This is a genomic window from Paracraurococcus lichenis (assembly GCF_030657435.1).
Lineage (GTDB): Bacteria > Pseudomonadota > Alphaproteobacteria > Acetobacterales > Acetobacteraceae > Paracraurococcus > Paracraurococcus lichenis.
Genome location: NZ_JAUTWS010000004.1, coordinates 219,549 through 274,552 on the forward strand (window position 1 = coordinate 219,549; position 55,004 = coordinate 274,552).

At 72.8% G+C, this 55,004-nt stretch carries 54 protein-coding genes (2 of these 54 cut by a window edge); 34 read left to right on the forward strand and 20 right to left on the reverse strand.

The window, feature by feature from the left end; all coding sequences use genetic code 11:
- Positions 1–98: the 5' portion of a histone deacetylase family protein gene (locus Q7A36_RS06165; RefSeq protein ID WP_370655637.1), read on the reverse strand. The gene continues 961 nt to the left of window position 1, outside the view; the window shows 98 of its 1,059 coding nt (coding positions 1–98); the start codon lies at positions 96–98; the stop codon falls past the left edge of the window.
- Between the two features lie 239 nt (positions 99–337).
- On the opposite strand from Q7A36_RS06165, the gene Q7A36_RS06170 reads away from it, so the two are divergent.
- From Q7A36_RS06170 to Q7A36_RS06195, 6 genes are read left to right on the forward strand one after another with little or no spacing between them, the layout of a single operon-like run.
- Entirely contained in the window at positions 338–1,636 is a 1,299-nt protein-coding gene (locus Q7A36_RS06170; RefSeq protein WP_305102780.1) for an ArgE/DapE family deacylase, read from the forward strand.
- The gene (locus Q7A36_RS06175; RefSeq protein WP_305102781.1) at positions 1,633–1,992 is read left to right on the forward strand and encodes a hypothetical protein; all 360 of its coding nucleotides are present in this window, start codon (positions 1,633–1,635) and stop codon (positions 1,990–1,992) included. Before Q7A36_RS06170 ends, Q7A36_RS06175 begins: the two co-directional genes overlap by 4 nt.
- Complete coding sequence (locus tag Q7A36_RS06180) at positions 1,989–3,239, forward strand: hydantoinase/carbamoylase family amidase (protein WP_305102782.1); 1,251 nt, start codon at positions 1,989–1,991, stop codon at positions 3,237–3,239. The genes Q7A36_RS06175 and Q7A36_RS06180 overlap by 4 nt, the downstream gene beginning before the upstream one ends.
- Positions 3,236–4,498 carry a Zn-dependent hydrolase gene (locus tag Q7A36_RS06185; protein ID WP_305102783.1) on the forward strand — a complete coding sequence of 421 codons (1,263 nt, stop codon included), beginning with the start codon at positions 3,236–3,238 and terminating at the stop codon, positions 4,496–4,498. Before Q7A36_RS06180 ends, Q7A36_RS06185 begins: the two co-directional genes overlap by 4 nt.
- The gene (locus Q7A36_RS06190; RefSeq protein ID WP_305102784.1) at positions 4,495–5,736 is read left to right on the forward strand and encodes an allantoate amidohydrolase; all 1,242 of its coding nucleotides are present in this window, start codon (positions 4,495–4,497) and stop codon (positions 5,734–5,736) included. The genes Q7A36_RS06185 and Q7A36_RS06190 overlap by 4 nt, the downstream gene beginning before the upstream one ends.
- Before the next feature lie 4 nt (positions 5,737–5,740).
- Complete coding sequence (locus Q7A36_RS06195) at positions 5,741–7,234, forward strand: M81 family metallopeptidase (protein ID WP_305102785.1); 1,494 nt, start codon at positions 5,741–5,743, stop codon at positions 7,232–7,234.
- A gap of 7 nt (positions 7,235–7,241) precedes the next feature.
- Here the strand turns inward: Q7A36_RS06195 and Q7A36_RS06200 are convergent, their stop codons facing one another.
- The 5 genes from Q7A36_RS06200 to Q7A36_RS06220 form a co-directional block, all read right to left on the reverse strand.
- Positions 7,242–7,661, reverse strand: a complete 420-nt coding sequence (locus Q7A36_RS06200; protein WP_305102786.1) for a hypothetical protein — start codon at positions 7,659–7,661, stop codon at positions 7,242–7,244.
- A gap of 240 nt (positions 7,662–7,901) precedes the next feature.
- Positions 7,902–8,843: a sugar kinase gene (locus tag Q7A36_RS06205; protein ID WP_305102787.1), complete on the reverse strand. Its 942-nt coding sequence runs from the start codon at positions 8,841–8,843 to the stop codon at positions 7,902–7,904.
- A gap of 5 nt (positions 8,844–8,848) precedes the next feature.
- Positions 8,849–9,478, reverse strand: a complete 630-nt coding sequence (locus tag Q7A36_RS06210; RefSeq protein ID WP_305102788.1) for a bifunctional 4-hydroxy-2-oxoglutarate aldolase/2-dehydro-3-deoxy-phosphogluconate aldolase — start codon at positions 9,476–9,478, stop codon at positions 8,849–8,851.
- A gap of 173 nt (positions 9,479–9,651) precedes the next feature.
- On the reverse strand, positions 9,652–9,939 hold the full coding sequence (locus Q7A36_RS06215; protein ID WP_305102789.1) for a hypothetical protein: 288 nt from the start codon (positions 9,937–9,939) through the stop codon (positions 9,652–9,654).
- A 74-nt stretch (positions 9,940–10,013) separates the two neighbouring features.
- Positions 10,014–10,460 carry a DUF3429 domain-containing protein gene (locus Q7A36_RS06220; RefSeq protein WP_305102790.1) on the reverse strand — a complete coding sequence of 149 codons (447 nt, stop codon included), beginning with the start codon at positions 10,458–10,460 and terminating at the stop codon, positions 10,014–10,016.
- 124 nt (positions 10,461–10,584) lie between these two features.
- Between Q7A36_RS06220 and Q7A36_RS06225 the strand changes: the two genes are divergently transcribed.
- Positions 10,585–11,892, forward strand: a complete 1,308-nt coding sequence (locus tag Q7A36_RS06225) for a hemolysin family protein (RefSeq protein ID WP_305102791.1) — start codon at positions 10,585–10,587, stop codon at positions 11,890–11,892.
- Between the two features lie 6 nt (positions 11,893–11,898).
- Here the strand turns inward: Q7A36_RS06225 and gpt are convergent, their stop codons facing one another.
- Both gpt and Q7A36_RS06235 read right to left on the reverse strand, forming a co-directional pair.
- Positions 11,899–12,375 (reverse strand): xanthine phosphoribosyltransferase, encoded by a 477-nt coding sequence (gene gpt, locus Q7A36_RS06230; RefSeq protein ID WP_305102792.1) that lies wholly within the window; start codon positions 12,373–12,375, stop codon positions 11,899–11,901.
- A 1-nt stretch (position 12,376) separates the two neighbouring features.
- Positions 12,377–12,718: a tRNA-binding protein gene (locus Q7A36_RS06235; RefSeq protein ID WP_305102793.1), complete on the reverse strand. Its 342-nt coding sequence runs from the start codon at positions 12,716–12,718 to the stop codon at positions 12,377–12,379.
- 134 nt (positions 12,719–12,852) lie between these two features.
- Between Q7A36_RS06235 and ggt the strand changes: the two genes are divergently transcribed.
- Genes ggt through Q7A36_RS06250 form a run of 3 tightly spaced genes read left to right on the forward strand, consistent with a single transcriptional unit; the run spans position 12,853 to position 16,464 of the window.
- A complete protein-coding gene (gene ggt, locus Q7A36_RS06240; RefSeq protein ID WP_305102794.1) occupies positions 12,853–14,466 on the forward strand; it encodes a gamma-glutamyltransferase in 1,614 nt (537 codons plus the stop codon).
- A gap of 4 nt (positions 14,467–14,470) precedes the next feature.
- On the forward strand, positions 14,471–14,971 hold the full coding sequence (locus tag Q7A36_RS06245; protein WP_305102795.1) for an O-acetyl-ADP-ribose deacetylase: 501 nt from the start codon (positions 14,471–14,473) through the stop codon (positions 14,969–14,971).
- Entirely contained in the window at positions 14,968–16,464 is a 1,497-nt protein-coding gene (locus tag Q7A36_RS06250) for an amidase (protein ID WP_305102796.1), read from the forward strand. Before Q7A36_RS06245 ends, Q7A36_RS06250 begins: the two co-directional genes overlap by 4 nt.
- 33 nt (positions 16,465–16,497) lie before the next feature.
- Here the strand turns inward: Q7A36_RS06250 and Q7A36_RS06255 are convergent, their stop codons facing one another.
- Positions 16,498–16,764: a hypothetical protein gene (locus Q7A36_RS06255; protein WP_305102797.1), complete on the reverse strand. Its 267-nt coding sequence runs from the start codon at positions 16,762–16,764 to the stop codon at positions 16,498–16,500.
- A 233-nt stretch (positions 16,765–16,997) separates the two neighbouring features.
- On the opposite strand from Q7A36_RS06255, the gene Q7A36_RS06260 reads away from it, so the two are divergent.
- From Q7A36_RS06260 to Q7A36_RS06345, 18 genes are all read left to right on the forward strand, one after another.
- Positions 16,998–18,764: a M10 family metallopeptidase gene (locus Q7A36_RS06260; RefSeq protein ID WP_305102798.1), complete on the forward strand. Its 1,767-nt coding sequence runs from the start codon at positions 16,998–17,000 to the stop codon at positions 18,762–18,764.
- 203 nt (positions 18,765–18,967) lie between these two features.
- Positions 18,968–19,837: a 30S ribosomal protein S2 gene (rpsB, locus tag Q7A36_RS06265; protein WP_305102799.1), complete on the forward strand. Its 870-nt coding sequence runs from the start codon at positions 18,968–18,970 to the stop codon at positions 19,835–19,837.
- Between the two features lie 123 nt (positions 19,838–19,960).
- Positions 19,961–20,875 carry a translation elongation factor Ts gene (gene tsf / locus Q7A36_RS06270; RefSeq protein WP_305102800.1) on the forward strand — a complete coding sequence of 305 codons (915 nt, stop codon included), beginning with the start codon at positions 19,961–19,963 and terminating at the stop codon, positions 20,873–20,875.
- A 158-nt stretch (positions 20,876–21,033) separates the two neighbouring features.
- Positions 21,034–21,756 carry a UMP kinase gene (gene pyrH / locus Q7A36_RS06275; RefSeq protein WP_305102801.1) on the forward strand — a complete coding sequence of 241 codons (723 nt, stop codon included), beginning with the start codon at positions 21,034–21,036 and terminating at the stop codon, positions 21,754–21,756.
- A 199-nt stretch (positions 21,757–21,955) separates the two neighbouring features.
- Positions 21,956–22,528: a ribosome recycling factor gene (gene frr, locus Q7A36_RS06280; protein ID WP_305102802.1), complete on the forward strand. Its 573-nt coding sequence runs from the start codon at positions 21,956–21,958 to the stop codon at positions 22,526–22,528.
- A gap of 110 nt (positions 22,529–22,638) precedes the next feature.
- Entirely contained in the window at positions 22,639–23,313 is a 675-nt protein-coding gene (uppS, locus tag Q7A36_RS06285; RefSeq protein WP_305102854.1) for a polyprenyl diphosphate synthase, read from the forward strand.
- A complete protein-coding gene (locus tag Q7A36_RS06290) occupies positions 23,297–24,166 on the forward strand; it encodes a phosphatidate cytidylyltransferase (RefSeq protein WP_305102803.1) in 870 nt (289 codons plus the stop codon). The genes uppS and Q7A36_RS06290 overlap by 17 nt, the downstream gene beginning before the upstream one ends.
- 184 nt (positions 24,167–24,350) lie before the next feature.
- The gene (dxr, locus tag Q7A36_RS06295) at positions 24,351–25,514 is read left to right on the forward strand and encodes a 1-deoxy-D-xylulose-5-phosphate reductoisomerase (protein WP_305102804.1); all 1,164 of its coding nucleotides are present in this window, start codon (positions 24,351–24,353) and stop codon (positions 25,512–25,514) included.
- 44 nt (positions 25,515–25,558) lie between these two features.
- Positions 25,559–26,692, forward strand: coding sequence for an RIP metalloprotease RseP (rseP, locus tag Q7A36_RS06300; protein WP_305102805.1), 1,134 nt, complete (start codon positions 25,559–25,561; stop codon positions 26,690–26,692).
- Between the two features lie 124 nt (positions 26,693–26,816).
- Positions 26,817–29,162 (forward strand): outer membrane protein assembly factor BamA, encoded by a 2,346-nt coding sequence (bamA, locus tag Q7A36_RS06305; RefSeq protein ID WP_305102806.1) that lies wholly within the window; start codon positions 26,817–26,819, stop codon positions 29,160–29,162.
- Between the two features lie 20 nt (positions 29,163–29,182).
- On the forward strand, positions 29,183–29,968 hold the full coding sequence (locus Q7A36_RS06310; RefSeq protein ID WP_305102807.1) for an OmpH family outer membrane protein: 786 nt from the start codon (positions 29,183–29,185) through the stop codon (positions 29,966–29,968).
- Between the two features lie 10 nt (positions 29,969–29,978).
- On the forward strand, positions 29,979–31,013 hold the full coding sequence (lpxD, locus tag Q7A36_RS06315; protein WP_305102808.1) for a UDP-3-O-(3-hydroxymyristoyl)glucosamine N-acyltransferase: 1,035 nt from the start codon (positions 29,979–29,981) through the stop codon (positions 31,011–31,013).
- 4 nt (positions 31,014–31,017) lie between these two features.
- A complete protein-coding gene (gene fabZ, locus Q7A36_RS06320) occupies positions 31,018–31,506 on the forward strand; it encodes a 3-hydroxyacyl-ACP dehydratase FabZ (RefSeq protein WP_305102809.1) in 489 nt (162 codons plus the stop codon).
- Positions 31,503–32,387 carry an acyl-ACP--UDP-N-acetylglucosamine O-acyltransferase gene (gene lpxA, locus Q7A36_RS06325; RefSeq protein ID WP_305102810.1) on the forward strand — a complete coding sequence of 295 codons (885 nt, stop codon included), beginning with the start codon at positions 31,503–31,505 and terminating at the stop codon, positions 32,385–32,387. The genes fabZ and lpxA overlap by 4 nt, the downstream gene beginning before the upstream one ends.
- 25 nt (positions 32,388–32,412) lie before the next feature.
- Positions 32,413–33,258 carry an LpxI family protein gene (locus Q7A36_RS06330; protein ID WP_305102811.1) on the forward strand — a complete coding sequence of 282 codons (846 nt, stop codon included), beginning with the start codon at positions 32,413–32,415 and terminating at the stop codon, positions 33,256–33,258.
- Positions 33,255–33,644: a lactoylglutathione lyase gene (gene gloA, locus Q7A36_RS06335; protein ID WP_305102812.1), complete on the forward strand. Its 390-nt coding sequence runs from the start codon at positions 33,255–33,257 to the stop codon at positions 33,642–33,644. Before Q7A36_RS06330 ends, gloA begins: the two co-directional genes overlap by 4 nt.
- A 33-nt stretch (positions 33,645–33,677) precedes the next feature.
- Positions 33,678–35,081: a YcjX family protein gene (locus tag Q7A36_RS06340; RefSeq protein ID WP_305102813.1), complete on the forward strand. Its 1,404-nt coding sequence runs from the start codon at positions 33,678–33,680 to the stop codon at positions 35,079–35,081.
- Entirely contained in the window at positions 35,078–35,953 is an 876-nt protein-coding gene (locus tag Q7A36_RS06345; RefSeq protein WP_305102814.1) for a DUF697 domain-containing protein, read from the forward strand. Before Q7A36_RS06340 ends, Q7A36_RS06345 begins: the two co-directional genes overlap by 4 nt.
- Here the strand turns inward: Q7A36_RS06345 and Q7A36_RS06350 are convergent, their stop codons facing one another.
- Genes Q7A36_RS06350 through Q7A36_RS06365 form a run of 4 tightly spaced genes read right to left on the reverse strand, consistent with a single transcriptional unit; the run spans position 35,954 to position 40,229 of the window.
- On the reverse strand, positions 35,954–36,916 hold the full coding sequence (locus Q7A36_RS06350; RefSeq protein WP_305102815.1) for a Bug family tripartite tricarboxylate transporter substrate binding protein: 963 nt from the start codon (positions 36,914–36,916) through the stop codon (positions 35,954–35,956).
- Between the two features lie 4 nt (positions 36,917–36,920).
- The gene (locus Q7A36_RS06355; RefSeq protein WP_305102816.1) at positions 36,921–37,889 is read right to left on the reverse strand and encodes a Bug family tripartite tricarboxylate transporter substrate binding protein; all 969 of its coding nucleotides are present in this window, start codon (positions 37,887–37,889) and stop codon (positions 36,921–36,923) included.
- Positions 37,886–39,022, reverse strand: a complete 1,137-nt coding sequence (locus Q7A36_RS06360) for an acyl-CoA dehydrogenase family protein (RefSeq protein ID WP_305102817.1) — start codon at positions 39,020–39,022, stop codon at positions 37,886–37,888. The genes Q7A36_RS06355 and Q7A36_RS06360 overlap by 4 nt, the downstream gene beginning before the upstream one ends.
- A 1-nt stretch (position 39,023) precedes the next feature.
- On the reverse strand, positions 39,024–40,229 hold the full coding sequence (locus Q7A36_RS06365; RefSeq protein WP_305102818.1) for an acyl-CoA dehydrogenase family protein: 1,206 nt from the start codon (positions 40,227–40,229) through the stop codon (positions 39,024–39,026).
- On the opposite strand from Q7A36_RS06365, the gene Q7A36_RS06370 reads away from it, so the two are divergent.
- Both Q7A36_RS06370 and Q7A36_RS06375 read left to right on the forward strand, forming a co-directional pair.
- Complete coding sequence (locus tag Q7A36_RS06370; RefSeq protein ID WP_305102819.1) at positions 40,228–41,424, forward strand: isocitrate/isopropylmalate dehydrogenase family protein; 1,197 nt, start codon at positions 40,228–40,230, stop codon at positions 41,422–41,424. The genes Q7A36_RS06365 and Q7A36_RS06370 overlap by 2 nt on opposite strands.
- Entirely contained in the window at positions 41,421–42,950 is a 1,530-nt protein-coding gene (locus Q7A36_RS06375) for a flavin monoamine oxidase family protein (RefSeq protein ID WP_305102820.1), read from the forward strand. The genes Q7A36_RS06370 and Q7A36_RS06375 overlap by 4 nt, the downstream gene beginning before the upstream one ends.
- A 43-nt stretch (positions 42,951–42,993) precedes the next feature.
- Here the strand turns inward: Q7A36_RS06375 and Q7A36_RS06380 are convergent, their stop codons facing one another.
- From Q7A36_RS06380 to Q7A36_RS06395, 4 genes are all read right to left on the reverse strand, one after another.
- Positions 42,994–46,065: an efflux RND transporter permease subunit gene (locus tag Q7A36_RS06380; RefSeq protein ID WP_305102821.1), complete on the reverse strand. Its 3,072-nt coding sequence runs from the start codon at positions 46,063–46,065 to the stop codon at positions 42,994–42,996.
- A gap of 11 nt (positions 46,066–46,076) precedes the next feature.
- Positions 46,077–47,171 carry an efflux RND transporter periplasmic adaptor subunit gene (locus tag Q7A36_RS06385; RefSeq protein ID WP_305102822.1) on the reverse strand — a complete coding sequence of 365 codons (1,095 nt, stop codon included), beginning with the start codon at positions 47,169–47,171 and terminating at the stop codon, positions 46,077–46,079.
- A 75-nt stretch (positions 47,172–47,246) separates the two neighbouring features.
- On the reverse strand, positions 47,247–47,876 hold the full coding sequence (locus Q7A36_RS06390) for a TetR/AcrR family transcriptional regulator (RefSeq protein ID WP_305102823.1): 630 nt from the start codon (positions 47,874–47,876) through the stop codon (positions 47,247–47,249).
- A 65-nt stretch (positions 47,877–47,941) separates the two neighbouring features.
- Positions 47,942–48,913 (reverse strand): tripartite tricarboxylate transporter substrate binding protein, encoded by a 972-nt coding sequence (locus tag Q7A36_RS06395; protein WP_305102824.1) that lies wholly within the window; start codon positions 48,911–48,913, stop codon positions 47,942–47,944.
- A gap of 119 nt (positions 48,914–49,032) precedes the next feature.
- Between Q7A36_RS06395 and Q7A36_RS06400 the strand changes: the two genes are divergently transcribed.
- Positions 49,033–49,917, forward strand: a complete 885-nt coding sequence (locus tag Q7A36_RS06400) for a TauD/TfdA dioxygenase family protein (RefSeq protein WP_305102825.1) — start codon at positions 49,033–49,035, stop codon at positions 49,915–49,917.
- Between the two features lie 94 nt (positions 49,918–50,011).
- Positions 50,012–50,611 carry a hypothetical protein gene (locus Q7A36_RS06405; RefSeq protein WP_305102826.1) on the forward strand — a complete coding sequence of 200 codons (600 nt, stop codon included), beginning with the start codon at positions 50,012–50,014 and terminating at the stop codon, positions 50,609–50,611.
- 7 nt (positions 50,612–50,618) lie between these two features.
- Here the strand turns inward: Q7A36_RS06405 and Q7A36_RS06410 are convergent, their stop codons facing one another.
- Positions 50,619–51,590, reverse strand: coding sequence for a tripartite tricarboxylate transporter substrate binding protein (locus Q7A36_RS06410; RefSeq protein ID WP_305102827.1), 972 nt, complete (start codon positions 51,588–51,590; stop codon positions 50,619–50,621).
- Between the two features lie 108 nt (positions 51,591–51,698).
- Positions 51,699–52,340, reverse strand: coding sequence for a ribosome-inactivating family protein (locus Q7A36_RS06415; RefSeq protein WP_305102828.1), 642 nt, complete (start codon positions 52,338–52,340; stop codon positions 51,699–51,701).
- A 120-nt stretch (positions 52,341–52,460) separates the two neighbouring features.
- Here Q7A36_RS06415 and Q7A36_RS06420 point away from each other — a divergent pair, with 120 nt between their 5' ends.
- Complete coding sequence (locus tag Q7A36_RS06420) at positions 52,461–53,219, forward strand: enoyl-CoA hydratase-related protein (protein ID WP_305102829.1); 759 nt, start codon at positions 52,461–52,463, stop codon at positions 53,217–53,219.
- Between the two features lie 16 nt (positions 53,220–53,235).
- Positions 53,236–54,246: an NAD(P)H-dependent flavin oxidoreductase gene (locus Q7A36_RS06425; RefSeq protein ID WP_305102830.1), complete on the forward strand. Its 1,011-nt coding sequence runs from the start codon at positions 53,236–53,238 to the stop codon at positions 54,244–54,246.
- A gap of 99 nt (positions 54,247–54,345) precedes the next feature.
- Here the strand turns inward: Q7A36_RS06425 and Q7A36_RS06430 are convergent, their stop codons facing one another.
- A protein-coding gene (locus tag Q7A36_RS06430; protein WP_305102831.1) for a DUF6065 family protein crosses the window boundary here: on the reverse strand, positions 54,346–55,004 show its 3' portion. It continues 139 nt past the right edge of the window; only the last 659 of its 798 coding nucleotides appear in the window; its start codon lies beyond the right edge, outside the window; the stop codon is at positions 54,346–54,348.

Consider the following 55,004-nt stretch of genomic DNA (forward strand, 5'->3'; position numbering starts at 1 on the left):
GGGCGGACCTCGCCGCGGATGAGGAAGAAGCGCGGCGTGTGCCGGGCCTGGTCGGGATGGTGGAAGGCGCGCATGGAGGCGGAGGCTAGCAGCGGCAACCGCCTTGTCCATGCGCCGGATGGCTGGACAGGCCGGGGCGGCTGGGCTGGACTGCCGCGCCATGGGGCGTGCCTGCAAAGGGCTGCGGCTCGTCTCGGCGGGTCCTTTCCGTCCTGGCGGCGTCCGCGGCCTGGCCGATGCAACCAGCATCGGCTGCGGCCACGTCCTGGCCAGCCCGGAAAGCCCCTCGCCGATCCTTCGCCGGTCCCTTTGCAGACACGCCCAGCCAGGAGCCCGCATGACCCAGCCCCTCGATCCCGGCGCGCGGCGCGCCATCCTCGACGCGGTCGATGCGCTGCGGGACTGGTCGGTGGAGCGGCTCTCCGACCTCGTCCGCTGCCCCTCGACGCTGGGGCGGGAGCAGTCGGCGCTGGAGCGGATGGCGGCGCTCTATGCCGAGCTCGGCCTCGCGCCGCGGCGCATCCCGACGGTGCCGGCGGCGCTCGCGGCGCATCCCGGCTTCTCGCCGCCGCTCATCCCCTATGACGGCCGCGACAACGTGGTCGCGCTGCACCGGCCGCGGGAGCGGCGCGGCCGCAGCCTCGTGCTGCAGGGCCATGTGGACGTGGTGCCCGAGGGCGCGGCGGACATGTGGGAGACGCCGCCCTACGAGCCCAGCATCCGCGGCGGCCGCATGTATGGCCGCGGCGCCGGCGACATGAAGGCCGGCATCGTCAGCTATTGCGCCGCCTTCCGCGCCCTGCGCCTCGCCGGGCTGCAGCCGGCGGCCGAGGTGCAGATGCAGTCGGTGATCGAGGAGGAATGCACCGGCAACGGCGCGCTCGCCTGCATGCTGGCCCTGCCCAAGGCGGATGCGGTCATCATCCCGGAGCCGGGGCCGGGGCTCGATGCGCTGTACACGGCGGAAGTGGGCGTGGTCTGGGCCTGGGTGAAGGTCAGCGGAAGGCCGGCGCATGTGCGCGACATGCAGGCAGGTCTGAACGCCATCGAGGCGGCGCAGATCGTCGGCGCCGCCTTCAAGGACTACGAGCGGGCAATGAACGACGGCTCCCGCATCCACCCGGCCTTCCGCGGCGTGAACCACCCGGTGAACGTCAATCTCGGCACCATCGAGGGCGGGGAGTGGAACTCCTCCGTCGCCACGCGCTGCCGCATCGGGCTGCGGGTCGGCATCATGATGGGCAATACCGCGGCGCAGGTGAAATCCGATATCGAGCGCATCGTCGAGGAGGCGAAGCGGCACGAGCGGCTGCGCGGCGCGCAGGTGAAGCTGGAATTCAAGGGCTTCATGGCCGACCCCTGCGTCTTCGACACGGAGGCCGAGATCGTGCGCCTGGCGCGGCGGAGCTATGCCGAGGCGACGGGCGGGTCGCTCCGCGACTATCCCGCGACCGGCCTGACCGATGGCCGCTTCTTCGCGCTCTACCAGGGCACGCCCGTCGCCTGCTTCGGGCCGGATGCGGTCGACATCCACGGCATCGACGAGAATGTCGGGCTGGAGAGCATCCACGGCATCACCCGCAGCATCGCACTGGCCATGGCGGAGTGGTGCGGCCTGGAGCCCGCCGCGCCATGAGGCCGGCGGTCCTGCTGCTCGCCCTCGCGGCCGCGGCCTGCTCGATCGCGCCGGCGCCGCCCGATCCGGACCCGGTGGCGGGGCCGCCGCTGCGCCAGGGCGAACTGGCCGCGGCGGATCCCGTGCTCGCCGCCGCCTGCGTCTCCCGCGGCGTGCCGGGCACCGTCGTGGAGCTTCGGCGCGAGGGCGCCGCGGTGCGGCCGGTCGCGGAGGCGACGCCGGTCGCGCTGGTGCTGGACCGCCAGCCCGGCGGCGCGGTGGCCTGGCGGTTGCTTGGCCCCGGTGCCGGCACGGTGGCGGAGGCGCTGGACCGCGCCCTGCAGGACTGTGCCGGCGGCATCGGAGGCCCGGCATGACCGCCACCAATATCCCGCTCTCGGCCGCCCGGCTCTGGGACAGCCTGATGGCCATGGCCCGCATCGGCGGCCTGCCCGGCGGCGGCTGCAACCGCCAGGCGCTGACCGACGAGGATGCCGAAGGACGGCGGCAGCTCATCGCCTGGGGCGAGGCGATCGGCCTCGAGGTCAGCATCGACCGGCTCGGCACCATCGCGCTGCTGCGGCCCGGGCGCGACCCGTCGCGCCGGCCGGTCGCCATCGGCAGCCACCTGGACACGGTGCCCACCGGCGGGAAGTTCGACGGGCCCTATGGCGTGCTCGCGGGGCTCGAGATCCTGCGCGCGCTGCACGAGGCCGGCGCGGAGACCGAGGCGCCGATCCTGCTGATCAATTGGACGAACGAGGAGGGCGCGCGCTTCTTCCCGCCCATGGCGGCGAGCGAGGTGGCGATGGGCCTGCGCGCCGAGGCGGCGCTGCTGGCGACGCCCGAGCGCGCCGGTCCCGCCACCTTCGGCGGCGAGCTGGCGCGGACGGGCTTCGCCGGCCCGGCCGACCCCGCCGCGCTGCAGGGCATCGACGCCTATTTCGAGACGCATATCGAGCAGGGCCCGGTGCTGGAGGCCATGGGCGCGCCCATCGGCATCGTCACCCATGCGCTCGCGGCGCAGACCCTGGAGGTCGCGGTGACGGGGCGGGACGGCCATACCGGCGCGCCGATGGAAGGCCGGGCCGATGCGCTGGCCGCGGCGGCGGCCTTCATCCTCGCGGCCGAGCGCCTGGCGAGGGAGAGCGGCGGGGAGGCCATCGCCTCCGTCACCCGCATCGCCATCACGCCCGATGCGCGGGGCAATATCCCCTCCGGCGCGCGGCTGGTCTGCAGCCTGCGCCACCGCAGCCAGCCCGGGCTGGAGGCATTAATCGCGGCGCTGCGCGGCGAGGCGGCGGCGATCGCCGCGGCGCGGCCGGGCATCGGCTTCGCGCTCGAGGAGCAGTGGGGCTATCCGCAGACCGATTTCGACCCGGCGCTCTATGGCCGGCTGGAGGCGGCGGCGCAGCGACGCGGCATCGCCAGCCACCGCATGCCGACCGCCATCGGCCATGATGCCATCCAGGTGGCGCGGGCCAGGCCGGCCGCGCTGATGTTCATCCCCTGCCATGGCGGCCTCTCCCACAACGAGGCCGAGAGCATCACCCCCGCATGGGCGGAGGCCGGGCTGCTGGTGCTCGCCGATGCCGTGCTGGAGACCGCGGGACTGATCCGATGAGCATAGCGACGAACCTGCCCCTGTCCGGTGAGCGGCTGTGGGACAGCCTGATGGAGATGGCGAGGATAGGCGGCACGCCGAAGGGCGGCTGCAACCGGCAGACCCTGACCGACCTCGATGCCGAGGGCCGGGCGCTGCTGCAGCGCTGGGGCGAGGCCTGCGGCCTGACGCTGACGGTCGATCGCCTGGGCAACATGATCCTGCGGCGGGAGGGGCGCGATCCCGCGCGCAAGCCGGTCGCCTTCGGCAGCCATCTCGACACCCAGCCCACGGGCGGGAAATTCGACGGCGTGCTCGGCGTCCTCGCGGGGCTCGAGATCATGCGCGCGCTGCACGAGGCCGGGGCGGAGACCGAGGCGCCGCTGCTGCTCATCAACTGGACCAACGAGGAGGGCGCGCGCTTCTCCCCGCCCATGATGGGCAGCGGCGCGGCCATGGGCCTCTTCACCGAGGACGAGGTGCTGGCCAAGCGGGCGCAGGACGGCGCGGTCTTCGGCGAGGAATTGCGGCGCATCGGCTGGCAGGGCAAGGCCGATCCGGCTGATCTGCAGGACTGCGCCGCCTATCTCGAACTGCATATCGAGCAGGGCAAGCTGCTGGAGGATGCCGGCCTCGATGTCGGGATCGTCACGCATGCCCTGGCGCAGCACTGGTTCGAGGTGGTGGTGGAGGGCGAGGACGCGCATGGCGGCTCCCCCATGGCGGGAAGGCGCGACGCCATGATGGCGGCGGCACCCCTCATCGCCGCGGTGGAGGAGATCGCGCTCTCGACGCTCGCACCCTCCGGCGAGCCCGGGCGGGGGACGGTCGGCGTGGTGGAGGTGCATCCCTCGAGCCGCAACGTCGCGCCCTCCCGCGTCTTCTTCAGCGTCGATTTCCGGCATTCCGACCCGGAGGCGCTGGCGCGGATGGGCGAGGCGCTCGCCGCCCGCGCCGCCGAGGTCTCCGCCGCGCGCAAGGTCAAGGCGGTGGTGACGCCCTTCTGGTACTCGCCGATGACGCCCTTCGACGCGACGCTGGTGGCGCGGGCGCGCGATTCGGCGAAGGCGCGCGGGCTGAAGTGGCAGGAGATGCCGACCGCCATCGGCCACGACGCCGTCTACATGGCGCGCAAGGTGCCGACGGTTATGGTCTTCACGCCCTGCCATGGCGGCCTCTCCCACAACGAGGCGGAGAGCATCACGCCGGACTGGGCGAGGGCCGGGCTGCAGGTGCTGGCGGATGCCGTGCTGGCGACCGCGGGCCTGGTCCGGCCGTGAACCTGCCGCTCTCGGCCGATCGCCTCTGGGACAGCCTGATGGCGATGGCCCGCATCGGCGCCACGCCGGAGGGCGGCTGCAACCGTCCCGCCCTCTCGGCGGTGGACGGGGAGGCACGGGCGCTGCTGGCGCAATGGGGCCGGGAGATCGGCCTGACGCTCAGCGTCGATCGCCTCGGCAACATGGCGCTGCGGCGGGAGGGCAGGGACCCCGGGCGCCGGCCCGTGCTGGTCGGCAGCCATCTCGACACCCAGCCCTCCGGCGGCAAGTTCGACGGACCCTATGGCGTGCTCGCGGGGCTCGAGATCCTGCGGGCGCTGCAGGAGGCCGGGGCGGAGACCGCGGCGCCGATCGTCCTGGTGAACTGGACGAGCGAGGAGGGGTGCCGCTTCAGCCCCTCCATGATCGGCGCGGCCGGCGCCATGGGCGTGCTGGAGGAGGCCGCGGTGCTCGCCGCGCCGGCGATGGACGATGGCGAGCGCTATGGCGACGCGCTCGCCCGCACCGGCTGGGCCGGCGCCGCCGACCCCGCCGCGCTGCGCGACGCCGCTGCCTATTTCGAGGCGCATATCGAGCAGGGTCCGGTGCTGGAGGCGGAGGGCCATGACCTCGGCATCGTCACCGGCGGCTTCGCCACCGAGCGCGCCCTGGTGACGGTGACGGGCGAGACCAGCCATGCCGGGACGACGCCGATGGAGATGCGGCGCGACGCGCTGCTGGCGGCCGCCGAGATGATCGGCGCCGGCGAGCGCATCCTGCTGGAGCGCGCGCCGGAGGGCCGCATGACGGTCTGTCGCCTGCTGGTGGATCCCGGCGCGGATGGCGTGGTGCCCGGCGGCGCCCGCTTCGCCTTCGAGTACCGCCATCCCGACAATGCGACGCTCCGCGCGCTGCTGGACGCGGCGGACGAGGCCTTCGCCGCCATCGCGGCGCGGCGCCGGGTCGCGGTGGCGCGCGAGCCCTACTGGTCCTTCCCGCGCGTGACCTTCGACGCCACGCTGGCGGACCGGCTGCGCAGCGCCGCGACGCGGCACGGTGCCCGCCACCGGGACATCCTGAGCGGCGCGGGGCACGACGCCTACCACGCCGCCGCGCGCATGCCCGCCGTCATGCTCTTCATCCCCTGCCATGGCGGCATCAGCCACCACCCCACCGAGTCGATCTCCCGCGCCTGGGCGGAGATCGGGTTGCGCGTGCTGGCCGATGCCGTGATCGCCACCGCCAACGCCCCGGAGTAACGCCTTGCGCATCGCCATCGGCGGCTTCCAGCACGAGAGCCATTCCTTCGCCCCGCTCCCCACCGGCTGGAAGGAGTTCCTGACGCCCGGTGGCTTCCCCGGCCTGCAGCGCCCGGCGAGGCTGGTCGAGACCCTGCGGCCGACCTCCGTCCCCTGCGCCGGCGCCATCGAGGTGCTGGAAGGGGCGGGCGTCGAGATCGTCCCGCTGACCTGGTGCTTCGCCAATCCCGCCGGGCCGGTGACGGCCGAGGCCTTCGAGCGCATCGCCGCGCTGATGCTCGGCGCGCTGTCGGATGCGCTGGAGGAAGGGCCGCTCGACGGCGTCTATCTCGAATTGCACGGCGCCATGGTCGCGGTGGGCTTCGACGATGCCGAGGGCGAGTTGCTGCGCCGCGTCCGCGCCGTGGTCGGGCCGGACCTGCCGCTCACCGTCAGCCTCGACCCGCATGCCAACATGACGCGGCGGATGGTGGACCTGGCGGATGCGCTGGTGCCCTATCGCACCTACCCGCATGTCGACATGAAGCCGGCCGGCGCGCAGGCGGCGCGGCTGCTGCTGGAGCGCATCCGGCGCGGCCGCCCCTGGGCCCGCGCCTTCGCCGAGATCGACTTCCTGATCCCGCTGACCATGCAGTGCACCCTGGTGCCGCCCATGTCGCTGGTGCTGGAGGAGCGGGCGCGCCTGGAAGCCGCGCATGGCTGCGCCGAGCTCGCCTTCTGCTTCGGCTTTCCCTATGCCGATTTCCCCGGCTGCGGCGTCGCCATCGCCGCCTATGCCGGGGACGCGGCGCAGGCCGAGGCCGCCGTCGCCGGGCTCAAGGCGTATCTCGACGCGCATGAGCCCGACTTCGCCGGCGGCGTGGCGGGCGCGGCCGAGGGCGTCGCCGAGGCGATCGCCGTCGCGCGCGGCGCCGCGCGTCCCGTGGTGATGGCGGATACCCAGGACAATCCCGGCGGCGGCGGCCATGGCGACACCACCGGGCTGCTTGCGGAGCTCATCCGGCAGGACGCGCAGGGCGCGGTGCTCGGCCTGATCAACGATGCCGAGAGCGCGGCGGCCTGCCATGCCGCGGGCCGCGGCGCGACGCTGCAGCTCAGCCTCGGTGGCAGGAGCGACGGCGCGCCGCTGCCCGTCACCGCGGTGGTGGAGGCGCTGACCGATGGCCGCTTCACCTGCACCGGGCCGATGGGCAAGGGCAACCCGGCGGATCTCGGCCCGACCGCGCTGATCCGCGTGTCGTCGGGCGTGCGGGTGATCGTGGTGACGCGCAAGATGCAGGCGCTGGACCAGGCGCTCTTCACCCATATCGGCGTGGAGCCGTCGGAGCAGCGGATCCTCGCGCTGAAGTCCAGCGTGCATTTCCGCGCGCATTTCCAGCCGATCGCGGAGCGGGTCATCGTCGTCGCGGCGCCAGGTCCCGTGGTGGCCGATCCCGCGGTGCTGCCCTTCACCCGGCTGCGCCCGGGCCTGCGGCTGCGGCCGGGGGCGAACCGGTAGGCGGCGGCTACCGCAACCTGGCCTCGGCGTCCTCGGCGCGCTGCACCAGGGCGGTACCCTCCGCGCCGTTGAGCATCGCATCCACCTGCTGCACCTCCGGGCGCTTCGTGGCGCACCAGGCCGCGCGTTCGCGCAGGCGCTGCCGGCCCTCGAAGGCGGGCGGCGCCATGTCGCGCAGGAAGGCGTCGCGCGCGACCGTGCCGCCGCGCTGCTGGTGCAGCAGGATCGCCGCCGCCTCGATCCGTGCCGCGCGGTCCTGCGCGGGCTGGGAGAGCGGCAGGGCACAGAGCTGCGCCGCGCGCACCAGCGCGCCGATCTCCGCCGCCTTCGTCGCCAGCCCCTCCAGGTCGAGGACGGGCGCGACCGGCGCCGGCGGCTCCGCCGCGCAGGCGACCAGCAATGTCAGCAGCGGCAGGAGGCAGCGCATGCCGAGTCGATACCGCGCCCGCGCCATGGCCGACAACGCGCGGCGGATGGCGTCGTCCGGCCGCGGCCGAGAGTGCGCGACCGGCCTCGCCCGGGCGGCGCGATCGGCCTGGCCAGGCACCGGGCTCGGCGAGCCGGCGCGCGCCGGACGGCCCGGAACATTCTCACGCGGCCCGCGCCGCAAGCGGATGCTCCGGGCTGCCATGTGGAGAGCGGATTCACGCCTCCCTGCGCATTCACCCTACCGCGATCCGCTCTGGCCACCGGCCAGCAGCGCGCGCACCTGCGCCGGTCGCGGCAGGGGCGCGACGGCACCGTAACCCGTGGTGGACAGCGCCGCGCAGGCATTGGCGTAGCGCGCAGCCTCCAGCGGCGCATCGCCGGCCAGGACGCGGGCGAGGAAGGCACCGGCGAAGGCATCACCCGCACCGGTTGCATCCACCGCCTGCACGCGGCAGGGCGGAATCACCTCCCGCCCCTCGGGTGTCGCCACCATCACGCCGTCCTTGCCCTGCTTCAGCAGCACCAGGGGGCAGCCGAGTCGCAGGTAGAACTCGGCGATCGCCTCGGGCGACTCGAGCCCCGTCAGCGCCCGCGCATCGTCGAGCGAGGGGAGGGCGATGTCCGCCTGCGCGATCGCCGCATGGATCACCGCCGCGGCCCGCGCCGCGGGCCAGAGGGAGAGGCGGAGATTGGTGTCGTAGGAGACCTTCACGCCGGCCGCCTTCGCCACCGCGATGGCCTGGAACACCGCGTCGCAGGCGCTGGTCGAGATCGCCTGGCTGATGCCGGAGACATGCAGGATGCGCGCGGCGCGGATCGCCGCCTCCGGCACGTCGCGCGGCGCGTAGCGGCTGGCGGCGCTGCCGGCGCGGTAGAAGGTGAAGGCGTGGCCCTGCTCGTCATGGGTGACGACATAGAGGCCGGTCGGCGCCCCGGCGGTGCGCACCACGGTCGCGGTGTCCACGCCCTCGGCCGCCCAGAGACGCATGAAGCTGTCGCCCGGCTTGTCCTCGCCGATGGCGGTGACGTAGCCGACACTGGCGCCCTGCCGTGCCGCGCAGATGGCGGCATTGCTGGTGTCGCCGCCATGGCCTTCGAGGTAGAGCACGCGCCCGTCCGGCCCCGGCCGCTGGGCGTTCAGTTCCAGCATGGGCTCGCCCATGCAGAGCAGGTCCGGCATCGCCGTCAGGCCTGCATCAGGCCGAGCGCGTCGCGCGCCGCCTTCTCGATCGCGGCGCGGTCGCCGGCCTTGATCCGGTGCTCGTCCACCAGCTTGCCGCCGATGCCGACGAAAGCGGCGCCGGCGGCCAGGTAGTCCGGCGCATTCGTCGCATCGACGCCGCCGGTCGGGCAGAAGACGGCCTCGGGGAAGACGGCCTTGACCGCCTTGATATGCGCCGGGCCGCCGGCGGAGCTTGCCGGGAAGATCTTCACCACATCGGCGCCGGCGGCGAGCGCGGCGCGGATCTCGGTGGGTGTCATCGCCCCCGGCATGGCGCAGGCGTCGGCGGCGCGGGCGATGCGGATCACCTCCGGGTCGGTCCAGGGCGTGACGAGGAATTTCGCTCCCGCCGCGAGGCAGGCCTCGGCGGCCCGGGCATCCGGCACGGTGCCGGCACCGATGAGCAGGCCGGGCTCGGCCGCGAGTTCGCGGATCAGCGGCACCGCATCCGGGATGGTGAGGGTGATCTCCAGGATGCCCATGCCGGCTTCCCGCAGCCAGGCGCAGGCGGTGGCGGCGAGGGCGGCGGTGGAGGTGCGGACCACGGGCACGACGCGCGCCCGGCGCAATTCTGGGATCAGGGGATGGGTCATGGCGGCCTCCCGGTGCCGGTCCGCGCCGGGGTGCAGCGCCAACGGGCCCCGTCCTGTTGCCTGCGGGGCCGGTTAACACCCCCGGGCGATCATGCCCGGCGGCGATCCGCTCCCTGGGCCGCCATCCTGCGACGAAGCCCGGCGCGGGGCCAGGGCCCGGCGCCGGCGGGCAATCAGGTCCGCGTGGCGGTGAGCCAGCCCTCGGCGGTGCGCTCCAGCTTCCGGGCATTCTCGCCGGCCTCGCGCAGCGCGCCGAGCGTGCCGCCGAGCTGCCCCTGGTAGGTCTTCACCGAGCCCTCGAGGCCCTGCATGGCGCCGGCGAGGTTGCGCAGCTCGCCCCGGAAATCCGCCACCGCCTTGGACTGCGCATCGAGCGCCGCGACCAGTTCGCGCAGCGCGAGCCGCAGGCGGTCCTGGTTCCGGGAGGGGAAGCGGAGCAGAGTGGCGGTGTCGTCCGGCATGGGCGCCTCGGTAGAAGAGTGTTTAACAGTGTGTAAACAATAAGACGCGTGCCACCTATTAACATACCTGTCAATCACGGCACCGCGCCAATCCCCGCGAAAAGAGACAAGGCGGCGCCGGCGCTCAGGATCCAGCGCAACCACAGGTAGTGTTCCGGCAGCAGCCCCTGCCGCGCGGCCAGCGTCTCGACCGCCGCCGTGCCGAGGATGCCGAGGGCGAGCAGCAGCAGCCCCGGCACGGGCGGCAGCAGCAGCGCCGCCCAGGCGATGAGCGAGGGCAGCACGCCGAGGCCGAGCCGGGGCGCCGTCGCCGCCGCCTCCTCCGCCGGGGCGCGCAGCGCAAGGCCCCAGTGAACGGCGCCGAGGAAGCTGAGGATCACCGCGCCATAGGCGGCGAGGGCCTGCAGCGCGACGCCGCGCCAGGGCCCGGGCGCGGTCCAGGCGAGCAGGGCGGCGGCGAGGAAGGGCAGCAGGCCGGCAAGGCCGAGCCAGAGGGCGGGGCGGGGCAGGGTCCGTGGCATGCCGCAGCAGATCGCGGCACAGGCGCGGCCTGCAAACCCGCCGCTCGCGCGGATTCGTCCCGGCGCCGGCCGCTACCGTTCCCCCCGCCCGCGGCGTAGAACCCCGGCGGAGACGGGGACGGGCATGGGTATCTGGGTCGAGATCGCGATCATCCTGCTGCTGGTGGTGCTGAACGGCGCCTTCGCGCTGAGCGAACTAGCCATCGTCTCGGCCCGGCGCGGCCGGCTGCTCGCCATGCAGCGGGCGGGCAGCCCGGGCGCCTCGGCCGCGCTGGCGCTGGCCGAGGACCCGCAGCGCTTCCTGCCCACCGTGCAGATCGGCATCAGCCTGGTCGGCATCCTCGCCGGCGTCTTCGGCGGCGCGCAGCTTGCCGGGCCGCTCGGCGAGGCGATCGCGCGCATCCCGGCGCTGGCGCCCTTCGCCAGCCAGGCGGGCTTCGTCCTCGTCGTCGTCGCCATCGCCTATGCCAACCTGATCCTCGGCGAGCTGGTGCCGAAGCAGCTCGCGCTGCGCGATCCGGAGCGCTTCGCGGTCGCGGTCGCGCGGCCCATGGCCTTCCTCTCCCGTGTCACCGGCCCGATCGTCTGGGTGCTCTCGCGCTCCTCCTCCGTCATCCTCCGCCTCTTCGGCGCGCACCGGCCGCAGGAACAGTCGGTGACGGAGGAGGAGGTGAAGGCCGTGGTCGCCGAGGGCGCGGAGGCCGGCGCGCTCGAGCACGAGGAGCGGCACATGATCGAGCGCGTGCTGCGCCTGGCCGACAAGCCGGTGCGGGCGCTGATGACGCCGCGCAACGACGTCGCCTGGATCGACCGCAATGCCCCGCCGCAGGACATCGCCGCGGCGCTGCGGGCGCATGGCGCGACGCGCTTCGTCGTGGCGGACCGGCGGGTGGACAACGTGGTGGGCGTGGTGGCGGCCAAGGACCTGCTCGACCAGGTGCTGGAGGGCGCGCCGCTCTCCATTGCCCGCGCCCAGCGCCAGGCGCTGGTGCTGCCGGACAGCCTGCCGGCGATCGACGCGCTGGAGCGCATGCGGCACGACCCGGTCGGGCTCGCGCTCGTGCTCGACGAATACGGCAGCTTCGAGGGGGTGGTGACGACCGCCGACCTGCTGGAGGCGATCGTCGGCGAGCTGGGCCCGGCGGAGGCGCCGGAGGAGCCGGGCGCCGCGGTCAAGCGCGCCGATGGCAGCCTTCTGCTGGACGGCATGATGCCGAGCGACGAGCTGCGCGCGCAGCTCGACCTGCCGGCGCTGCCCTACCAGGGCACCTACCACACGGTGGCGGGGCTGATGCTGGCGCTGCTGCGGCGGGTGCCGCGGGAGGGCGACCGGATCGTCTGGGCCGGGTGGCGCTTCGAGATCGTCGACATGGACGGGCGCCGGGTGGACAAGGTGCTGGCGAGCAAGGAGGAGGCGGCGGGCGCCGCCTGACGCCCGCTACTTTCCGCCGCTGCGGGCGATCGGTGCGACGAATTGCGCCTCGGTGTCCCAGGGAAACAGGATCCAGGTGTCCTGGCTGACCTCGGTGATGAAGGTGTCGACCAGCGGCCTGCCCTTCGGCTTGGCATAGACCGTGGCGAAATGCGCCTTCGGCAGCATCTCCCGCACCACCCGCGCGGTCGTGCCGGTATCGACCAGGTCGTCCACCAGCAGCCAGCCCTCGCCGTCGCCGGCCGCCGCCGGCGGCTTGGTCACCTGCGGCCGGCCCATCTCCTCCTCGTGATAGGTCACGACGGAGACGGTCTCGATCAGCCGCGCCTCGAGCTCCCGCGCCACGATCGCCGCCGGGATCAGCCCGCCGCGGGTGATGGCGACGATGCCCCGGTAGGGCCCCCGCTCCATCAGCCGCCAGGCCAGCGCCTTGCTGTCGCGGTGCAACTGGTCCCAGGAGACCGTGTAGTAGCGGTTCGCCATCTCAGAACATCCTGCCCCCGTCGGGGACCTTCAGGTCGGGCTTGAGGAGGACGACCGCGCCGTTCTCGTCCGGCACGCCGAGCACCAGCACCTCGCTGGTGAAGGGGCCGATCTGGCGCGGGGGGAAGTTCACCACCGCCAGCACCTGCCGGCCGATCAGCCGGTCGCAGGCGTAATGGGCGGTGATCTGGGCGGAGCTCGTCTTCACCCCGATGGGCGCGCCGAAATCGACCCAGAGCCTGATCGCGGGCTTGCGCGCCTCCGGAAAGGGCTTGGCATCGACGACCGTGCCGGCCCGGATGTCGACCTTCTCGAAATCGGCAAAGGAGATCGTGTCCGCCATGGAAGGCACATAGACCGGGCCGGGCGGGTCGGGGAAGGGCCGGGTTGCCCGGCGCCGCCGCGCATGCCAAGGGGGATGGACCAGGGAGGCTTGTGCCGGGACCGCACAGGACCCTCAGCAGGAACGGACCATTCATGAAGCGCGACTTCCACGCCCCCGGCCGCAGCGCCGTCTATGCCACCGCCGGGATGGCCGCGACCTCCATGCCGATCGCCACCGTCACGGCGTTGGAAGTCCTGCGGAAGGGCGGGAACGCGCTCGACGCCGCCATTGCCGCCGCCGCCGTGCTGGCGGTGGTCGAGCCGCAGAGCACCGGCATCGGCGGCGACTGCTTCTGCCTCTATGCCCCGGCCGGCACCGGCAAGGTCCACGCCATCAACGGCAGCGGCCGGGCGCCCGCCGCCGCGACGCCGGAGGCGCTGCGCAGCCGCGGCGTGGACAAGCTGGTCAATACCTCCCCGCATTCGGTCACCATCCCGGGCGCCATCTCGGCCTGGGAGCTGCTGAACCGCAGCCATGGCAAGTTGCCGCTCGGCGAGCTGCTGCAGCCCGCCATCCGCTGCGCCGAGGAAGGCTGGCCGGTGCATGCCCGCGTCGCGCAGGACTGGCACGACGCCGCGGGCAAGCTGCGGGGCAACGAGGCCGCGTCGCGCCGCTTCCTGCTGGACGGCATGGCGCCCGAGGTCGGCCACCGCTTCGTCCAGCCCGAGCTCGGCCGCACGCTGCGCGCCATCGCCGCCCAGGGCGCGCGCGCCTTCTACGAGGGCGAGATCGCCGCCGACATGGTGGCGACGCTGCGCGCGCTCGGCGGGCTGCACACGGAGGAGGACTTCCACCGCGGCATGACCGTCGCCGAGTTCGTCGAGCCCATCAGGATCGGCTGGCGCGGCATGGAAGTCTACCAGTGCCCGCCCAACGGCAGCGGCATGCATGTGCTGCAGCTCCTCGGCATCCTCGAGGGCTTCGAGATGCCGGAGCAGGGCCCGATCAGCGCCGAGCGCTACCACCGCCATATCGAGGCGGCGCGCCTGGTCTATCGCGACCGCGACGCCTTCCTCGCCGACCCGTCCCAGGTGGAGGTGCCGGTCGCGCGCCTGACCGACCCGGCCTATCTCGCGCGGCTGCGCGGCCTGATCCGCGACGACCGCGCCATGAAGGAGCTGCCACCGGCGGGCGAGAGCGACTGGGCGCGGCACAAGGACACGGTCTATCTCTGCGTGGTGGACCAGGACGGCAATGCCTGCTCCTTCATCAACTCGCTCTTCCAGAGCTTCGGCTCCGGCATCCTGGCCGAGAAGGCGGGCGTCATGCTGCAGAACCGCGGCTTCGGCTTCCGCCTGCAGGAAGGCCACCCGAACTGCATCGCGCCCAACAAGCGGCCGCTGCACACCATCATCCCCGGCATGGTGATGAAGGACGGTGAGGCGATCATGCCCTACGGCGTCATGGGCGGGCATTTCCAGCCCATGGGCCAGACGCTCTTCCTCGCCAACCACTTCGAGTTCGGCCTCGACGTGCAGGAGGCGCTGGACTGCCCGCGGCTCTTCCCCGCGCCGGGCGGCGGCGCGGTGGAGCTGGAGCGCGGCATCCCGAACCACATCGTCGACCGGCTCACGCGGCTCGGCCATGCCGTGACCTTGAACGAGAAGCCGCATGGCGGCGGTCAGGCCATCCTGATCGACCGCAAGCGTGGCCTGCTGGTCGGCGGCAGCGACCCGCGCAAGGACGGCTGCGCCCTCGGCTTCTGACGGCGTGCCGCTGCTGGCGCGGCGCGCGGACATCACGACGCTCGCGGTCGATGCCGTCGTTACCGCCGCCAATGCCGGACTGCGCGGCGGCGGCGGGGTGGATGGCGCCGTGCACCGCGCCGCCGGGCCGGAATTGCTGGCGGCCTGCCGCGCCATCGGCGGCTGCCGCACCGGCGATGCCGTGGTCACGCCCGGCTTCCGGCTGCAGGCGCGCTGGGTGATCCATGCGGTCGGGCCGGTCTGGCGCGGCGGCGGCGCGGGGGAGCCGGCGCTGCTCGCCAGCGCCTATCGCGCCGCGCTGGCGCGGCTGCGGGAGGTGGGCGGCCGCTCCATCGCCTTCCCCGCCATCTCCACTGGCGTCTACGGCTACCCGCCGGACCTCGCTGCGCCGCTCGCCATCGCCATCGTGCGGGAGGCGCTGGCGGCGCATGGCCCGCTCGACGTGATCTTCGTCTGCTTCGACGCGGCGACCCTCGCCCTCTACGACAAGGAACTCTCTGAGTGACGGAACCCTGCGACCTCGACGCCCTCGACGCGCGGCGGCTCATCGGCCGCAAGGCGCTTTCGCCGGTCGAATTGCTGGAGAGCTGCCTGGCGCGGATCGAGGCGGTGAACCCGGCGGTGAACGCCATGGTCGCGCTCGACACCGACCGCGCCCGCGCGGCGGCGCAGGCGGCCGAGGCGGCTGTCATGCGGGGCGAAGCGCTCGGTGCGCTGCACGGCCTGCCCGTCGGCATCAAGGACCTGGAGGAGACGGCGGGGCTCCGCACCACCTTCGGCAGCCCGCTCTACCGGGACCACGTGCCGCAGCAGGACTGGCTCTCGGTCGCCGCCATCCGCCGCGCCGGCGGCATCGTCCTCGGCAAGACCAACACGCCGGAATTCGGCGCCGGCGCCAATACCCGCAATGCCGTCTATGGCGCGACGGGCAATCCCTTCGACCCGCGGCTTTCCGCCGCCGGGTCCTCGGGCGGTTCGGCGGTCGCGCTCGCCTGCGGCATGGCGCCGCTCTGCAGCGGCTCCGACATGGGCGGCAGCCTGCGCAACCCCGCGGCCTTCGCCGGTGTCGTCGGCTTCCGCCCCAGCCCCGGCCTGGTGCCGCTGCCGACCCGGCCGCTCGGCTGGTCGGGGCTCGGCGTGCTCGGGCCGATGGCCCGAAATGTGGCCGATGCGGCGCTGATGCTCTCGGCCATGGCCTCGGACGATGCCGCCGACCCGCTGGCCTACACGCTGCACGGCGCTGCGGTGCGCGGCGTGCCGGCGCTCTATGATCCGCTGCCGCGCGTCGACCTCGCCCGCCTGCGGCTCGCGGTGTCGGAGGATTTCGGCCAGGCGCCGGTCGAGCGGGTGGTGCGCGAGGCCTTCCGCCGCGCCGCCGCCGCCGCGGCGCCGCTCTTTGCCGCGAGCGAGGCGGCGCATCCCGACTGCAGCGGCGGCGACGAGGCCTTCCAGGTGCTGCGCGCGGCCAATTTCCTCGCGGCGCATCGGGAGCGCGTGCGGGCGCGGCCGGAGATGGTCGGGCCCAATGTCCGCGGCAATGTCGAGGAGGGGCTGCGCTACACGCTCGAGGACTATGCCCGCGCCGGCACGGCGCAGACGCAGCTCTACCGCCGCTTCCTCGCCTTCTTCGAGCGGCACGACGTGCTGATCACCCCGGCCATCACGGTCAGCCCGCGCCCCTGGCGGGAACTCTATCCCCGGGAGATCGACGGCCAGCCGACCCGCAGCTACGTCCACTGGCTGGCGCTGGCCTATTACGTGACGCTGGCCGGCCACCCCGCGGTCTGCCTGCCGGTCGGGCGCGACGCGCATGGCCTGCCCTTCGGCCTGCAGATCGTCGGGCCGCGCGGCGGCGATGCCTTCGTCCTCGGCGTCGCCGCGGCGCTGGAGGAGGCCTTCGCCGGCGATCCCGGCCTGGCGCGGCCGGTGCCGGACCTCGCCGCGCTGCGTGCCGCGCCGCCGATCAGCGGGATGGAGGGCTTCCTCGGCTTCGACTGAGCCGCGGCCGGGATCGGCCTGCCGGGCGCCGGCCTACCAGTTGCGGTAGCCGCCGGCGCCGTAGCCATAGGCCGGCCGGCCATAGGCGGGCCGGTAGCCACTGCCATAGCCGCCATAGCTGCCGTGGTAGTGCGGCTTCGGGTGGTCGGAGGCCGCGCCGGCGACCAGCGCCGCGGCCGCGCCGACGCCGGCGCCGAGCAGCAGCGTATTGCCCCAGTTCATCGAGCCATCCGGGTTCTGGCAGCCGCCCAGCAGCAGGGCGGCGGAGAGGCCGGCGGCGGCGAGGATGCGGGTAGTCATGGGCGGTAGCCTCCTGTGATGTCACCTTGCCCCGCCGGCAGGGCGCCGGTCCGGCGGCTTCGTGGCGGCGGCGCGGCGGGCAGGGCGGAACCGGGGCGCCGCGCGCCTCCGGGCTTCAACTCCGCTGGAGACCGGCAGCCGCCGGCCGCGCCTTCACCCGTCGATAGGAAAGCGCCGGACATCCTCGCGCCACCCGCGGGCCGGCAGCCGCGGGCCGCGCGGAGGTCCCGGCCATGGCGAGGGCGCGCCAGGTCCCGAAGACGGACGAGGAGGCGATCGACGGGCTGCTCAGCGGGCTCGCCTGGCAGGGCGACCTGAGCTTCGGCTTTCCCGGCTCGGCCGCGGAATACGGGCCGGACTATGTCACCGGCGAGCCTGCGACCGGCTTCGCCAGCGCCTCCCCGGCGCTGCGGCAGGCGGTGCGCGCCGCCCTGCTCGGCGCGCCGGCAGCGGGCGGCGGCGGCAATGCCGTGCTGCGCGGCATGGGGGTGGCGGATGTCACCCTGCTGCATGTGACGGAGGGCGGCGCCGCCAGCGACATGCGCATCGCCCGTTCGGGCCTGCCGCCCACGGCGCAGGCCTATTTCCCCGGCGCGGAGGCCGGTGGCGATGTCTGGTTCGGCACGCGCTATGCCGGGACATCGAACGACTACGGCAACCCGGTGCCAGGCAACTACGCCTACCAGTCCATCCTGCACGAACTCGGTCATGCGCTCGGCCTGAAGCACGGGCAGGAGGCCGGCGGGCCCGGCGACACCGCCTTGCCGGCGACGCTCGACTCGCTCGAATTCTCCGTCATGACCTACCGCTCCTATGCCGGCGCCCCGGTCACCGGCAGCTACACCTACGAGGCCTGGGGCGCGCCGCAGGGCTGGATGATGCTGGATATCCAGGCGCTGCAGGCGATGTACGGTGCCAATTTCGGCACGCGGTCCGGCAACACGACCTATCGCTGGGATCCCGGCACGGGGGAGATGTCGGTCGACGGAATCGGCCAGGGCCGGCCCGGCGGCAACCGCATCTTCCTCACGCTCTGGGACGGCGGCGGCGTCGATACCTACGATCTCTCGAACTACGCCACCGGCGTCGGCGTGGATCTCGCGCCCGGCGGCTGGTCGGTGCTGTCGGAGGCGCAGCGCGCCTCGCTCGGCGCCGGCCATCTTGCCCGCGGCAATGTCTTCAATGCCCTGCAGTACCAGGGCGACCCGCGCTCATTGATCGAGAACGCCATCGGCGGCGCCGGCAACGACACGCTGAAGGGCAATGCCGCGGGCAATTGGCTGCGGGGCGGCCCGGGGGCGGACAGCCTCTGGGGCGGCGCCGGCAACGACACGCTCGACAGCGGCACCGGCGCCGACAGCATGGCCGGCGGGCCGGGCAACGACACCGTCATGGTCAACCATGCCGGCGACGTCGTGACGGAGGCGGCCGGGGAGGGGTTCGACACGGTCATCGCCTCCATCGACTGGACCCTCGGCCCGAACCTGGAGGCGCTGACGCTCGCCAGCGGCACGGTGAACCTCGCGGGCAACGGCAATGCGCTCGACAACCGGCTGACGGGCAATGCCGGGGCCAACCGGCTCGCCGGCGGCGGCGGCGCGGATTCGATCCAGGGCGGGGCGGGGGACGATACCCTGATCGGCGGGGCGGGGGCGGACAGCCTCGCGGGCGGTGCCGGGCGCGACGCCTTCCGCTTCCTCTCGCCCGCGGAGGGGCCGGACCTCATCCTGGACTTCTCGGCCGCGGAGGACCTGCTGGAGTTCTCCGCCGCCGGTTTCGGAGCGGGGCTTCGGGCCGGCATGGACCTCGCGGCGGCGGGGCGGCTGGCGATCAACCCGGCCGGGACCGCCATCGGCGGGGCCGCCCAACTCGTCTTCGGGACGGAGAGCCGGATCCTCTGGTGGGATGCGAACGGTGCCGCCACCGGGGGTGCGGTGAAGCTCGCCACCCTCGCCGGCGCCACCGGCCTCGCCGCCGCCGACTTCCACCTCATCGCCTGACGCGGCCCGCCCGAATGGCCCGGCCCCGCGCTTGCCCGCCGTCCCGCCGCATGCCATAGGACCGCCGCCGGCGCCGGGACCCTCCCGCCGCCGGCAAATCCGCACGCGGCGCACCCTTCCCGCATGGTTGGGTCCGGTCCGGGGAGATATCCCGGAGAGCGCCGCGGAGGCCCAACCGGACTGTCATGGAAGGATCTCGCCCGATGGCGATGCCACAGGTTTCCCTGCGCGCCCTGCTCGAGGCCGGCGTGCATTTCGGCCACCACACGCGGCGCTGGAACCCGCGCATGGCGCCCTACATCTTCGGCGTGCGCAACCAGGTCCATATCCTGGACCTGCAGCAGACCGTCCCGATGATGGATCGCGCGCTGCGCGCTGTGCGCGACGTCGTCGCCGCCGGCGGCCGCGTCCTCTTCGTCGGCACCAAGAAGGCGGCAGCCGAATACGTGGCCGAGGCCGCGACCCGCTGCGGCCAGTACTACGTCAACCACCGCTGGCTCGGCGGCATGCTGACCAACTGGAAGACGATCACCGGCTCCATCAAGCGCCTGAAGCAGATGGAGGAGCAGCTCTCCGGCAACGTCCAGGGCCTGACCAAGAAGGAGGTCCTGATGCTGACGCGCGAGAAGGAGAAGCTCGACCGCGCGCTCGGCGGCATCAAGGAGATGGGCGGCCTGCCCGACATCATCTTCATCATCGACGTGGTGAAGGAGAAGCTGGCGATCGAGGAGGCCAACAAGCTCGGCATCCCGGTTGTCGCGGTGGTCGATTCGAATGCCGATCCGCAGGGCGTCGCCTTCCCGATCCCGGGCAACGATGACGCCATCCGCGCGATCAACCTCTACTGCGACATGGTCGCCGGTGCGGTCTTCGACGGCATCTCGGCCGAGCTGCAGGCCAGCGGCGTCGATATCGGCGCGGCCGAGGACCTGCCGGTGGAGCCCGACCTGACCGAGGGCGAGCCGGTGCTGGCCGAGGCGCAGTCGAGCCCGACCGCCGGCATCGACACCGAGAGCCTGGAGACCATGGTCCAGGCCAACGAGGACGACGGCAACCAGGCCGCCAAGGTCTGAGCCACCCCCGGGCCCCGAGGGGCCCGGTCGGATCGAGAGACGTGATACAGGTCCCCGGCGGCCCGCAGGCGCGGCGCCGGGGTCCGCCCATTTGGCGAACCGCAGGACACGGGAGTAACCCCCATGGCCCAGATCACCGCCGCCCTCGTCGCCCAGCTGCGCGAGAAGACCGGCGCCGGCATGATGGATTGCAAGAAGGCGCTGGTCGAGTCCGACGGCGACATGGAGGCCGCGGTCGACTGGCTGCGCAAGAAGGGCCTCTCGGCCGCGGCCAAGAAGTCCGGCCGCGTCGCCGCCGAGGGCCTGGTCGGCGTCGCCACCGCGCCGCAGGTCGGCGCCATGGTCGAGGTCAATGCCGAGACCGACTTCGTCGCCCGCAACGAGCAGTTCCAGAACTTCGTGGCCGAGGTCGCGGGGCTCGTCCTCTCCGTCGGCGACGACGTGGAGAAGCTGAAGGCCGCGCCCTTCCCGGGCACGCGCCACTCGGTCGCCGAGGAGCTGACCCGCCTGATCGCCGCCGTCGGCGAGAACATGACCATCCGCCGCGCGAAGCGGCTGGAGGTCAATGCCGGCACGGTCGCGACCTACATGCACAACTCGGTCAAGCCGGGCCTCGGCAAGATCGGCGTGCTGGCCGCGCTCGAGGGCAGCTCGGAGCTCTCCGCGCTCGAGACCCTCGGCCGGCAGATCGGCATGCATGTCGCGGCCGCCCGGCCGGATGCGCTCGACGTCACCTCGGTCGACCCTTCGGCGCTCGAGCGCGAGCGGGCGGTGCTGACCGAGCAGGCGCAGGCCTCCGGCAAGCCGCCCGCGGTCATTGAGAAGATGGTCGAGGGCCGGATCCGCAAGTACTACGAGGAAGTGGTGCTGCTGGAGCAGGTCTGGGTGCATGACGGCGAGAGCCGGGTGAAGGAAGTGGTGAAGAAGGCCGGCGGCAACCTGGTCGGCTTCGCCCGCTTCCAGCTCGGCGAGGGCATCGACAAGCAGGTCGGCGACTTCGCCGCCGAGGTCGCCGCCGCGGCCGGCACCGCGCCCTGACAGGTCGGGCGGCCCGGGTCTCCGGGTCGCCCGGACCGCTCCCGGGGGCGGCCGGCCCGCGGCGCGGCGGGACGCCCTCTCGCCCCCTTGTTGATTCCCGCGCTTGTCCGGGGATAGGGGGGTGCCTATCTTCACCCGCCTGCCGTGACGGTCCCACAATGAGCCATCCGCCCAACTACAAGCGTGTCATGCTCAAGGTGTCCGGCGAGGCACTGATGGGCGAGCGCGACTACGGCCTCGACACCGGCACGGTCCGCCGCATCGCCGAGGACGTGAAGGGCGTGGTCGATCTCGGCGTCGAGGTCTGCCTCGTCATCGGCGGGGGCAACATCTTCCGCGGCATCGCCGGCGCCGCCGCCGGCATGGATCGCGCCCAGGCCGACTACATGGGCATGCTGGCCACCGTGATGAACGCGCTCGGCATGCAGTCGGCGCTCGAGAAGCTCGGTGTCCCGACCCGGGTGCAGAGCGCGATCGCCATGCAGTCGGTCTGCGAGCCCTATATCCGCCGCCGCGCCATCCGGCACATGGAGAAGGGCCGGGTGGTCATCTTCGCCGCCGGCACGGGCAACCCCTTCTTCACCACCGACACCGCCGCCGCGCTCCGCGCCGCCGAGATGCAGTGCGACGCGCTGTTCAAGGGCACGCAGGTGGACGGCGTCTATTCCGCCGATCCGCGCAAGAACCCGCAGGCCGAGCGCTACGTGACGCTGACCTATCTCGACATGCTCGCGCGCGACCTCGCGGTGATGGATGCCGCGGCGATCTCGCTGTGCCGCGAGAACAGGCTGCCGATCATCGTCTTCAACATCCACGAGCAGGGTGCCTTCACCGCCGTCATGCGCGGCGAGGGGAAGTTCACCACCGTCGTGGAACACTAGAGCGGATCGCCGCCGGGCCGGACGCCCGGGGGCCGGGGGCATCCGCCGGCGCGGGTGCGGGATGAACCAGGTGCCGGGACCGGAGCGCGCCACCACCGTGGTGCGGCGAGGTGTCGGAAGGTCCGGCGGGGGGCCGGGGCCATCGTGGCCCGTCGCTTCCCCCGGGCCGCGCCGATAACGGAGCGGGGGACCAGGGGCCATGCCGGCCGACCTCAAGACGTTGAAGCAGGACCTCACGCGCCGCATGGACGGCGCGATCGAGCTGCTGAAGAAGGAGTTCTCCGGCCTGCGCACCGGCCGGGCCAGCCCAGCGCTGCTCGAGCCTGTCCGTGTCGAGGCCTATGGCAACAACCAGCCGCTGAACCAGGTCGCCAATGTCTCGGTCGCCGGGCCGGGCCTGCTCTCCGTCCAGGTCTGGGACAAGTCGGTGGTCAAGGCGGTCGAGGTCGCCATCCGCGACTCCGGCCTCGGCCTCAACCCGCAGACCGAGGGCCAGGTCATCCGCGTGCCGTTGCCGCCGCTGACCCAGGAACGCCGCAACGAGCTGGTCAAGACCGCCCACAAGTATGCCGAGGCCGCCAAGGTCGCCGTCCGCGGCGTCCGGCGCGACGGCATGGAGCAGGTCAAGGCGCAGGAGAAGGACAAGAAGGCGCCGATCAGCCAGGACGACGCCAAGCACTGGTCGGACGAGGTGCAGAAGCTGACCGACCAGTACATCAAGGTCGTCGACTCGACCCTGGCCGAGAAGGAAAAGGACATCAAGCAGGTCTGAGCCCGGTGTCCGGTGCCCCCCAGTTGAGCCTCGCGCCGCTCGACGCCGCCGCGGCTCCCGTGACGCGCCGGCCCGGCCAGTCCGGCGTGCCGGCGCATGTCGCCATCATCATGGACGGCAACCGCCGCTGGGCGCAGGCGCGCGGCCTGCCCGTGCCGCTCGGCCACAAGGCCGGGGCGGAGGCGGTGCGCCGCACCATCGAGGCCTGCATCCGCGAGGGGATCGGCTGGCTGACGCTCTACGCCTTCTCCTCGGAGAACTGGCTGCGGCCGGCCGAGGAGGTGCGGGCGCTGACCGGCCTGCTGCGCCTCTATCTCCGGGCGGAGGTGGCGACCCTGGCGAAGGAGGGCATCCGGCTCCGCGTCATCGGCGATCGCTCCCGCTTCGGCGAGGAGACGGTGCGCGAGATCGCCCGGGCCGAGGCGCAGACCGCCCATGGCACCAAGCTGAACCTGACCGTCGCGCTCTCCTATGGTGGCCGGGCGGAGATCGTCAGCGCGGCGCGGGCGATCGCCGAGGCGGCGCGGGACGGCAGGCTGGACCCGGCCGGGCTGGACGAGGCGGGCTTCGGCCGCTGGCTCTTCACCGATGGCATGCCGGACCCGGACCTGATCATCCGCACCTCGGGCGAGCAGCGGCTGTCGAATTTCCTGCTCTGGCAGGCGGCCTATGCGGAGTTCGTCTTCCAGGAGGTGCTCTGGCCCGACTACGGCGCCGAGGCCCTGGCCGATGCCATCCGTGAATTCGGCCGTCGGGAGCGGCGCTACGGTGCCCGCACCGGCTGAGCCCTCCGCCGATCTGCCCGCGATCCCGTCCCGCTGGCCGGATCTGCGAAAGCGGGCGCTGTCGGCGGCGCTGCTGCTTCCGGCCGCCGTCCTCTGCATCTGGCTCGGCGCCGAGGCGTGGGCGGCGCTGATGGCCGCCGCCGTCGCGCTGCTGGCCTGGGAATGGGTGCGGCTCTGCGGCTTCTCCACCCGCCGGCTGCCCGGGCTGGCCGTGCCGGTCGTGGCGCTCGCCGCCGGCACCCTGGCGGTGGAGGCCGCCTGGGTCCCGGCGCTGCTGCTCCTCCTCGCCGGCTTCCTCGGCCTCCTGGTGCTCGGCCGGCCGGCCGCGGCGCGGCGGGCGCAGCCCGGCTTCTGGCTGGCCTTCGGGCTGCTCTATATCGGCCTCGCCGGCGTCGCGCTGATCCATCTCCGCGGCGATGGCGCGGTGGGCCGGGCCAATGTCCTCTTCCTCTTCCTGGTGGTCTGGGCCAGCGACATCGGCGCCTATATCGCCGGCCGCAGCCTCGGCGGCCCGAAGCTCGCCCCTTCCATCTCGCCCAACAAGACCTGGTCCGGCGCGGCGGGCGGCCTCGCCGCCGCCCTGCTGGTCGGGCTGCTGGCGGCGGCGGCGCTGGCGCCGGGCAGGCCGGCGACCGGCCGGGTGCTGCTGGTCGCGGCGCTGCTCGGCCTGCTCGCCCAGGCCGGCGACCTCTTCGAGAGCTGGCTGAAGCGCCGCTTCCAGGTGAAGGACAGCTCGGCCCTGATCCCGGGCCATGGCGGGCTGCTCGACCGGCTGGACGGCGTGCTGGCCGCCGCGCCCGCCGCGGCGCTGCTCGGGGTGCTGCTCGGCGCCGGGGCGGTGCTGTGGCATTGACGAGACGGCGAGGCGGGCGTCCCGCGGAATTCCCGTCCCGGGCGGCCGCGTTCTGTCCTAGGATCGGCTGTCAGGCGGGCCTGACAGTTGGGACCGTCAACATTCCAAACGGCGCCCTCCGGGGCGGGGCACGGATCCGCCGCCGCCCCGGCCCGGCGCCCGACCAGCAGCGGACGACCACCCCATGAAGCGCCTCACCATCCTCGGCAGCACCGGTTCCATCGGCCGCAGCACCCTGGCCCTGGTGGAGGCGGCGCCGCCCGGGGCCTATGCGGTCGAGGCATTGGTCGCGGGGCGCGACGTCGCCGCGCTCGCCGCCCAGGCGCGGAAGTTCGGCGCCCGCCTCGCCGTGGTGGCCGACCCGAGCGCCCATGCCGCCCTGAAGGAGGCGCTGGCCGGCTCCGGCATCGCCGCCGCGGCGGGACCCGAGGCGGTGGTCGAGGCCGCCGCCCGCCCGGCCGACTGGACCATGGCCGCCATCGTCGGCAGCGCCGGCCTGCGCTCGGCGCTCGCCGTCCTCGCCCGCGGCGGCACCCTGGCACTGGCCAACAAGGAGACGCTGGTCTGCGCCGGGGAGATCGTGCTGGCCGAGGCGGCGCGCAGCGGCGCCCGGCTGCTGCCGGTCGATTCCGAGCACAATGCCATCTTCCAGGCGCTCGATACCCGCGACCCCGCGCTGATCGAGAAGATCGTGCTGACCGCCTCCGGCGGGCCCTTCCGTACCGCGGAGGCGGCGGTGATGCGGGCGGCGACGCCGGAGATGGCGGTCCGCCACCCCATCTGGTCCATGGGGGCCAAGATCTCGGTCGATTCCGCGACCATGATGAACAAGGGGCTGGAGGTGATCGAGGCGGCGCGGCTCTTCCCCGTGCCGCATGGCCGGATCGACGTCCTGGTGCATCCGCAGTCCGCGGTGCACGGCATGGTGCAATATGCCGACGGCTCGATCCTCGCCCAGTTGGGTACGCCGGACATGCGGACGGCGATCTCGCATTGCCTCGCCTGGCCCGAGCGGATGCAGGTCACCCTGCCGCGGCTCGACCTCGCCACCCTCGGCCGGCTGGAATTCTTCGCCCCCGATCCGGTCCGCTTCCCGGCGCTGCGCCTGGCGCGGGAAGCGTTGCAGGCCGGGGCCGGCGCCCCCACTATCCTGAATGCCGCGAACGAGGCCGCGGTCGCCCTCTTCCTCGACCGCCGGCTCGGCTTCCTCGACATCGCCGCGGTGGTCGAGGAGACGCTCGCCCGGCTCGGCGCGCCGGAGGTCTCGGGCCTCGAGGCGGTGCTGGCGCTGGATGCGGCGGCCCGGTCCGAGGCCGGCCGGATCGCCGCCGGCCGGGCTGCCGCCTGATACGCTGAACCCGCGCCGGCACCGTCCGGCTGGAGGACTGGGTCTTGGAATTGCTCGGGAACCTGTTCGATCGCCTGCTGGCCGTGCCGGGCTATGTGCTGCCCTTCGTCGTCGGGCTCGGGCTGCTGGTCTTCATCCATGAGCTCGGCCATTACCTCGCCGCCCGCTGGCGCGGCGTGCATGCCGAGGTCTTCTCCATCGGCTTCGGCCGGCCGCTGCTGCGCTGGACCGACCGCCGCGGCACGGAGTGGCGGATCGCCTGGATCCCGCTCGGCGGCTTCGTGAAGATGCATGGGCAGGAGACGCCGGAGGAGGCGCCGCCCGAGGTGCGCGCGACTTGGCAGCCCGGCCGCACCTTCCACGGCAAGTCGGTGGGCAGCCGCGCGATCGTGGTGGCGGCCGGGCCGATCGCCAATTTCCTCCTCGCCATCGTGCTGTTTGCCGTGCTGTTCACCGCCTATGGGCGGCCGGTGCCGGATGCCGGGCAGGCGACGGTGATCGCCCGCGTCGCGCCGGATTCGGCGGCGGCGCAGGCCGGGCTGCGGCGCGGCGACCGCATCCTCAGCATCGATGGGCAGCCGATCACCAGCTTCGAGGAGGTGCAGCGGCGGGTGCAGCCGCGCGCGAACGAGCGGGTGGACCTGCTCGTCGAGCGGGACGGCGCCTCGATCGAGGTGCCGGCGGTGCCGCGGGCCGAGCCGGACGGCAAGGGCCGCCTCGGCGTCACCGGCGGCGGCATCCGGCTCGAGCGGCTGGACCCGGCCACCGCCCTCGTCGCCGGCATCGAGCAGACCGCGGGCATCACCTGGCACACCCTGGTGGGCGTCGGCGAGATGATCACCGGCCAGCGCAGCGCCAAGGAGCTCGGTGGCCCGATTCGCATTGCCGAGGTCAGCGCCGAGGCCGCCCAGATGGGGCTCGACACCTTCATCAACCTGCTCGCCGTGCTCTCCGTCAGCCTCGGCCTGCTGAACCTCTTCCCCATCCCGGTGCTCGATGGCGGGCACCTGATGTTCTACGCGGCGGAGGCGATCCGCGGCCGGCCGCTGCCGCCGAAGGTGCAGGAATACGGCTTCCGCGCCGGATTCGCGCTGCTGATCGCGCTCTTCCTCTTCGCGTCGAGGAACGACATCGTCGAGGGCGGCATCGGCCGCTTCGTCGCCGGCCTGCTCGGCTGAAGCCGCCGCCGCCGGGCCACACCGGCGGCGATCCGGACCGCGGGCGCAGCGGGTGGGGTGGCGGCCCCGGGGGGCTGCGGCTATTGTCCGCACCGCCTGCGAACCGCCAGCCACGGGTCCGAACTTGTCCCCACTCTTGCGTGCCCTCCTGCTCGCCTCCGTCAGCCTCGCGCCGACCCTGCTGCCCGCGCTGGCCGAGGCGCAGCCGCGGCCCCGCAGCGTGCCCGCCGTGCGGGCCGCGCCGGAGGGCATCGTCCAGGCCATCGACGTCCGCGGCAACCAGCGCATCGAGGCGGATACCGTCCGCTCCTACATGCTGCTGCAGCCGGGCGACCGCTTCGATGCCGACCGGCTGGACCGCAGCCTGAAGTCGCTCTTCGCCACCGGCCTGTTCAAGGACGTGCAGGTGCGGCGCGAGGGCAGCCGCGTGGTGGTCGAGGTCGTCGAGAACCCGATCGTCAATCGCGTCGCCTTCGAGGGCAACCGCAAGATCTCGGACGACGTGCTGCGCGGCGAGGTGCAGATGCGCAGCCGCGCGGTCTTCACGCCGCAGGCGGTGCAGGCCGACCGCCAGCGCATCCAGGAGCTCTATGCCCGCCGCGGCCGCTTCGCCGCGGTGGTCGAGCCGAAGCTCATCCAGCTCGACCAGAACCGCGTCGACGTCGTCTACGAGATCCAGGAGGGCGATGCCGCCCTGATCGCCCGCATCAACTTCGTCGGCAACCGCGAGTACAGCGACACCCGGCTGAAGGAGGTGGTGGCGACCAAGGAGCAGGCCTGGTACCGGCTCTTCTCCTCCTCCGACCAGTTCGACCCGGAGCGGCTGTCCTTCGACCGCGAGCTGCTGCGCCGGTTTTACCTCAGGAACGGCTATGCCGACGTGCAGGTGACCAACGCGACGGCGGAGCTCGCGCCCGACCGCGGCGGCTTCTTCGTCACCTATACGATCGAGGAGGGGCCGCGCTACCGGGTCGGCAAGGTCGACGTCGTCTCCAACCTGCGCAACCTCGATGCCGCGAATGTCTCGCGCCTCGTCACCATCGAGGAGGGCGACTGGTACGACGGCGACAGCGTCGAGCGCGTGGCGCAGGAGCTGCAGGACGCGGCCAACCTGCGCGGCTTCCCCTTCGTCGACGTGCAGCCGCGGATCCAGCGCAACCGCGCGGACCGGCGGGTCGACCTGACCTTCGAGATCAACGAATCGCCGCGGGTCTATGTCGAGCGCATCGACATCAACGGCAATACCCGCACGCAGGACCGCGTCATCCGCCGCGAGTTCCGGCTGACCGAGGGCGACGCCTTCAACGCCGCGCAGATCCGGCGCAGCCGCCAGCGCATCCGCGACCTCGGCTACTTCTCCGACGTGCAGGTCAGCTCCTCGCCCGGCTCCGCCCCGGACCGCGCGATCCTGAACACGCAGGTGACCGAACGCGCGACCGGCGAGGTCTCGGTCGGCGGCGGCTACTCGACGGATGCGGGCGCGCTGGCCGATGTCGGCCTGCGCGAGCGCAACCTGCTCGGCACCGGCATCGATGCGCGCATCAACGGCACGCTGGCGCAGCGGCGCAGCCAGCTCGACTTCTCGGTCACCGATCCCTACTTCCTCGACCGCAACCTCGCCGCCGGCCTCGACATCTTCTTCGTCCAGCGGAACCTGCTGAACATCTCGGCCTACCGCGAGCGGCGCGCCGGCTTCGCGCTGCGTGCCGGCTACGCCTTCAACGACCGGCTGCGGCAGACCTGGGCCTATACCCTGACGGACCGCGAGGTCTACGACGTCGCGGCCAACGCCTCGCCCTACATCCAGGAGCAGAAGGGCGAGACGCTGCTGTCGCAGATCGGCCAGACCCTGACCTACGACTTCCGCGACTCGATCATCGATCCGCGGCGCGGCGGCGTGGCCCGGCTCGGCACCGACTTCGCCGGCCTCGGCGGCGACGTGGCCTATCTGCGCGCCCGCCTCGACGGCAGCTACTACATCCCCTTCGAGCAGTATTTCGGCGACCCGGACTACGTGCTCTCGATCTCCGGCAGCATTGGCTACCTCGATCCGCTGTTCGGCAAGCGCGAGCGCATCATCGACCGCTTCTTCCTCGGCGGCGAGAACCTGCGCGGCTTCCGGATCGCCGGCGCCGGCCCGCGCGACACGAATACGCGGGACAGCCTCGGCGGCCGCTTCCTCTGGACCCAGAGCACCGAGTTGCGCTACCCGCTGCCGCTGCCCGCGGAGCTCGGGCTGGTCGGGCGCGCCTTCGTCGATGTCGGCTCGCTCTCGCAGCTCGACCGGAGCGCGCCGATCCTCCGGGGCGTTCCGGTCGCCGACGACGCCTCGCCGCGGGTCGGCGCCGGCGTCGGCATCTCCTGGCGGAGCCCCTTCGGCCTGATCAACATCGACCTGGCCCAGGCCGTGGTGAAGAAGTCCTACGACGAGACGCAGGTCTTCCGCTTCGGCTTCGGCACCCGCTTCTGACCACGGGAATCGCGATCCTCATGCGCCTCCAGCCCGCCCCGGCCCGCCTGGCCACCCTGCGAGCCGCCGCGGCGGCCGCCGCCCTCCTGCTCGCGGCGCCCGCCCTGGCGCAGCAGGATCCGGGCTATTTCATCCCGCCGGGCCAGCAGCGGCCCCAGGCCCAGCCGCAGCGCCCGGCCCAGGCGCAGCAGCCGCAGCGCCCGCCGCAGCAGGCCGCCCGGTCGCTGCCGGCCGGCCAGCAGCCGCCCGCCGCGGTCATCGGCATCGTCGACGTGCCGGAGATCCAGCGCGTCTCCACCGCCTTCAGCCAGGTTCGCGACGAGATCGAGCGCCGCCGCCAGCGGCTGAACGACGACCTGCAGCGCGAGCAGAACAACTGGCGCGAGCAGCAGCAGCAGCTTGCCAACCAGCGTTCCTCCCTGCCGCCGGAGCAATTGCGCGAGCGCGAGCGCGCCCTGCAGGACCGCATCACCGACAGCCAGCGGATCTTCCGCGAGCGCAGCCGCAACATCGAGCAGGCGGCGCAGCAGGCGCTGCAGGAGATCGAGCAGGGGCTCGGCACCGTCATCCGCCAGGTCGCGGCGAGCCGCAACGTCAACCTGGTGCTGCCGCGGCCGCTGGTGATCTACAACGACCCGCCCTTCGACCTGACGGAGGAGGTGGCGACGCAGTTCAACAAGGTGCTGAAGAGCGTGACCATGCCGCCCGAGGCGGCGGTCGGCGAGGCACCGGCCGCGGCGGCGAATGCCCCGCGCCCCGCGCCCGCCGCGCAGCCGGCCCAGCCGCAGCAGCGGCGCCAGCAATAGGGGCGCCGCCATGGCGGATCCGCGCTTCTTCGCCTCCAGCGGCCCGCAGCGGCTGGCGGATATCGCGGCCGCCGCGGGGGCGCGCTTCGAGGGCGATGGCGAGCGGCGCTTCAGCGGCGTCGCCCCGTTGCAATCGGCCGGGCCGGACGATGTCAGCTTCCTCGACAACCGCCGCTACGCGCCGCTGCTGCAGGAGACGAAGGCGGGCGCCATCGTCCTCGCCCAGGCCTTCGCCGGGGAGGTGCCGGCGGGCAGCGTCGCGCTGGTCACCGCTGCGCCCTACCTCGGCTTCGCCCGGGTGGCGCGGCTGCTGCACCCGCTGCCGGCGCCGGTGCCGGGCATCCACCCGACGGCGGTGGTGGCGCCCGATGCCGTGGTCGGGGAAGGGACGGAGATCGGCCCCTATGCGGTGGTCGGCGCCGGCGCGCGCATCGGCCGCGGCTGCATCCTCCATGCCCATGTCACGGTCGGGCCCGCGGTCGAGATCGGCGATGGCTGCCGGCTGCATCCTCACGTCAGCGTCAGCCACGCCGTCCTGGGCGAGGGCGTGGTGCTGCATCCCGGGGCGCGGATCGGGCAGGAGGGCTTCGGATTCGCCCCCACCCCGGACGGGCGGTTCGAGACCATGCCGCAACTCGGCCGCGTGCTGCTCGGCGATTTCGTCGAGGTCGGGGCGAATTCCTGCGTCGACCGCGGCAGCCAGGGCGACACGGTGCTCGGCCCGGGCACCCGCCTCGACAACCTGGTGCAGATCGGGCACAACGTGCGCACGGGGCGCGGCTGCGTCGTGGTGGGGCAGGCCGGGATCTCCGGTTCCACCACGCTCGAGGACTTCGTCACCATCGCGGCACAGGCGGGGCTGACGGGCCATCTCCGCATCGGCGCGCAGGCACGCATCGGCGCCCAGGCCGGCGTCATGAACGACGTGCCGGCGAAGACCGATGTGATCGGCAGCCCGGCCATGCCCGTCCGCGAATTCTGGCGCGCGACGTCCTGGCTGCGAAAGATGAGCGCGCGGCGCGAGAGCGAGGGGAAGGCAGGCTAGAGCAATGGTTGCGAGCGAGGCGCAGGCGGCGGAGACCGCGAGCGCGGCGGCGGTTGAAGCCTACGACATCGCGCAGATCATGCGCGCCATCCCGCACCGCTATCCCTTCCTGATGGTGGACCGCGTGGTCGAGGTGGTGAAGAACGCCTCCGCGGTCGGCATCAAGAACGTCACCATCAACGAGAACTACTTCCAGGGCCATTTCCCCGAGCATCCCGTGATGCCGGGCGTCCTGATCATCGAGTGCATGGCCCAGACCGCCGCCGTCCTGGTGGTGGAGACGCTGGGCCCCGAGGCGCGAGGCAAGCTCGTCTACTTCATGACCGTCGAGAACGCGAAATTCCGCAAGCCCGTGGTGCCGGGCGACCAGATGCGCGTGCAGGTCGTGAAGGAGAAGCAGCGCGGCAACATCTGGAAATTCACCGCCGAAGCCAAGGTGGATGGGAAGGTGGTGGCGGAAGCCACCTATGCAGCGATGATCCTCGACCGTTGAACGCCTTGCCCCCCAAGACCGCGAAGGGCATCGACCCGACCGCGATCGTCGCGCCGGGCGCGGCCATCGCCGATGGTGCCGTGATCGGCGCCGGCGTCCGCATCGGACCTTTCTGCAGCATCGGGCCGGAGGTGGTGCTGGAGGCGGGCGTCGAGCTCGTCTCGCATGTCGTCGTCGAGGGCGCGACGCGCATCGGCGCCGGGACGCAGGTGCTGCCCTTCGCCTCCATCGGCACCCCGCCGCAGGACCTGAAGTACAAGGGGGAGCCGACGCGCTGCGAGGTCGGGCCGAAATGCCTGATCCGCGAGGGCGTCACCATCCACCGTGCCAGCGTCGGCGGCAGCGGCGTGACGAAGGTCGGCGCCGGTTGCATGCTGATGGCCATGGCGCATGTCGCGCATGACTGCCTGGTCGGGGAGGGCGTGATCCTCGCCAACAACGTCATGCTCGGCGGCCATGTCTGGGTGGGCGACGGCGCCTTCGTCGGCGGCGGCGCGGCGGTGCACCAGACCGTGCGCATCGGCCGCCTCGCCATGGTCAGCGGCCTCGCCGGCGTCACCAACGACATCCCGCCCTTCGGCTATGTCTTCGGCCTGCCCGCGCGCCTCGTCGGCTTCAACAAGATCGGCCTGCTGCGCCGCGGCGCCTCGCGCGACCAGCTCCGCACGCTCCGCGTCGCCAACAACCTGCTCTTCAAGGACCCCGGCGAGTTCGCGGCCAAGCTCGAGCAGGCCGAGCAGCGCTGGCCGGACGAGCCGCTGGTGCAGGAGGTCGTCGCCTTCGTGCGCGACGCGACGCGCCGCCGCCAGCTCGTCCGCCCCGGCCGCATGGCCGCGCCCGAGCTCGGCGGCGTGGACGAGGAGAACGGGGACGGGGCGTGAGGGGAGGGGGCGACCCACCCGCGCGATGACCCTCCCGCTTGGCATCCTCGCCGGCGGCGGCGACGTGCCGCTGCAGGTTGCCCGGGCCGCGCGCGCGGCCGGGCGGCCGGTGCAGGTCGTGGCGCTCGATGGCTGGGCCGATCAGGACTGGCGCGACTTTCCCGTCCTGCGCGAGAGAGTCGGCGCCGCCGGCCGCATCCTCGGCCATCTGCGCCGCGCCGGCGTGCGGCAGATCGTCATGACCGGCCGCGCCCAGCGGCCGGGCGTCCTCTCGCTCCGGCCGGACGCGGCCGGGGCAAGGTTGCTCGCCCGCATCGGCCGGGCCTATTTCGCCGGCGACGACGGACTGCTGCGCGCGGTTGCCCGCGCGCTGGAGGAGGAGGGCTTCGAGATCGTCGCCGCGCACGACATCCTGCGCGACATCCTGCCGGAGGCCGGGCTGCTGACCCGCACCGCGCCGGATGCGACGGCCCGCGCCGACATCGCGCGCGGCATCGCCGTGGTCCGGGCGCTGGGCGCCGTCGATGTCGGCCAGGGCGCCGTGGTGCAGCAGGGCCTCGTCCTCGGCGTCGAGGCGATCGAGGGCACGGATGCGCTGCTCGCGCGTTGCGCCGGCCTGCGCCGGGAGGGACCGGGCGGCGTGCTGGTCAAGCTGGTCAAGCCCGGGCAGGATCGCCGCCTCGACCTGCCGACGGTGGGCCCGGGGACGGTGCGCGGCGCGGCGGAGGCCGGGCTGGCGGGCATCGCGATCGAGGCCCGTGGTACCATCCTGGTGGACCGCGCGCGGACCGTGGCGGCGGCGGATGCGGCGGGGCTCTTCCTGCTCGCCATCGACCCCGACAACTTCAAGGAGACGGAGAGGACGCCATGAGCAAGTTCCTGCACACCATGATCCGCGTCGGCAATCTCGACCGCAGCGTGAAGTTCTACACCGAGCTCCTGGGCATGAAGGAGCTGCGCCGCCGCGACGTGCCCGACGGCAAGTACACCCTCGCCTTCCTCGGCTATGGCGAGGGCAATGCCGAGGGCCAGGCGGAGATCGAGCTGACCTACAACTACGGCACCGAGAAGTACGAGCAGGGCAATGCCTTCGGCCATCTCGCCCTCGGCGTGCCGGACGTCGCCGCGGCCTGCGAGAAGGTGCGCACCGGCGGCGGCAAGGTGACGCGGGAGGCCGGGCCGGTGAAGTTCGGCACCACCATCATCGCCTTCGTCGAGGATCCGGACGGCTACAAGATCGAGCTGATCCAGCGCTGACCCAGGCCTGAGCAAGGAGGCTGCCGGCCGCGCATGTCGGGCCTTGTCGATCCTTTCGGCCTGCTGCGCGATGCGGCCTACGGGGCGGAGCGGTTCGGCCGCTCCCTCATCGGGCAGGAGCGCATCCGCCTCGCCGTCACCGGCCTGACGCGGGCGGGCAAGACGGTCTTCCTCACCTCGCTGCTGGCGAACCTGCTGGCGGCGGGGCGCGGTCGGCGGACGCTGCCGGCGCTGGAGCAGGTGGCGGGCGGCCGGCTGCGGGCGGTCAGGCCCGTGCCGCCGGCGCTCGGCGGGCTGCCGCGCTTCGACGTGGAGGGGCACCTCGCCGCCCTCGCCGCCAACCCGCCGGCCTGGCCGGCGCGGACGGAGGACCTCTCGACGCTCGAGCTGGTGCTGGAGCTCGACCGGCAGAGCCTCTTCGCCGGGCTGCTCGGCACGCGGACGGTGACGCTCGAGCTGCTGGACTATCCCGGCGAGTGGCTGCTGGACCTGCCCATGCTGCGGCAGGATTTTTCCGCGTGGTCGGAGATGACGCTCGCGCGCATGCGGCGCGGGGCGCGGGCCGAGGTCTCGGCCGAGTTCCTCGCCTTCCTCGACGGCCTGCCGGCCTATGCCGCGGCCGAGCCGGCGCTGGTGCGGCGCGGCGCGGCGCTCTACCGCGATTCGCTCCGCGCCTGCCGCGACCGGCTCGGCTTCCGCTTCCTGCAGCCCGGGCGGCTGCTGAACCCGGGCCCGCGCGGCGAGACCCGCGCGATGCAGTTCTTCCCGGTGCCGGCGACGCTGCAGGGCGAGCTGGCCGACCGCATGGCGGAGCGCCACGCCGCCTATGTCGAGGCGCAGCGCAATGAATTCTTCGAGCCCTATTTCCGCCGCTTCGAGCGGCAGGCGGTGCTGGTCGATGTCCTCGGCGCGCTGCATGCCGGGCGCGACGCCTTCGAGGACACCGCCGATGCGCTCGCCGCCATCGCCGAGGCGCTGCGCTATGGCGGCGGCTGGCTGGACTGGCTGACCGGCGTCGGCGTCGACCGCGTCGCCTTCGTCGCCACCAAGGCGGACCATGTGCCGGCGCGGCAGCGCGATGCGCTGGCGGCGCTCCTCGGGCATCTGGTCAAGCAGCCGCAGGGTCGCGTCGACAGCGCCGGCGTCACGACCAGCGTGCATGCGCTCGCCTCCATCCGCTGCACCGAGGACGACGTGGCGACCCTCGATGGCCGCCCGGTCGCCGCGGTGCGCGGCGTGCTGCTGGCGAACCGCCGCGCCGCCAAGGTCTATCCCGGCGAGATCCCGCTGCGCCCGCCCGAGCCGGGCTTCTGGGAGCACGGCTTCTTCGAGATGCCGGAGTTCCAGCCGCCGCGCCTGGACCCCGCCGGCGGCGCCGGCGTTCCGCATCTCGAGCTGGATGCGCTGGTGGCGGCGCTGATCGGAGACGTGCTGTGAGCGACCAGAACGCGCCGCGTGGCCCGCGGGTGATCCTGGAGGAGGACAAGCCCGCGCAGCGCCTCGACTTCCAATGGGAGCAGGCGGTGGTGCCGGTCGCCGAGGCGCGGCCGCGGGTGAACTGGTCCGGCATCGGCCGAGTGCTCGGCGGCGGGGCGCTGCTGGTCGGCGGCATCGGGCTGATCGATGCGGTGAACTTCGTCCAGGACCAGTTCCTGCGCGGCCCGGTCGAGGGGCTGGTGACCACCGGCGTCGTCGCCGGCGGCCTGGCGCTCGCCCTCTCCGGAATCTGGCGGGAGTTCCGCGGCCTCGCCTCCATCCGCAACGTCGATCATGCCCGCGCCGCCTTCGCGCGCGGCGATCTCTCGACCGCGAAGGCGGAGGCGCAGCGCTGGGCCGCCTCGGTGCCGGAGGGCGCGGTGCTGAAGGACCGCATCCGCGCGGCGCGCACGGTGGACGAGTTGCAGCTTGTCCTGCAGCCGGCGATGCAGGCGCTCGAGGCGCGCGCGGCGTCGCTCGGCCGCACGGCGGCGATGCAGGCCTTCTCCGTCACCGCCATCAGCCCCTCGCCCGGGCTGGATGCGCTGGTCTTCACCTGGCGCGGGGTGCGGCTGGTGCGGCAGGTCGCCTCCCTGCACGGGCTGCGGCCCGGGCTCTTCGGCACGCTCGCGCTGCTGCGGCGGACGCTGTGGGATGCGGCGACGGTGGCGGCGACGGATGTGGTGCTGGATGCCGGCGCGCGGGCGCTGCTGTCCAACCCGCTGCTGCAGCAATTCGCCGGCGAGGTCGGCGCCGGCGCCGTCGCGGTGCGGCGGATGCTGCGGCTGGCGAAGGTCTCGGCCGAGGCCTGCCGGATCACGCCGGTGAACTGATCATTCCACCTTGATCCCGGCACGCTGCACGAGGTCGCGCCATTGCGCGATCTCGCGCCGGACCATCGCCGCATACTCTTCCGGCCCGCCGGCGACGACGCTGTAGCCCTGTGCCTCCAGCTTCGGCTTCAGCGGCGCCTCCCGCGCCGGGGCGAGCAGCAGCGCATGCAGCCGCGCCATGATCGCCGGCGGCAGGCCGGGCGGGGTGATGAAACCCCAGATCCCCAGCACGTCCACCGCGGGCAGGCCGGCCTCGGCCATGCTCGGCACCTCGGGCAGCAGCGGCGCGCGCGCGGCGCCGGTCACCGCCAGCGCCCGCAGCCGGCCGGACTGCACATGCTGCAGGGAGGAGGAAAGGGCGACGAAGCCATAGGGCGTGTCGCCCGCAGCCAGCGCGGCAAGCTGCGGCCCGCCGCCGCGATAGCCGACCGGCGTGATCTCACGGCCCGACGCCATCTGGAACTGCACCAGGGCGAGGTGGGTGGGCGCGCCGATGCCGCCATGCGAGATGCCGAGGCCGGGCCTGGCCGTCGCCTCCGCCAGCACCTCCGCCACGCTGCGCGCCGGGGCGGCGGGATGCGCCAGCAGCAGCGCCGGCGAGGTCACGGCGAGGCCGAGGAAGCCGAGGTCGCGCTCCGTATCGTAGGGCAGGCGGTCGCCGATCAGCGCCGGGTTCACCAGCAGGGCGTTGTCGTTGGTGCCGAGGGTATAGCCATCGGGCGCGGCGGTCGCGACCGCCTGGGTCCCCGGCACGGTGGCGCCGCCGCCGCGGTTCTCCACGACGAAATTCTGGCCGGAGACCTCCGAGGCGTGCTGCGCCAGGATGCGGGCGACGATGTCGCTGGAGCCGCCGGGGCCATAGGGCACGACGATCCGCACCGTGCGCGCGGGGAAGGGCGTGGTCTGCGCGCGCGCCATGCCGGGCGTAAGGGCGAGGGCGGCGAGCAGGCCGCGGCGGCGCATCGCCCTAACCCTCCAGCCGGACATTGGCGATGCGTGCGACCTCGCGCCACTGCGCGATCTCGCGCCGGACGAAGGCGCCGAAGGCCTCCGGCGTGCCGGGCGCGACGGTGCCGCCGAGGTCGAGGAAGCGCGCCTGGACCGCCGGCTCGCGCAGGATGGCGTTCAGGTCGGCATTGACCTTCTGCAGGATGGGCTCCGGCAGGCCTGCGGGGCCGACGAGGCCTGTCCAGCCATAGGCGCCGTAGCCCGGCGCCACCGTCTCCGCGATGGTCGGCACATCGGGGAGTTGCGGCGCGCGGTCGGGTGTCGTCACCGCGATCGGGAGGATCCTGCCGGCCTGGATATGCGGCAGGGAGGAGGTGACGCTGTCGAACATCAGCGGCACGGTGCCGGCCAGCAGGTCCGCCATGGCCGGGCCGCTGCCGCGGTAATGCACCATGTTGAAGCGCGTGCCTGTGCGGTGCGCGAAGAGCTCCGCCGACATGTGCTGGCTGGTCGCCGGGCCGGCGGTCGCCAGGTCGATGCTGCCGGGCGCCGCCTTGGCGGCCGCGACCATCGCCTCCGCCGTGCGGTGCGGGAAGGCGGGATGCGCGACCAGCAGCAGCGGCAGGACGGCGACATTGCCGATGAAGGCGAAGTCGCGCTCGGCATCATAGGGGATGCGCGGCAGGACGGAGGGGTTGACGCCGAGCGTGCCAGAGGTGCCGGCGGTCAGCGTATAGCCGTCCGGCGCCGCCCGCGCGCCGGCCTCCAGCCCCGGGGCGCCGGCGCCGCCGCCGCGGTTCTCCACGACGACGCGCTGCGGCCAGCGCTTCGAGAATTCGTCGGCCAGGATGCGCGTCAGGATGTCGGCCGCCTGTCCCGGCGGGAAGGGGACGATGATGCGCACCGGCTTCTCCGGCCAGGGCGCTTGCGCCCGCGCGAGGCCCGGCGCGGCGAGCGCCGCGCCGAGGAGCAGCCGACGCCGGATCACGCCACCTGGTCCGCGAGGCGGTCGAGATGCGCCGCGGTATCGCCGAAGAGGTGCTCGATCACCATGACGCGGCGGAAGAAATGCCCGACGGCGTATTCCTCCGTCATGCCGATGCCGCCATGGAGCTGGATCGCCTGCTGCGACACGAAGCGGCCGGCCTGGCCGACCCCGACCTTGGCCATGGAGATCGCCCGCGCCCGTTCGGCCGCATCCTCCTCCTCGAGCGACATGGTGGCGAGCATCGCCATGGAGCGGCCCTGCTCCATGGCGACCAGCATCTCGGCGGCGCGATGTTGGAGTGCCTGGTTCTCGCCGATCGGCCTGCCGAACTGCACGCGGGTCTTGAGGTAGTCGAGCGTCATGGCCTGCATGGCCTCCATGCAGCCGATGACCTCGGCGGCGGTGGCGGCGATGCCGGCCTCCACCACCCGTTGCACCACGGAGAGCCCGTCATCCTTGATGCCGAGCAGCGCGTCGCGCGGTACGCGCACGTCGCTGAGGGAGAGCTCCGCGGCCTCCGTGCCGTCGCGCAGCCGGTAGCCGCGGCGGGCGAGGCCGGGCGCATCGGCATCCACCAGGAAGAGCGAGATGCCCTCCGCCTCGTCGCGGCCGCCGGCGGTGCGCGCGCTGACCACCAGCCGGTCGGCGGTCGCGCCGTGCAGGACGACGCTCTTCGCGCCCTCCAGCACGAAGCCGTCGCCGGCGGGCTTCGCCGTGGTCAGGATGTCGGTGATGTCGTAGCGCGCCTGCCGCTCGTAATGCGCGAAGGCGAGGCGGAGCGTGCCGGCGGCGATCTCCGGCAGCACCTCGCCCTTCTGCGCCTCGTTGCCCGCGAGGCGGAGGGCGGTGCCGCCCAGCACCACCGTCGCCAGATAGGGCTCCAGCACCAAATGGCGGCCGAAGGACTGCATCAGCAGCATGACGTCGACGGCGCCGCCGCTGAAGCCGCCATACTCCTCCGCGATCGGCAGGCCGAGCAGGCCGAGCTCGGCATACTTGTCCCAGAGCGGCTGGCTCCAGCCCTGCTCGGTCTTCAGCAGGGCGCGGCGCTGCTCGAAGGAATAGCTGTCGGAGAGCAGCCGGGTGACGCTCTCGGTCAGCAGGCGCTGGTCGTCGGTGAGGTCGAAATCCATCTCAGAGCCCCAGCACTGCCTTGTTCAGGATGTTCTTCTGGATCTCATTGGTGCCGCCATAGATCGAGGCGGCGCGCAGCATCAGGTAGGCCGGGGCCATCTGCGGCGCCCAGTCCGGGCCGATGGCGGGCTCGTTCGCCATCGCCGCCAGCTCCTGCTGCCAGACCGGCATGGCCTGCGGGCCGCCGACATCCATGACCAGTTCGCTGCTCGCCTGCAGCAGCTCCGTGCCCTTGATCTTGAGGACGGAGGAGAGCGGGTCGGGCCGGTTGCCGCCCGCCTTGGCATGGGCGGAGACGACGCGGAGCTGGGTGATCTCCAGCGCCTTCATGTCCACCTCGATCTGGGCGACGCGGGCGCGGAAGGCGCGATCCTCAATGAGGGGTTTGCCGTTCATCCGGACCTCGCGCGCCACCTCCTTGGCGAAGCGCACGCGCTCCTTGCTCTTGCCGAGGCGGGCGATGCCGGTGCGCTCGTTGCCCAGCAGGTACTTGGCAACGGACCAGCCCTTGTTCTCCTCGCCGACCAGGTTCTCCACCGGCACCTTCACGTCGGTGAAGAAGACCTCGTTCAGGTGGTGGCTGCCGTCGATGGAGATGATCGGTCGGACCTCGATGCCGGGCGTCTTCATGTCGATCAGCAGGAAGGAGATGCCGTCCTGCTTCTTCGCCGCGCCCGGGTTCGTCCGGACCAGGCAGAAGCACCAGTCGGCATTGTGCGCGGTGGAGGTCCAGATCTTCTGGCCATTGACGACGTAGTGGTCGCCTTCGCGCACCGCCCGGGTCTTCAGCCCTGCGAGGTCGGAGCCGGCGCCGGGCTCGGAGAAGCCCTGGCACCACCAGTCATCCAGGTTGCGGGCGCGCGGCAGGAAGCGCTGCTTCTGCGCCTCCGTCCCGAACTGGATCAGCACCGGGCCGAGCATGGTGACGTTGAAGGAGAGGATCTCGGGCGCCGGCGCCGAGAGGTTCTCCTCGAGGAAGATCATGCGCTGAATGGCGGTCCAGCCCGGCCCGCCGTACTCCTTCGGCCAGGAATAGGCCGCCCAGCCCTTCTCGTTCAGGATGCGCATCCAGGCGATGGTGTCCTGCTTCCGCGGCGGGTAGCCCAGCCGCATGCGCTCCCGGATCTCCTTGGGCAGGTGGTCCCGGATGAAGGCGCGCACCTCCTCGCGGAAGGTGGCTTCCTCGGGCGTGAATCGCAGGTCCATGGCCCGCTTCCTCCTGATGTCGTTGCCGGGGAGTGTGCGGCGGGCGGCGGTGGCGGGCAAGCCTCGGCTGGCGCAGGATGGGCGCCTGCGGAGGGAGGCTGAAATGGGCCAGTCCAATACGGTGCGGGTGGCGGTGCTGCCCGGCGACGGCATCGGCACGGAGGTGACCGAGGCGACGCTGGCGGTGCTGGAGAAGCTCACGAAGCGCCACGGCATCGGCATCGCGACCGAGGTGCTGCCGGCCGGCGCCTTCCACTACCGGGAAACCGGGGATGGCTTCCCCGAGAGCAGCTTCCGCGCGGCCGAGGCGGCGGATGCCATCCTGCTCGGCGCCATGGGCTGGCCGGGGATCCGCCAGGCGGACGGGACCGAGATCGCGCCGCAGCTCGACCTGCGGTTCCGGCTGAACCTCTATGCCGGGGTGCGGCCGGTGCGGGCCATACCGGGCGTGCCGGTGGCGCTGGCCGATCCGCGGGCGAAGGAGATCGACCTGGTCCTGATCCGGGAGAGCACGGAGGGGCTGTTCCACTCTCGCGGCAAGGGGCTGGTGACGGAGGACCTCGCCGAGGAGACGCTGCGCATCACGCGGGCGACCACCGAGAAGCTGTCGCGCTTCGCCTTCCGGCTCGCGCAGCGACGTGGCGCACAGCGCGGGCGCCAGCCGCGCGTCACGCTGGTGGACAAGGCCAATGTCTTCCGCGCCTTCGCCTTCATGCGCGGCGTCTTCGACGCGGTGGCGAAGGAGTTCCCCGGGGTGGAGAGCGCGCACCACTACGTGGACGCGATGGCGCTGGACCTGGTGCGCAAGCCCTGGGAGTTCGACGTGCTGCCCACGGAAAACATGTTCGGCGATATCCTCTCCGACCTCGGCGCCGGGCTGGTCGGCGGCATGGGCTTCTCGCCCTCCGCCGATATCGGCGACGAGCATGCGGTGTTCCAGCCGGCGCATGGCACGGCGCCGGACATCGCGGGGAAGGGCATCGCCAACCCGACGGCGACGCTGCTTTCCGCTTCGATGATGCTGGACTGGCTGGCTATGCGCGGGGCGGGGCAGGGCTTCGCCGATGCGGCGGGGGAACTCGGCAGCGCCGTGGACGCGGCCTTCGCCGCGGGCCTCAGGACCCACGACATCGGCGGCCGGGACGACACGGCCGATGTGGCGAAATCCGTCATGGCGCGGATCGGCGTGCCGTGATCACCAGGCGCGCGCTGCTGGACGGCGTGGCGGCCGCCGGCGGGGCGCGCGCCGCGATCGCGACCCTTGCGGCGCTGGGCGGGCTGCCGGCGACGCCGGCCGCGGCCGCCGCGCCCTCCCTGCCGCGCGACGGGCGGCGCGTGCTGGTGGTGGGCGGCGGCATCGCCGGCCTCGTCGCGGCTTACGAGATGCGCCGCGCGGGCTGGGAGGTGCGGGTGCTGGAGGCGGCGTCGAAGCCCGGTGGCCGCTGCATGACGCTGCGCGCCGGCGACACGGTGCAGGAGGCGGGCGGGCCGGTGCAGCGCGTCGCCTGGCCGGAGGCGCCGCACCTGTATCTCAACCCCGGGCCGGCGCGCATCCCGCACCACCATCGCGGCATCCTCGGCTACTGCCGCGCGCTCGGCGTGCCGCTCGAGGTGCTGGTGAACGAGAACCGCGCGGCGCTGGTGGAAAGCCCGGGCGGGCCGGTGCCGCTGCGGCGGCTGCAGGCCGACATGCGCGGGCTGGTCGCGGAACTCGCGGTGAAGGGCCTGGGCGCCGGTGGGCTGGCGATGCCGGTCTCGGAGGAGGACCTGGCCCGCCTGAGGGGCGCGCTGCGCTTCTGGGGCGGGCTGGATGCGGAGGCGCGCTACCGCGGCACGCCGCGGGCGGGCTGGGCGGAGGGGCCAGGCGCGGGCCTCGATCCGCCGAAGCCGCTCGGGCCGCTCGACCCGCGGGCGCTGATGGTGCCCGAGGTCTGGATGGCCGCGAGCTTCGCCGAGGGCATCGACTACCAGGCGACCATGCTGCAGCCGGTGGGCGGGATGGGTCGCATTGCCGCGGGCTTCGCGCGGGCGCTGGGCGATGCGGTGGTGACGGGGGCGGAGGTGGTCTCGCTGCGGCGCGTGGAGGGCGGCGCGCGCGTCACCTGGCGCGGCGCGGATGGCGCAATGCGGGAGGAGGTGGCGCCGCGCGTGTTGGTGGCGCTGCCGGCGCCGGTGCTGGCCTCGCTCGACACCGACTTCTCGGCGGAGCGGAAAGCGGCGCTGGCGGCGCTGCGCTATGCCCATGCCTGCAAGCTCGGCTTCTACGCGGCGCGGCGGTTCTGGGAGGAGGATGCGGCGATCTATGGCGGCATCTCCTGGACGCCGCGGGATGCGCTGCAGGTCTGGTATCCCTCGCACGGCTTCCATGCGGAGGGTGGGGTGCTGGTGGGCGCCTATATCTTCGACGGCCCCTCGGCGCAGCGCTTCGAGGCAGCGGCGCCCGAGGCGCGCGGCGCGGCCATGGCGGCGGACGGGGAGGGGCTGCACCCCGGCTATGCGAAGGCGGTCTCGGCGCCGGTCTCGGTCGCCTGGGGCCGGATGAAGCGGGCGGGCGGCGCCTGGGCGGAGTGGACCCGGCCGCAGCGCGCCTCGGAGTACCCGCTGTTGCGCGCGCCGGAAGGGCCCTACGTCTTCGCCGGCGAGTACCTGTCCTGGCTGACCGGCTGGCAGGAAGGTGCCGTGCTGTCGGCGTGGTCGGCGCTGGAAGACTTACAGAAATAGATGAGGGGGGCTTGGGGGGAGAATACCTTCTCCCCCCATGCTGTCACTCGGCGGGAAGTGGGACCGCGTTCGGCACGGCCTGACGCTTCGGCCTGCGCAGCGCCAGCGCATAGAGCGCCGGCACCACCAGCAGCGTCGCCAGCGTGCCCAGCGTCAGCCCGCCGATCATGGCGACCGCCATCGGCCCCCAGAAGACCGAGAGCGTCAGCGGCACGAAGGCGAGCACCGCGGCGAGCGCCGTCAGCACCACCGGCCGCGCCCGGCGCACCGTGCTCTCGATGATGGCGCGCCGCAGGGTCTCGCCGTGCTCGAGGTCCTGCCGCACCTGGTCCACCAGGATCACCGTATTGCGCATGATCATGCCGGCCAGCGCGATGACGCCGAGCAGGGCGACGAAGCCGAAGGGCTTGTCCATGGCCAGCAGAGCCGCCGCGGCGCCGGGGATGCCGAGCGGCGCGGTCGCCAGCACCAGGCCGACGCGGCCGAAATGGCGGAGCTGCCACATCAGCAGCAGCAGCATGGCGCCGATCATGACGGGGAAAAGGGCGTAAAGGGCGGCATTGGCCTTGCCGCTCTCCTCCGTCGCGCCGCCGGTGACGATGCGGACATCGGGCGGCAGCGCGGCGCGCAGCGCGTCGATGCGGGGCAGGGCGGCCTTGGTCACGTCCGGTCCCTGCAGCCCGTCCAGGATGTCGGCGCGGACGGTCAGGAACAGCTCGCGGTTGCGGCGCCAGAGGATGGGTTCCTCCATGACAGGCTCCAGCCGCGCGAGCTGGCTGAGCGGCACGGCGCCGGCGGGCGTCGAGATGCTGAGGTCGCCGAGCGAGGCGAGGGAGAGCCGCTCGGCGGCCGGGGTGCGGACGACCACGTCCACCAGGCGGTTGCCCTCGCGGAGCTGGGTCGCCGTGGTGCCCGAGAGCAGCGCCTGCAGGGATTGCGAGACGGCAGCCGGCGAGAGGCCGAGCTGCGCCAGCCTCTCCTGGTCGAGCGCGATGCGCACGCCCGGCGCCCGCTCGCTCCAGGAGAACTGCACGTCGCGGGTGCCCGGCGTCGCCCGCAGCGCGGCGGCGACGTCCTCGGCGACGCGGCGCAGGGTGTCGGGGTCCGGGCCATGGACGCGGAACTGCACGGGGAAGCCGACGGGCGGGCCGAATTCGAGGCGGGAGACGCGCATCCGCGCCTCGGGCACCGAGCCGTTCTGCGCCATGGCGCGGAGCTTCGCCAGCAGGCGCTCGCGGGCCTCCAGGTCGGTGGTCTGGATGACGAGCTTGGCGAAGGACTCGTTCGGCAGGTCGGGGTTCAGCGCCAGGAAGAAGCGCGGCGCGCCGGCGCCGAGATAGGTGGTGAAGCTGCGGGCATCCGGGTCGCCCTGCAGCGCGGCCTCCACCTTCTCCGCCGCGGCGCGGGTCGCCGGCACGCCGGCGCCCTGGCGGAGGTTGATGTCCACCAGCAACTCGAGCCGCGCGGAGGTCGGGAAGAACTGCTTCCGGGTCGCGGCCATGCCGGCGAAGCCCGCGGCCATGACGGCGAGGGTGCCGAGCAGCACGACGGCGCGGTGGTCCACGCACCAGCCGACCAGGCGGCGGAGGGCGCGGTAGGTGCGGCTGTCGTAGCCGTCATGGTGCCCCGTGCCCGGCTTCGGCGCCGGCAGCAGCTTCACGCCGAGCCAGGGCGTGAACAGCACGGCGACGAGCCAGGAGGCGAGCAGCGCCGTGCCGACCACCCAGAAGATGCCGCCCGCGTATTCGCCGGCGGTCGAGGCCGCGAAGCCCACGGGCAGGAAGCCCGCCACCGTCACCAGCGTCCCGAAGAGCATGGGGAAGGCGGTGGAGGACCAGGCGAAGGTCGCGGCGCGCACGCGGTCCCAGCCCTGCTCCAGCTTCACCGCCATGGCCTCGATGGCGATGATGGCGTCGTCCACCAGCAGGCCGAGCGAGAGGATCAGCGCGCCGAGGGTGATCCGCTCCAGCTCCATCCCCCAGGCCAGCATGACCAGGAAGACGATGGCGAGCGTCAGCGGGACGGAGAGCGCGACGATGATGCCGGCGCGGAAGCCGAGCGAGAGGAAGGAGACGACCATCACCACCGCCAGGGCGGCGACGAATTTCAGCAGGAACTCGCCGACGCTCTCCTCCACGACGGCGGGCTGGTCGGCGATCTTCGACAGTTCGAGGCCGACCGGCAGCTCCCGCTGCAGCCGCGCGATCTCGGCATCCACGTCGCGGCCGAGGGCGAGGACATCCACGCCCGCGCGCTTGGCGACGGCGACCAGCACGGCGGGCTTGCCCGCATGCCGGATCTGGCTGGCCGGCGGATCGGCGAGGCCGCGGCCGATCGTGGCGATGTCGCCGAGGCGGAGGGTGCGGCCGTTGCTCTCGACCGGCACGGCGCGGATGGCGGCCAGGCCGTCGAAGCCGGATTCGGTGCGGAGATAAATGCGGGAGGACGGCGTCTCGGCGACGCCCGCCGGCGCGACGGCGTTCTGCCGCGCCAGCGCGTCGAGGATGGCGGCGGGCTGCACGCCGAGCGTCGCCAGCCGGCCATGCGAGATGTCGACGAAGACGCGCTGCTGCTCCTCGCCGAGGATCGCCACCTTGCCGGCACCCTGCAGCCCGAGCAGGCGCAGTCGCACCTTCTCCGCCTGGCGCACCAGCTCGGCATTGTCGGCGCCGGTCAGCGCGATGACGACGGCATAGACGTCGGAATACTCGTCGTCGAAGAAGGGGCCCTGCACGCCGGCGGGCAGCAGGTGGCGGATGTCGCCGACCTTCTTGCGCACCTGGTACCACTGGTCCGCGACGGCCTTCGGCGGCGTCGTGTCGCGCAGCGTCACCGTCATGACGGCGGCGCCCGGGCGGGTGAAGGTCTGGACGTAGTCGAGGTACTGCAGGTCCTGCAGCCTGCTCTCGATCCGGTCGGCGACCTGGGCCTGCATCTCCTCGGCGGTCGCGCCGGGCCATTGGGCGGAGACGACCATGACCTTGATGGTGAAGCCCGGATCCTCGGCCCGGCCAAGGCGGAGGTAGGAGACGGCGCCGGCCGCGGCCAGCAGCAGGATGAGGAAGAGCGTCAGGGCGCCGTTGCGCACGCCCCAATCCGAGAGGTTGAAGCGCATCCGCGTCCTCCTCAGCGCAGGGTGGCGGCGGCGCGCAGCCCGGCGATGCGCACGCGGCTGGCGGGGTCGAGGAGCTGCGGCCCGAGCGCAACCACCTGGTCGCCCTCGGCCAGCGGGCCGCGCAGCAGGGCGGTGACCTCGCCGAGCGAGACGACCTCGACCGGCACGGCGACGGGCCGGTCACGCTCCACCTTCCAGACCATCGGCCCCTGGCCGCGGTCGTGCAGGGCGGAGAGGGGGAGGGTGGCGACGGTCGCCGCCGCCGCCTCGGCCCGGACGGTGCCGGTCATGCCGAGCGCGACCCAGTCCGGCGCGCCGGGCAGGGAGAAGCGGGCGGTATAGGTGCGGAGCGCGGCATCGGCCTGCGGCGCCAGTTCCCTCAGGCGCGCGGGCAGGACCTGGCCGGGGCGGGCCCAGAAGCTGGCGGCGACATGCGCCTCGGCGAGGGAGGCGACGGCGGCCTCCGGCACCTGTACCACCAGCTCCCGCTCCTCGGGATTGGCGAGGCGGAGCACCGGCGCGCCCTCCGCCACCACCTGCCCGGCCTCGGCCAGCAGGGCCGTCACCACGCCGTCGTTCGGCGCGAGCAGCAGGGCATAGCCCAGGCGGCGCCGGGCGAGGTCGAGACTGGCGCGGGCGCTCGTCACCTTCTCAGCGGCGCTGCGGGCGGCGGCGACGCGCTGGTCGTCATAGGCGACGGAGACATGGCCGGCGGCGCGCAGGGTCCTGGAGCGCGCGGCATCGGCGGCGGCCTGGCGCGACTGCGCCTCGGCGGCCGAGAGATCGGCCTCGGCGGCGCGGACGGCCAGTGCCAGGTCGCTCTCCTCGATGCGGGCGAGGGGCTGGCCGGCGGTGACCCGCTGCCCCACCTCGACCAGCCGGGCGGTGATGCGGCCGCCGGTGCGGAAGCCGATATCGGCCTCCCGCCGGGCGCGGACGATGCCGGTGAAGGCGCGGGCCTCGGTCAGCGGGGCGAGGTGGACCTCGGCGACCTGGACGGGCCGCGGCGACTCGGCAGCCACCTGCGGCTGGGTCGTGCCCTCCGCCTTGCAGCCAGCGAGGAGGGCGAGGACGCCGAGGGGCGCGAGCAGGGGGTGGGGACGCATGACGGTCTCCGGCGGTGGCCGGAGATGATTATTGGTGCGTTCTGACGAAAGTCAATAATCGTCAGGGCGCACCCTTCACGGCCGCAGGGCGCGCAGCACGAATTCGGTCATGTCCGCGACCTGGGCGCGCAGCTCCTCCACGGTCTGCCCCTTGCGCGCGATGCAGCTCTCGACCAGCGCGGGATGGTTCCAGGGCACCATTGTATGCAATATGATGTGCGATGTCTTAACCGGGTCGCCCAGCGCGAACTCGCCCGCCCGCATCCCGTCCGAGACCACGTGGCAGATCGCGGCATGGACGCCGGCGATGTGGCGCTCCACCACGTTCCAGTGCTCGTCCATGGCGGCGGTGACCATGTCGTGCAGCCGCCGCTCGGCGAAGAAGACCTCGATCTTCGATTCGAACATGCGGCTGAACATCCGGCGCAGGCGCTCGGCCGCGCTGCCCTCGCCGCGGGCGATGGCCTCGAGCTCGGCAAGGATCGCGCCGAGGCTGCGCTGGGCGATCGCCTCGTTGATCGCGCTCTTCGAGGGGAAGAAGCGGTAGACATTGGCCGGCGACATGCCGAGTTCGCGGGCGATGTCGGCGACCGCGGTCTTCTGGTAGCCCATGCTGCGGAACAGCCGCTCCGCCGTCTCCTCGATCCGGGCGCGGGTGGCCTCGGCGCGGGTGGAAGGGCTGTCGGCGAGGGTCTGGGTGGCCATGGCCTGACGAAATCCTTCAGTCGTCAGTTACATAGGGTGCGCAGCCTCGGCAGGGAAGCGGCATCCTATTCCGCGGTGATGCCGGCGGCGCGGATCACCCCTGCCCAACGCGCGAGGTCGGCGGCGATGACGGCGGCGAATGCCTCCGGCGTGCCGCCGACCGGCTGCATGCCCTGGGCGCGCAAGGGCTCCTGCGTCCCGGGCAGGGCCAGCCAGGCGTTCAGCGCCGCGTTCAGCCGGGCGAGCAGCGGCGCCGGCAGGCCTGCCGGGCCGAGCAGCCCGTACCAGAGGTCCACCTGCACGCCGGGGAAGCCGGCCTCCGCCATGGTCGGCACGGATGGCGCCGCCGCGACGCGCGCCGGGCTGCCGACCGCGAGCAGCCGCACCTGCCCGGCCCCGGCCAGCGGCAGCGCCGTGTGCAGCGGGAGCACCATCGCCGCGACCCGCCGGCCGATCAGGTCCTGGATCGCCGGCGCGCTGCCCTTGTAGGGCACGTGGTTCAGCGCGACCCTGGCCTCCAGCCCGAACAGCGCCATGCCGAGATGCTGCGGCGTGCCGAGGCCCGGGCTGGCGTAGTCGAGCGGCTGACGGGCGGCGAGCGCCGCGAAGGCCCGCGCATCCTCGGCCGGGACGTCCGGGTTCACCGCCAGCACCAGGTCCCCGCGCGTCAGGCGGATGACCGGCGCGAAGCTGCCCACGGGGTCGTAGGGCACCTGGCGGAAGAGGCTCGGGTTCATGACGAAGGTATTGGCCTGCAGCAGCAGCGTGCGGCCATCCGGCGCCGCCCGCGCCGCGGCCTGGGTGCCGATATTGCCGGAGGCGCCGGGGCGGTTGTCCACCACCACCGCCTGGCCGAGCCCCTGCTGCAGGTATGGCGCGAGCAGCCGCGCCAGGATGTCCTGCCCGGTGCCGGGCGTATAGGGCACCAGCAGCGTCACCGGCCCGTCCTGCGCCCCGGCGCCGCCCGCGGCCAGCGCCGCCGCGCCGGCCAGCGGCATGCCCAGCGCGAAGCCCAAGGCCCTGCGTCCTGTGATCATGCCGGCCCTCCCGTCCTCCGAGGTAGGCGGAGGGCGCGCGCAGGTCAAAGGGCGCGCTTTCCGCGCCCTCCGCGATGGTGGTAGGATGATAATCCACGGCAGAAAAAGGGATAATGGCCATGGCGACGGCAGCGAGTCTCGCCCGCACCGGGATCGAGGTGGTGCCGACCGGCGCGGCACTCGGCGCCGAGGTCCGCGGCGTCGATCTCCGGACGGTGGACGCAGCCGAGTTCGACCGCATCCTCGCGGCCTGGCACGAGCACAGCGTGCTGCTCTTCCGCGGCCAGGGCCTCTCCCCCGACGACCTCATCGCCTTCAGCCGCCGCTTCGGCGAGCTCGACCATGCGCCGATCCAGGAGAATGGCCGGCGTTTCGTGGAGGGGCGGCCGGAGCTCTACGTCGTCTCCAACGTGCTCGGCGCCGATGGGCAGCCGATCGGCAGCCTCGGCAACGGGGAGGCGGTGTGGCACACCGACATGTCCTACCTGCCGCGGCCGCCCAAGGCCTCCATGCTCTATGCGCTGGAGATCCCGCCCGCCGGCGGCGACACGCATTTCGCCAGCATGCATGCGGCCTATGAGACCCTGCCATCGGCGCTGAAGGCGCGTGCCCGCGGCCTCATGGTCAAGCATGACGGCACCTACAACAGCGGCGGCTTCGTCCGCGCCGGGGTGACGCCGACCGACGACCCGCGGCAGGCGCCGGGGCACCTGCACCCGCTGGTCTGCACGCACCCGGATACCGGCCGGTCCATGCTGTATCTGGGGCGGCGGCGCATGGCCTATATCGACGGGCTCGACCTCGCCGAGAGCGAGGCGCTGCTGGACGAGCTGTGGTCCTACGCGACGCGGCCGGAGATCTGCTGGAAGAACCAGTGGCGCGTCGGCGACCTGGTGCTCTGGGACAACCGCTGCACCATGCACCGGCGCGACCCCTTCGATGCGGCGGCGCGGCGGGTCATGCACCGGACGCAGGTGAAGGGCGAGGCGCCGCCGATGGCGTGACCTGGCGCATAGACCGAACCAGGATCCATCGGCACGCGATGACGTCCGGGCTCACCATCGCGTAGCCTTCGGCCACCCGCTTCGGGAGGTGGCCATGTCCGATGACTATGAACTGGCGAAACTCATCGTCTCCGGCGCGACGGGGATCTTCGCCATCGCCGGCGGTACCGTGACGGTGGTGAACTTCCTGAGGACCACGCGCTGGAAACGGGCCGAACTGGCGAACGAATACCTCGAGGACCTGACTTCGAATGCCGAGCTGGTCTTTGCATCGCGCGCGCTGGATTGGGGCGGCGGCAGGCTCGTGGTGCCGGAGATGCTGCGGCCGATCCTCGACGATGGGCACGGCGCGCCCGTCGACCGGATCGAGCACGACCCGGAGGTCATGGAAGCGGCCATGGTCGCCGGGCTGCTGACGGATGCCGTCAGGGCGGACCCCCGGCTGCAGGTCTATCGGACGGCGCTGGATTCGCTGCTGTCCTGGCTCTCCCTGATCCGTCAGGCCCTCGACCGGCGGCTGTTCGCGCCCGCCGATGTCGAGGCGCTCCGCTACTGGCTCCGGAAGATTGGGGACGCGGACTGGCTGCATGGCTTCATCCGGGACTTCGGGTACGCGCGCGACATGCGCGCGCTCGCCCGTCACTTCGACGAGCCGGTGCTCGGTGCCGCCTTCGCGCGGGACGCGGCGGCCTGATTCCGGTTCAATCGATCTGCAGGTTCATCCGCTTCAGCACCGGCGCCCAGCGCTCCGCCTCCTTTGCCAGGAAGGTGCCGAACTCCTCCGGCCGGGTGCCGAGGGCGAACTGCCCCTCCGACAGCAGCCGCTCGCGCAGCGCCGGTTCCTGCAGCGCCGATGACGCCGCCTGGGACAGCCGCTCCACCATCGGCCGTGGTGTCCGCGCCGGCACCACCAGGCCGAAATAGGTCTGCGCCACGGCGTCCGGCGCATATTCGGAGAAGGTCGGGATATCGGGCGTCGCCGGCATCCGCCGCTCGCCGGTCCAGCCGATGATGCGGCCCTGGCCGTTGCGGTGCGGCTGGATCGCGCTCGCCCCGCCCACCACCAGCAGGTCGAGCGTGCCGGCGAGGAATTCGTTGAGCTGCTGCGCATCGCCGCGATAGGTCACGTCCTGCATGCGGATGCCGAGCCGGTCCGCCACCAGCACGGCCGCGATGTTGTTGAAGCTGGAGGCCCCGTTGGTGCCGTAGTTCAGCTTCCCCGGCTGCGCCTTCGCCAGCGCGACGAAGTCCGGGATCGTCGCCGGCAGCCGGTTCTGCACCAGGAAGGCGAAGGGCAGGACCGAGAGCAGGGAGACCGGCGCGAAGTCCGCCACCTTGTAGGTCAGGTTGCGCATCAGCAGCGGGTTCAGGGTCAGCGTGGTGCCGGAATTGACCAGCGCGGTGAAGCCGTCCGGCGCCGCGCGCGCGACGTATTCCGCCCCGACCACGGTGGCCGAGCCGCCCCGGTTCTCGACCAGCACGGGCTGGCCGAGGAAGGCCTGTATCCGCTCCGCCAGCAGCCGTCCCATCAGGTCGGTGGAGCCGCCGGGCGGGAAGGGCACCACCAGGGTGATCGGCCGCGACCCCATCTGCGCCAGGGCGAGCGCCGGCGCCGACAGCAGTGCCATGCCGAGCGCCATGGCGCCGCGGCGCCCGGGACGGCGCCTCGTCATCCTGTCCTCCCCCAATCATTCATGCCAAGCGTCGCATACAGCCGGCCCGGCGCGAACCCCCCGGCCATGGCGGGCAATGCGGCCTCGGCACCCGGTCCACCCACCCCATCACCCCGCGATCCAGGGCACCATCACATCCGCTGATCGATGGTTGGTCTGCGTCCGCCAACTGCGCACGCATGCCTTCACCGCGGGCGTGAAGGCGATTGCGTGCCCCGACATCGCAGTCGGATTGCGGTAGTAGAAATCCGGGGCGCGGAAATACTGCTCGGGCTGGTTGATCCAGCGATAGCAGAGCTCATGGATGGTGTCGAAGCGGATCGCCTCGGACACCACGAACAGCAGCAGCACTCCGAGCATCCGCCCATGCTCGTCGAGCCGCCCCTGGAAGTCCCGCAGGTCGGCCAGGAATTGCCAGGGCTCGATGACGCACCCGTCCAGGAGGTTCAGGCCAAGATTGTTGTAGTTCGAAGGACCGGACCGGATGCGCCGCGTCTCACCCTCAAGCTGCGGCAGATTCCCCTCTGGCTCGAACGCCCACCAGGTCGCTGTCTTGAAGGTTCGGAACCCGAGGACGTACAGGCTTCGCGGATCGAGCGCGACCTCGATCCAGGGGGTCGTTGTTGCGACAGGGGATCCCAGGACCACATGCATCACCCGCCCGCGTCCCGCGCGTTCCCGTAGGACGTCGCGCCGGGTCTGGCGGATGTTCTGGCGGTAATAGGGGCCCAGCCCGATGAATGACCACATGCGGTGCCACCTCGCGTCACCGGTGCCATACTAGGCCGCCTCGCCGCCGGTTTGCACCGCGCTGCGCCTTGACCTGCCGACCGTATCAGCCCGCTAATGAGTGCCGGAGGAGGAACCACGATGTCCGAGAACATCCGCGTCGCGCTGGCCGATGGCGTGCTGATGGTCGCCATGCACCGGCCCGAGAAGAAGAATGCCCTGACGCGGGAGATGTATGCCGGCCTCGCCGAGGCCATCGAGCGCACGGCCGCCGATCCCGACATCCGCTGCCTGCTGCTGACCGGCACGGAGGAGGTCTTCTGCGCCGGCAACGACATCGCCGATTTCCGCAAGCCCCGCCCGCCGGAGGACCCCGCCAGTCCGGGCCCCAGCCACCGCTTCTATTTCGGCCTCGCGCAGCTCGAGAAGCCGGTGGTCGCGGCGGTGCCGGGCCTCGCCATCGGCATCGGCTGCACCATGCTGCTGCATGCCGACATCGTCTATGCCGCGCCCGAGGCGCGCTTCCGCCTGCCCTTCGTCGATCTCGGCCTGGTGCCGGAACTCGGCGCCTCCATGCTCGTCCCCTGGCTGGTGGGCAAGCACCGCGCGGCGGAACTCCTCCTGCTCGGCGATTTCTTCGATGCCGCCGCCGCCGAGCGGATGGGCTTCGTCAACCGCATCCTGGACCGCGCCGAGCTGCTGCCCAATGCGACCGCGACCGCCCGCGCGCTGGCGGCCAAGCCGCAGGAGGCGCTGCGCCTGACGAAGCGGCTGCTCCGCCCGCAGGAGACGCCGGCGCTGCTCGCGCGCATGGAGGAGGAGCGCGCGCTCCTCGCCGAGCGCCTGCGCGCGCCGGAGACCCAGGCCATCATGGCCAATGTCCTGAAGCCGAAGCGCTGACCGGAGGAAACCACGGATGTCCCTGCTCGACATGGTGAAGGGCCGGCTGTCGCTGCCCGTCATCGGCTCGCCGCTCTTCATCATCTCGGTGCCCGACCTCGTGGTCGCGCAGTGCACGAGCGGCGTGATCGGCTCCATGCCATCGCTCAATGCAAGGCCCGCCGAGCAGTTCGAGGACTGGGTGATCGAGATCAAGGAGCGGCTGGCGGCGCATGACGCGCGCCACCCGGACCGGCCGGCGGCGCCCTTCGCCATCAACCTGATCGTGCACAAGTCGAATGACCGGCTGGAGCAGGACCTGGCCGTGGTGGTGAAGCACAAGGTGCCGCTCGTCATCACCTCGCTCGGCGCGCGGCCGGAGGTGAACCAGGCCGTCCATTCCTATGGCGGCACCGTGCTGCACGACGTGATCAACCAGCGCTTCGCCCATAGCGCCATCGACAAGGGTGCGGACGGCCTGGTGCTGGTCGCGGCCGGCGCCGGCGGGCATGCCGGGGCCCTCTCGCCCTTCGGCTTCCTGCAGGAGACGCGGGCCTGGTTCGACGGGCCGATCGCGCTCTCGGGCGCCATCGCGCATGGCGCGAGCATCCTGGCGGCCGAGGCGCTGGGGGCGGATTTCGCCTATATCGGCAGCGCCTTCATCGCCACCGAGGAGGCGCGCAGCGCCCCCGAACAGCGGCAGATGATCGTGGAGTCCGGCGCCGAGGACATCGTCTACACCAACCTCATCACCGGCGTGCACGGCAACTACCTCAAGCCTTCGCTCCGCAGGGCCGGGCTCGATCCCGACAACCTGCCGAGCAGCGACCCGAGCGCGATGGATTTCGGCTCCGACCGCAAGAAGCGCTGGAAGGACATCTGGGGCAGCGGCCAGGGGATCGGCGCGGTGCAGGAGGTGCTGCCGGCCGCCGCGCTGGTCGAGCGGCTGCGCCGCGAATACGCCGCGGCGCGGGTGCGGCTCGGCACCCGCAGCCCGCTGGTCAACCCGGCCTGGGAGACGGTGCCGGAGGCCGCGGCGGCGGAGTAGCGGCGGCCCGGATCGCGCGCCGGACCGGCTGCGTCCGCCGCGGGTCGGGGCGGGGCGCCACGCGCTGCCGGCCTGCGCGCGCGCCAGGTGCCGGGCCGCTCAGCCCGCCGGCGCGGCGCCGAGCGCCATGGCGGCCGCGAAGGGGCAGCCGCCGGATTTGCGGCGCCGGCGGCCCTCGATGGCGTAGCGGCCGGGCGGCGTGTCGCGGTCGCGGTTCGGCACGACGATCGCGTCGTGATAGCCGGCCCAGTCCTGCGCGGAGAAGGCCTCGAGCCCGCCGACCATGGCCGCGCCGTTCAGCACCGCATCGGCATAGGCGGCCTGCGGCACCGGCTGGACCTGCAGGAAGGGCTCGCCGGCGCGGAAGGCGATCGGCGTGTCCGTCCGCGTCAGCCGCAGATTGGTGAAGAGCGGGCCGAACCAGCGATCCGCCTCGAGGATGCCCTCATAGGCCTCGTGGCCCGGGGCGCGCGGCAGGTTCGCGAGGTCGCGCAGCAGCAGGCTCCAGCCCGGGGCGGTGCGGGCGGCGAGGCCGGTCCAGACCTGCACCACGCCCGGCTCCTGCAGCGCGGTCAGGAAGGGCGGCGCGTAGTCGCCGATGCCCTCGGGTGCCGCGGCGCGGAAGCGTTCGGCGAAATGCGGGAATTGCGCGGCGCCGAGCGGCAGCCAGTCCGGCAGCCCCGCCGTATGCCACCAGACCTGTCCGCCATCCCAGAGCAGGTCGAAGTCGATCGGCGGGGCGATGTGCCAGCCGAAGC

Excerpts from the sequence above, each read along its gene's own strand:
- dxr (WP_305102804.1), top strand. The coding sequence starts at position 24,351 with ATGAAGCGCCTCACCATCCTCGGCAGCACCGGTTCCATCGGCCGCAGC.
- Q7A36_RS06330 (WP_305102811.1), top strand. The coding sequence starts at position 32,413 with ATGACCCTCCCGCTTGGCATCCTCGCCGGCGGCGGCGACGTGCCGCTG.
- Q7A36_RS06215 (WP_305102789.1), bottom strand. The coding sequence starts at position 9,939 with ATGCCGGACGACACCGCCACTCTGCTCCGCTTCCCCTCCCGGAACCAG.
- Q7A36_RS06395 (WP_305102824.1), bottom strand. The coding sequence starts at position 48,913 with ATGATCACAGGACGCAGGGCCTTGGGCTTCGCGCTGGGCATGCCGCTG.
- Q7A36_RS06370 (WP_305102819.1), top strand. The coding sequence starts at position 40,228 with ATGGCCCGCTTCCTCCTGATGTCGTTGCCGGGGAGTGTGCGGCGGGCG.
- frr (WP_305102802.1), top strand. The coding sequence starts at position 21,956 with ATGCCGGCCGACCTCAAGACGTTGAAGCAGGACCTCACGCGCCGCATG.
- lpxD (WP_305102808.1), top strand. The coding sequence starts at position 29,979 with ATGGCGGATCCGCGCTTCTTCGCCTCCAGCGGCCCGCAGCGGCTGGCG.
- ggt (WP_305102794.1), top strand. The coding sequence starts at position 12,853 with ATGAAGCGCGACTTCCACGCCCCCGGCCGCAGCGCCGTCTATGCCACC.
- Q7A36_RS06255 (WP_305102797.1), bottom strand. The coding sequence starts at position 16,764 with ATGACTACCCGCATCCTCGCCGCCGCCGGCCTCTCCGCCGCCCTGCTG.
- Q7A36_RS06185 (WP_305102783.1), top strand. The coding sequence starts at position 3,236 with ATGAGCATAGCGACGAACCTGCCCCTGTCCGGTGAGCGGCTGTGGGAC.
- pyrH (WP_305102801.1), top strand. The coding sequence starts at position 21,034 with ATGAGCCATCCGCCCAACTACAAGCGTGTCATGCTCAAGGTGTCCGGC.
- Q7A36_RS06175 (WP_305102781.1), top strand. The coding sequence starts at position 1,633 with ATGAGGCCGGCGGTCCTGCTGCTCGCCCTCGCGGCCGCGGCCTGCTCG.
- gloA (WP_305102812.1), top strand. The coding sequence starts at position 33,255 with ATGAGCAAGTTCCTGCACACCATGATCCGCGTCGGCAATCTCGACCGC.
- fabZ (WP_305102809.1), top strand. The coding sequence starts at position 31,018 with ATGGTTGCGAGCGAGGCGCAGGCGGCGGAGACCGCGAGCGCGGCGGCG.
- Q7A36_RS06220 (WP_305102790.1), bottom strand. The coding sequence starts at position 10,460 with ATGCCACGGACCCTGCCCCGCCCCGCCCTCTGGCTCGGCCTTGCCGGC.
- Q7A36_RS06405 (WP_305102826.1), top strand. The coding sequence starts at position 50,012 with ATGTCCGATGACTATGAACTGGCGAAACTCATCGTCTCCGGCGCGACG.
- Q7A36_RS06415 (WP_305102828.1), bottom strand. The coding sequence starts at position 52,340 with ATGTGGTCATTCATCGGGCTGGGCCCCTATTACCGCCAGAACATCCGC.
- Q7A36_RS06385 (WP_305102822.1), bottom strand. The coding sequence starts at position 47,171 with ATGCGTCCCCACCCCCTGCTCGCGCCCCTCGGCGTCCTCGCCCTCCTC.
- Q7A36_RS06360 (WP_305102817.1), bottom strand. The coding sequence starts at position 39,022 with ATGGATTTCGACCTCACCGACGACCAGCGCCTGCTGACCGAGAGCGTC.
- Q7A36_RS06170 (WP_305102780.1), top strand. The coding sequence starts at position 338 with ATGACCCAGCCCCTCGATCCCGGCGCGCGGCGCGCCATCCTCGACGCG.
- Q7A36_RS06260 (WP_305102798.1), top strand. The coding sequence starts at position 16,998 with ATGGCGAGGGCGCGCCAGGTCCCGAAGACGGACGAGGAGGCGATCGAC.
- uppS (WP_305102854.1), top strand. The coding sequence starts at position 22,639 with ATGGACGGCAACCGCCGCTGGGCGCAGGCGCGCGGCCTGCCCGTGCCG.
- rpsB (WP_305102799.1), top strand. The coding sequence starts at position 18,968 with ATGGCGATGCCACAGGTTTCCCTGCGCGCCCTGCTCGAGGCCGGCGTG.
- Q7A36_RS06205 (WP_305102787.1), bottom strand. The coding sequence starts at position 8,843 with ATGCCGGACCTGCTCTGCATGGGCGAGCCCATGCTGGAACTGAACGCC.
- Q7A36_RS06420 (WP_305102829.1), top strand. The coding sequence starts at position 52,461 with ATGTCCGAGAACATCCGCGTCGCGCTGGCCGATGGCGTGCTGATGGTC.
- Q7A36_RS06310 (WP_305102807.1), top strand. The coding sequence starts at position 29,183 with ATGCGCCTCCAGCCCGCCCCGGCCCGCCTGGCCACCCTGCGAGCCGCC.
- Q7A36_RS06425 (WP_305102830.1), top strand. The coding sequence starts at position 53,236 with ATGTCCCTGCTCGACATGGTGAAGGGCCGGCTGTCGCTGCCCGTCATC.
- Q7A36_RS06180 (WP_305102782.1), top strand. The coding sequence starts at position 1,989 with ATGACCGCCACCAATATCCCGCTCTCGGCCGCCCGGCTCTGGGACAGC.
- Q7A36_RS06340 (WP_305102813.1), top strand. The coding sequence starts at position 33,678 with ATGTCGGGCCTTGTCGATCCTTTCGGCCTGCTGCGCGATGCGGCCTAC.
- gpt (WP_305102792.1), bottom strand. The coding sequence starts at position 12,375 with ATGGCGAACCGCTACTACACGGTCTCCTGGGACCAGTTGCACCGCGAC.
- Q7A36_RS06365 (WP_305102818.1), bottom strand. The coding sequence starts at position 40,229 with ATGGACCTGCGATTCACGCCCGAGGAAGCCACCTTCCGCGAGGAGGTG.
- Q7A36_RS06210 (WP_305102788.1), bottom strand. The coding sequence starts at position 9,478 with ATGACCCATCCCCTGATCCCAGAATTGCGCCGGGCGCGCGTCGTGCCC.
- Q7A36_RS06225 (WP_305102791.1), top strand. The coding sequence starts at position 10,585 with ATGGGTATCTGGGTCGAGATCGCGATCATCCTGCTGCTGGTGGTGCTG.
- Q7A36_RS06235 (WP_305102793.1), bottom strand. The coding sequence starts at position 12,718 with ATGGCGGACACGATCTCCTTTGCCGATTTCGAGAAGGTCGACATCCGG.
- Q7A36_RS06410 (WP_305102827.1), bottom strand. The coding sequence starts at position 51,590 with ATGACGAGGCGCCGTCCCGGGCGCCGCGGCGCCATGGCGCTCGGCATG.
- Q7A36_RS06380 (WP_305102821.1), bottom strand. The coding sequence starts at position 46,065 with ATGCGCTTCAACCTCTCGGATTGGGGCGTGCGCAACGGCGCCCTGACG.
- tsf (WP_305102800.1), top strand. The coding sequence starts at position 19,961 with ATGGCCCAGATCACCGCCGCCCTCGTCGCCCAGCTGCGCGAGAAGACC.
- Q7A36_RS06400 (WP_305102825.1), top strand. The coding sequence starts at position 49,033 with ATGGCGACGGCAGCGAGTCTCGCCCGCACCGGGATCGAGGTGGTGCCG.
- Q7A36_RS06200 (WP_305102786.1), bottom strand. The coding sequence starts at position 7,661 with ATGCGCTGCCTCCTGCCGCTGCTGACATTGCTGGTCGCCTGCGCGGCG.
- Q7A36_RS06350 (WP_305102815.1), bottom strand. The coding sequence starts at position 36,916 with ATGCGCCGCCGCGGCCTGCTCGCCGCCCTCGCCCTTACGCCCGGCATG.
- Q7A36_RS06390 (WP_305102823.1), bottom strand. The coding sequence starts at position 47,876 with ATGGCCACCCAGACCCTCGCCGACAGCCCTTCCACCCGCGCCGAGGCC.